Source organism: Kineosporia mesophila, assembly GCF_021129235.1.
GTDB lineage: Bacteria > Actinomycetota > Actinomycetes > Actinomycetales > Kineosporiaceae > Kineosporia > Kineosporia mesophila.
The window spans coordinates 1-55,253 of the sequence record NZ_JAJOMA010000002.1; the positions used below are offsets into that span (position 1 = coordinate 1).

The 55,253-nt window shown below is 69.7% G+C and carries 52 protein-coding genes, 8 tRNA genes, 3 pseudogenes and 1 riboswitch (1 of these 64 running past the window's edge); of the genes and pseudogenes, 25 read left to right on the forward strand and 38 right to left on the reverse strand.

Annotated features, from left to right (window positions below; genetic code table 11):
* A partial coding sequence (locus tag LR393_RS03015; protein ID WP_231481424.1) for a TSUP family transporter occupies window positions 1-429 on the forward strand: 429 nt, incomplete at its 5' end.
* A gap of 7 nt (window positions 430-436) precedes the next feature.
* Here LR393_RS03015 and metE read toward each other — a convergent pair.
* A complete protein-coding gene (gene metE, locus LR393_RS03020) occupies window positions 437-2,734 on the reverse strand; it encodes a 5-methyltetrahydropteroyltriglutamate--homocysteine S-methyltransferase (RefSeq protein WP_231481425.1) in 2,298 nt (765 codons plus the stop codon).
* A 134-nt stretch (window positions 2,735-2,868) separates the two neighbouring features.
* A riboswitch (cobalamin riboswitch) is annotated at window positions 2,869-3,081 on the reverse strand.
* A 123-nt stretch (window positions 3,082-3,204) separates the two neighbouring features.
* Here metE and LR393_RS03025 point away from each other — a divergent pair.
* Entirely contained in the window at window positions 3,205-3,795 is a 591-nt protein-coding gene (locus LR393_RS03025) for a PH domain-containing protein (protein ID WP_231481426.1), read from the forward strand.
* A gap of 4 nt (window positions 3,796-3,799) precedes the next feature.
* Here LR393_RS03025 and LR393_RS03030 read toward each other — a convergent pair whose 3' ends face one another.
* On the reverse strand, window positions 3,800-5,419 hold the full coding sequence (locus tag LR393_RS03030) for a methyl-accepting chemotaxis protein (protein ID WP_231481427.1): 1,620 nt from the start codon (window positions 5,417-5,419) through the stop codon (window positions 3,800-3,802).
* Between the two features lie 115 nt (window positions 5,420-5,534).
* Between LR393_RS03030 and fgd the strand changes: the two genes are divergently transcribed.
* Window positions 5,535-6,539 (forward strand): glucose-6-phosphate dehydrogenase (coenzyme-F420), encoded by a 1,005-nt coding sequence (gene fgd / locus LR393_RS03035; RefSeq protein WP_345718881.1) that lies wholly within the window; start codon window positions 5,535-5,537, stop codon window positions 6,537-6,539.
* Between the two features lie 66 nt (window positions 6,540-6,605).
* Here fgd and LR393_RS03040 read toward each other — a convergent pair whose 3' ends face one another.
* Complete coding sequence (locus tag LR393_RS03040; protein WP_231481429.1) at window positions 6,606-6,974, reverse strand: hypothetical protein; 369 nt, start codon at window positions 6,972-6,974, stop codon at window positions 6,606-6,608.
* Window positions 6,975-7,303: 329 nt separating this feature from the next.
* Here LR393_RS03040 and LR393_RS03045 point away from each other — a divergent pair, with 329 nt between their 5' ends.
* Window positions 7,304-7,960, forward strand: coding sequence for a hypothetical protein (locus LR393_RS03045; protein WP_231481430.1), 657 nt, complete (start codon window positions 7,304-7,306; stop codon window positions 7,958-7,960).
* A 36-nt stretch (window positions 7,961-7,996) separates the two neighbouring features.
* Here the strand turns inward: LR393_RS03045 and LR393_RS03050 are convergent, their stop codons facing one another.
* From LR393_RS03050 to LR393_RS03070, 5 genes and pseudogenes are all read right to left on the reverse strand, one after another.
* Entirely contained in the window at window positions 7,997-8,746 is a 750-nt protein-coding gene (locus LR393_RS03050) for a class I SAM-dependent methyltransferase (protein ID WP_231481431.1), read from the reverse strand.
* A gap of 26 nt (window positions 8,747-8,772) precedes the next feature.
* Complete coding sequence (locus LR393_RS03055) at window positions 8,773-9,573, reverse strand: hypothetical protein (protein ID WP_231481432.1); 801 nt, start codon at window positions 9,571-9,573, stop codon at window positions 8,773-8,775.
* A gap of 132 nt (window positions 9,574-9,705) precedes the next feature.
* Window positions 9,706-10,989: an amidohydrolase family protein gene (locus LR393_RS03060; protein WP_231481433.1), complete on the reverse strand. Its 1,284-nt coding sequence runs from the start codon at window positions 10,987-10,989 to the stop codon at window positions 9,706-9,708.
* A gap of 3 nt (window positions 10,990-10,992) precedes the next feature.
* Window positions 10,993-11,883 (reverse strand): hypothetical protein, encoded by an 891-nt coding sequence (locus LR393_RS03065; protein ID WP_231481434.1) that lies wholly within the window; start codon window positions 11,881-11,883, stop codon window positions 10,993-10,995.
* Between the two features lie 2 nt (window positions 11,884-11,885).
* Window positions 11,886-12,365: pseudogene (locus LR393_RS03070) on the reverse strand (MFS transporter); the annotation flags it as partial.
* Between LR393_RS03070 and LR393_RS03075 the strand changes: the two are divergent.
* Complete coding sequence (locus LR393_RS03075) at window positions 12,262-12,483, forward strand: hypothetical protein (RefSeq protein WP_231481436.1); 222 nt, start codon at window positions 12,262-12,264, stop codon at window positions 12,481-12,483. The pseudogene LR393_RS03070 and the gene LR393_RS03075 overlap by 104 nt on opposite strands.
* A gap of 14 nt (window positions 12,484-12,497) precedes the next feature.
* Entirely contained in the window at window positions 12,498-13,808 is a 1,311-nt protein-coding gene (locus LR393_RS03080; RefSeq protein WP_231481437.1) for an aspartate aminotransferase family protein, read from the forward strand.
* On the opposite strand, the gene LR393_RS03085 is transcribed toward LR393_RS03080, so the two are convergent.
* Window positions 13,802-15,856, reverse strand: coding sequence for a sigma-70 family RNA polymerase sigma factor (locus LR393_RS03085; protein WP_231481438.1), 2,055 nt, complete (start codon window positions 15,854-15,856; stop codon window positions 13,802-13,804). The two genes, LR393_RS03080 and LR393_RS03085, sit on opposite strands and share 7 nt — an antisense overlap.
* A gap of 212 nt (window positions 15,857-16,068) precedes the next feature.
* On the opposite strand from LR393_RS03085, the gene LR393_RS03090 reads away from it, so the two are divergent.
* Window positions 16,069-18,519, forward strand: coding sequence for a pectinesterase family protein (locus LR393_RS03090; RefSeq protein WP_231481439.1), 2,451 nt, complete (start codon window positions 16,069-16,071; stop codon window positions 18,517-18,519).
* A 51-nt stretch (window positions 18,520-18,570) separates the two neighbouring features.
* On the opposite strand, the gene LR393_RS03095 is transcribed toward LR393_RS03090, so the two are convergent.
* The 8 genes from LR393_RS03095 to LR393_RS03130 form a co-directional block, all read right to left on the reverse strand.
* Window positions 18,571-19,266: a TetR/AcrR family transcriptional regulator gene (locus LR393_RS03095; RefSeq protein ID WP_231481440.1), complete on the reverse strand. Its 696-nt coding sequence runs from the start codon at window positions 19,264-19,266 to the stop codon at window positions 18,571-18,573.
* A 189-nt stretch (window positions 19,267-19,455) separates the two neighbouring features.
* Window positions 19,456-19,530 (reverse strand) — tRNA-Val (locus LR393_RS03100).
* A 21-nt stretch (window positions 19,531-19,551) separates the two neighbouring features.
* Window positions 19,552-19,625 (reverse strand) — tRNA-Cys (locus LR393_RS03105).
* A gap of 22 nt (window positions 19,626-19,647) precedes the next feature.
* Window positions 19,648-19,720, reverse strand: a tRNA-Gly gene (locus LR393_RS03110).
* Between the two features lie 957 nt (window positions 19,721-20,677).
* Window positions 20,678-20,752 (reverse strand) — tRNA-Val (locus LR393_RS03115).
* A gap of 21 nt (window positions 20,753-20,773) precedes the next feature.
* Window positions 20,774-20,847, reverse strand: a tRNA-Cys gene (locus LR393_RS03120).
* A 23-nt stretch (window positions 20,848-20,870) separates the two neighbouring features.
* Window positions 20,871-20,943: transfer RNA gene (locus tag LR393_RS03125), tRNA-Gly, on the reverse strand.
* A 380-nt stretch (window positions 20,944-21,323) separates the two neighbouring features.
* Window positions 21,324-21,734 carry an SsgA family sporulation/cell division regulator gene (locus LR393_RS03130; RefSeq protein WP_214155378.1) on the reverse strand — a complete coding sequence of 137 codons (411 nt, stop codon included), beginning with the start codon at window positions 21,732-21,734 and terminating at the stop codon, window positions 21,324-21,326.
* A 229-nt stretch (window positions 21,735-21,963) separates the two neighbouring features.
* Between LR393_RS03130 and LR393_RS03135 the strand changes: the two genes are divergently transcribed.
* The 3 genes from LR393_RS03135 (at window position 21,964) to LR393_RS03145 (ending at window position 23,128) form a co-directional block, all read left to right on the forward strand.
* Window positions 21,964-22,461: a TIGR02611 family protein gene (locus LR393_RS03135; RefSeq protein ID WP_231481441.1), complete on the forward strand. Its 498-nt coding sequence runs from the start codon at window positions 21,964-21,966 to the stop codon at window positions 22,459-22,461.
* 181 nt (window positions 22,462-22,642) lie between these two features.
* Window positions 22,643-22,714, forward strand: a tRNA-Val gene (locus LR393_RS03140).
* Between the two features lie 341 nt (window positions 22,715-23,055).
* Window positions 23,056-23,128: transfer RNA gene (locus LR393_RS03145), tRNA-Gly, on the forward strand.
* 156 nt (window positions 23,129-23,284) lie between these two features.
* On the opposite strand, the gene LR393_RS03150 is transcribed toward LR393_RS03145, so the two are convergent.
* Window positions 23,285-23,647: a DUF4267 domain-containing protein gene (locus tag LR393_RS03150; RefSeq protein WP_231481442.1), complete on the reverse strand. Its 363-nt coding sequence runs from the start codon at window positions 23,645-23,647 to the stop codon at window positions 23,285-23,287.
* A 58-nt stretch (window positions 23,648-23,705) separates the two neighbouring features.
* On the opposite strand from LR393_RS03150, the gene LR393_RS03155 reads away from it, so the two are divergent.
* A complete protein-coding gene (locus LR393_RS03155) occupies window positions 23,706-24,248 on the forward strand; it encodes a TetR/AcrR family transcriptional regulator (RefSeq protein WP_231481443.1) in 543 nt (180 codons plus the stop codon).
* A gap of 33 nt (window positions 24,249-24,281) precedes the next feature.
* Here the strand turns inward: LR393_RS03155 and LR393_RS03160 are convergent, their stop codons facing one another.
* Together LR393_RS03160 and LR393_RS03165 are read right to left on the reverse strand one after the other, a co-directional pair.
* Entirely contained in the window at window positions 24,282-25,628 is a 1,347-nt protein-coding gene (locus LR393_RS03160; protein WP_231481444.1) for a glycoside hydrolase family 16 protein, read from the reverse strand.
* Window positions 25,629-25,757: 129 nt separating this feature from the next.
* A complete protein-coding gene (locus tag LR393_RS03165; protein ID WP_231481445.1) occupies window positions 25,758-26,492 on the reverse strand; it encodes a TetR/AcrR family transcriptional regulator in 735 nt (244 codons plus the stop codon).
* A gap of 95 nt (window positions 26,493-26,587) precedes the next feature.
* Between LR393_RS03165 and LR393_RS03170 the strand changes: the two genes are divergently transcribed.
* The gene (locus LR393_RS03170; RefSeq protein WP_231481446.1) at window positions 26,588-27,442 is read left to right on the forward strand and encodes an SDR family oxidoreductase; all 855 of its coding nucleotides are present in this window, start codon (window positions 26,588-26,590) and stop codon (window positions 27,440-27,442) included.
* 35 nt (window positions 27,443-27,477) lie between these two features.
* Here the strand turns inward: LR393_RS03170 and LR393_RS36905 are convergent.
* Window positions 27,478-27,686: pseudogene (locus tag LR393_RS36905) on the reverse strand (alpha/beta hydrolase); the annotation flags it as partial.
* Between the two features lie 78 nt (window positions 27,687-27,764).
* Window positions 27,765-29,303: a hypothetical protein gene (locus tag LR393_RS03180; protein ID WP_231481448.1), complete on the reverse strand. Its 1,539-nt coding sequence runs from the start codon at window positions 29,301-29,303 to the stop codon at window positions 27,765-27,767.
* Window positions 29,304-29,532: 229 nt separating this feature from the next.
* Between LR393_RS03180 and LR393_RS03185 the strand changes: the two genes are divergently transcribed.
* Window positions 29,533-31,311, forward strand: coding sequence for an RNA polymerase sigma factor (locus LR393_RS03185; protein WP_231481449.1), 1,779 nt, complete (start codon window positions 29,533-29,535; stop codon window positions 31,309-31,311).
* A 40-nt stretch (window positions 31,312-31,351) separates the two neighbouring features.
* Here LR393_RS03185 and LR393_RS03190 read toward each other — a convergent pair whose 3' ends face one another.
* Complete coding sequence (locus LR393_RS03190) at window positions 31,352-32,608, reverse strand: alginate lyase family protein (protein ID WP_231481450.1); 1,257 nt, start codon at window positions 32,606-32,608, stop codon at window positions 31,352-31,354.
* 112 nt (window positions 32,609-32,720) lie between these two features.
* Here LR393_RS03190 and LR393_RS03195 point away from each other — a divergent pair, with 112 nt between their 5' ends.
* The gene (locus LR393_RS03195) at window positions 32,721-33,563 is read left to right on the forward strand and encodes an SDR family oxidoreductase (protein WP_231481451.1); all 843 of its coding nucleotides are present in this window, start codon (window positions 32,721-32,723) and stop codon (window positions 33,561-33,563) included.
* Window positions 33,564-33,566: 3 nt separating this feature from the next.
* Here LR393_RS03195 and LR393_RS34930 read toward each other — a convergent pair whose 3' ends face one another.
* The 4 genes from LR393_RS34930 to LR393_RS03210 all read right to left on the reverse strand — a co-directional run bounded on the left by LR393_RS34930 (window position 33,567) and on the right by LR393_RS03210 (window position 35,965).
* On the reverse strand, window positions 33,567-33,698 hold the full coding sequence (locus LR393_RS34930; protein ID WP_269326601.1) for a hypothetical protein: 132 nt from the start codon (window positions 33,696-33,698) through the stop codon (window positions 33,567-33,569).
* Window positions 33,695-33,991 carry a hypothetical protein gene (locus LR393_RS03200; RefSeq protein ID WP_231481452.1) on the reverse strand — a complete coding sequence of 99 codons (297 nt, stop codon included), beginning with the start codon at window positions 33,989-33,991 and terminating at the stop codon, window positions 33,695-33,697. The genes LR393_RS34930 and LR393_RS03200 overlap by 4 nt, the downstream gene beginning before the upstream one ends.
* Window positions 33,992-34,002: 11 nt before the next feature.
* The gene (locus tag LR393_RS03205; protein ID WP_231481453.1) at window positions 34,003-34,515 is read right to left on the reverse strand and encodes a hypothetical protein; all 513 of its coding nucleotides are present in this window, start codon (window positions 34,513-34,515) and stop codon (window positions 34,003-34,005) included.
* Window positions 34,516-34,693: 178 nt separating this feature from the next.
* Window positions 34,694-35,965, reverse strand: a complete 1,272-nt coding sequence (locus LR393_RS03210; RefSeq protein ID WP_231481454.1) for a serine hydrolase domain-containing protein — start codon at window positions 35,963-35,965, stop codon at window positions 34,694-34,696.
* A gap of 296 nt (window positions 35,966-36,261) precedes the next feature.
* Here LR393_RS03210 and LR393_RS03215 point away from each other — a divergent pair, with 296 nt between their 5' ends.
* Window positions 36,262-36,654, forward strand: a complete 393-nt coding sequence (locus LR393_RS03215) for a PPOX class F420-dependent oxidoreductase (RefSeq protein WP_231481455.1) — start codon at window positions 36,262-36,264, stop codon at window positions 36,652-36,654.
* A 2-nt stretch (window positions 36,655-36,656) separates the two neighbouring features.
* Here LR393_RS03215 and LR393_RS03220 read toward each other — a convergent pair whose 3' ends face one another.
* A complete protein-coding gene (locus LR393_RS03220) occupies window positions 36,657-37,739 on the reverse strand; it encodes an ABC transporter permease (protein ID WP_231481456.1) in 1,083 nt (360 codons plus the stop codon).
* 355 nt (window positions 37,740-38,094) lie between these two features.
* On the opposite strand from LR393_RS03220, the gene LR393_RS03225 reads away from it, so the two are divergent.
* The 6 genes from LR393_RS03225 to LR393_RS03250 are packed head-to-tail and all read left to right on the forward strand — an operon-like array spanning window position 38,095 to window position 43,632.
* Window positions 38,095-39,180 (forward strand): glycosyltransferase, encoded by a 1,086-nt coding sequence (locus tag LR393_RS03225; RefSeq protein ID WP_231481457.1) that lies wholly within the window; start codon window positions 38,095-38,097, stop codon window positions 39,178-39,180.
* Window positions 39,181-39,189: 9 nt separating this feature from the next.
* Window positions 39,190-40,218: a hypothetical protein gene (locus LR393_RS03230; protein WP_231481458.1), complete on the forward strand. Its 1,029-nt coding sequence runs from the start codon at window positions 39,190-39,192 to the stop codon at window positions 40,216-40,218.
* Entirely contained in the window at window positions 40,215-41,027 is an 813-nt protein-coding gene (locus LR393_RS03235) for a glycosyltransferase family 2 protein (protein WP_231481459.1), read from the forward strand. The genes LR393_RS03230 and LR393_RS03235 overlap by 4 nt, the downstream gene beginning before the upstream one ends.
* A 22-nt stretch (window positions 41,028-41,049) precedes the next feature.
* Window positions 41,050-41,904, forward strand: a complete 855-nt coding sequence (locus LR393_RS03240) for a helix-turn-helix transcriptional regulator (RefSeq protein WP_231481460.1) — start codon at window positions 41,050-41,052, stop codon at window positions 41,902-41,904.
* 9 nt (window positions 41,905-41,913) lie between these two features.
* Window positions 41,914-42,741, forward strand: a complete 828-nt coding sequence (locus LR393_RS03245; protein ID WP_231481461.1) for an alpha/beta fold hydrolase — start codon at window positions 41,914-41,916, stop codon at window positions 42,739-42,741.
* A gap of 54 nt (window positions 42,742-42,795) precedes the next feature.
* Window positions 42,796-43,632 (forward strand): SDR family NAD(P)-dependent oxidoreductase, encoded by an 837-nt coding sequence (locus LR393_RS03250; RefSeq protein ID WP_231481462.1) that lies wholly within the window; start codon window positions 42,796-42,798, stop codon window positions 43,630-43,632.
* Here the strand turns inward: LR393_RS03250 and LR393_RS03255 are convergent.
* From LR393_RS03255 to LR393_RS03265, 3 genes are all read right to left on the reverse strand, one after another.
* Complete coding sequence (locus LR393_RS03255) at window positions 43,623-44,048, reverse strand: hypothetical protein (protein WP_231481463.1); 426 nt, start codon at window positions 44,046-44,048, stop codon at window positions 43,623-43,625. The two genes, LR393_RS03250 and LR393_RS03255, sit on opposite strands and share 10 nt — an antisense overlap.
* Before the next feature lie 59 nt (window positions 44,049-44,107).
* Window positions 44,108-44,521 (reverse strand): DUF1761 domain-containing protein, encoded by a 414-nt coding sequence (locus LR393_RS03260; protein WP_231481464.1) that lies wholly within the window; start codon window positions 44,519-44,521, stop codon window positions 44,108-44,110.
* Window positions 44,522-44,585: 64 nt separating this feature from the next.
* Window positions 44,586-45,797 (reverse strand): MFS transporter, encoded by a 1,212-nt coding sequence (locus LR393_RS03265; protein ID WP_231481465.1) that lies wholly within the window; start codon window positions 45,795-45,797, stop codon window positions 44,586-44,588.
* A 47-nt stretch (window positions 45,798-45,844) separates the two neighbouring features.
* Here LR393_RS03265 and LR393_RS03270 point away from each other — a divergent pair, with 47 nt between their 5' ends.
* The gene (locus tag LR393_RS03270) at window positions 45,845-46,840 is read left to right on the forward strand and encodes a winged helix-turn-helix domain-containing protein (RefSeq protein WP_231481466.1); all 996 of its coding nucleotides are present in this window, start codon (window positions 45,845-45,847) and stop codon (window positions 46,838-46,840) included.
* A 23-nt stretch (window positions 46,841-46,863) separates the two neighbouring features.
* On the opposite strand, the gene LR393_RS03275 is transcribed toward LR393_RS03270, so the two are convergent.
* The 5 genes and pseudogenes from LR393_RS03275 to LR393_RS03295 form a co-directional block, all read right to left on the reverse strand.
* The gene (locus LR393_RS03275) at window positions 46,864-47,433 is read right to left on the reverse strand and encodes a TetR/AcrR family transcriptional regulator (RefSeq protein WP_231481467.1); all 570 of its coding nucleotides are present in this window, start codon (window positions 47,431-47,433) and stop codon (window positions 46,864-46,866) included.
* The gene (locus LR393_RS03280; protein ID WP_231481468.1) at window positions 47,434-47,901 is read right to left on the reverse strand and encodes a nuclear transport factor 2 family protein; all 468 of its coding nucleotides are present in this window, start codon (window positions 47,899-47,901) and stop codon (window positions 47,434-47,436) included.
* Window positions 47,902-48,018: 117 nt separating this feature from the next.
* A complete protein-coding gene (locus LR393_RS03285; RefSeq protein WP_231481469.1) occupies window positions 48,019-50,292 on the reverse strand; it encodes a transglycosylase domain-containing protein in 2,274 nt (757 codons plus the stop codon).
* Window positions 50,293-50,385: 93 nt separating this feature from the next.
* Window positions 50,386-50,784, reverse strand: a pseudogene (locus tag LR393_RS03290) (efflux RND transporter permease subunit); the annotation flags it as partial.
* Window positions 50,772-51,056 carry a hypothetical protein gene (locus LR393_RS03295; RefSeq protein WP_231481471.1) on the reverse strand — a complete coding sequence of 95 codons (285 nt, stop codon included), beginning with the start codon at window positions 51,054-51,056 and terminating at the stop codon, window positions 50,772-50,774. The gene LR393_RS03295 and the pseudogene LR393_RS03290, both read right to left, overlap by 13 nt.
* A gap of 274 nt (window positions 51,057-51,330) precedes the next feature.
* Between LR393_RS03295 and LR393_RS03300 the strand changes: the two genes are divergently transcribed.
* The gene (locus LR393_RS03300) at window positions 51,331-51,954 is read left to right on the forward strand and encodes a hypothetical protein (protein ID WP_231481472.1); all 624 of its coding nucleotides are present in this window, start codon (window positions 51,331-51,333) and stop codon (window positions 51,952-51,954) included.
* Window positions 51,955-51,963: 9 nt separating this feature from the next.
* Here LR393_RS03300 and LR393_RS03305 read toward each other — a convergent pair whose 3' ends face one another.
* The gene (locus LR393_RS03305) at window positions 51,964-52,377 is read right to left on the reverse strand and encodes a MarR family winged helix-turn-helix transcriptional regulator (RefSeq protein WP_231481473.1); all 414 of its coding nucleotides are present in this window, start codon (window positions 52,375-52,377) and stop codon (window positions 51,964-51,966) included.
* 83 nt (window positions 52,378-52,460) lie between these two features.
* Between LR393_RS03305 and LR393_RS03310 the strand changes: the two genes are divergently transcribed.
* Both LR393_RS03310 and LR393_RS03315 read left to right on the forward strand, forming a co-directional pair.
* Window positions 52,461-53,387, forward strand: a complete 927-nt coding sequence (locus tag LR393_RS03310) for a quinone oxidoreductase family protein (RefSeq protein ID WP_231481474.1) — start codon at window positions 52,461-52,463, stop codon at window positions 53,385-53,387.
* Window positions 53,388-53,426: 39 nt separating this feature from the next.
* Window positions 53,427-54,395 carry a phosphotransferase family protein gene (locus LR393_RS03315; protein ID WP_231481475.1) on the forward strand — a complete coding sequence of 323 codons (969 nt, stop codon included), beginning with the start codon at window positions 53,427-53,429 and terminating at the stop codon, window positions 54,393-54,395.
* A 23-nt stretch (window positions 54,396-54,418) separates the two neighbouring features.
* On the opposite strand, the gene LR393_RS03320 is transcribed toward LR393_RS03315, so the two are convergent.
* Window positions 54,419-55,253 carry the 3' portion of an NAD(P)-binding domain-containing protein gene (locus LR393_RS03320; protein WP_231481476.1) on the reverse strand. Its footprint extends 251 nt past the window's final position, so only the last 835 of its 1,086 coding nucleotides appear in the window; its start codon lies beyond the right edge, outside the window — the gene reads right to left on this strand; its stop codon occupies window positions 54,419-54,421.

Below are 55,253 nucleotides of genomic sequence, written 5' to 3' on the forward strand. Positions count from 1 at the left end.
GGGGGGGGGGGGGTTGGGGGTCCCCGGGCGCCCCCCCCCGGGCCCGCGGCGGGCCGGCGCCTGCCCTTCTTCGAGGGCCGCTCCGGCGCGGTCGTCGCCGGTGGTCTCAGCGGGTCACTCAACGTGCTCGCGGGGGCGGCCGGGCCGCCGGTGGCGCTGTTCGCGGCGGCGCGGCGCTGGCCTCCCGCGCAGACCAGCGCCACCCTCCAGGCCTACTCCCTGCCCCTCAACCTGCTGACCCTGATCGCCCTGGGTCTGCCCGACACCGCCGACCTGGGCGAGATGGCCTGGTCAGCGGTGGGTCTCGGGGTGGGAACAGCGGTGTCCCTGCCGTTCGTGCACCGGGTCCCGCCGGCCGTGGTGCGATGGATCACCCTGCTCATCGCGGCGGTCGGCGGGACCCTGCTGCTGGTGACGGCCTTTACCTGAACAAGGGCTACCGCAGGCTCTCCGCCGCTGCCACCAGGTTGGCCAGCGACGACTTCACCTCGGTCTCGTCACGGGTCTTGAGGCCGCAGTCCGGGTTCACCCACAGCCGTCCGGCCGGCACGTGATCCAACGCCCAGCGCAGCATCTCAATGATCTCCTCACGGCCGGGCACCCGCGGTGAGTGAATGTCGTACACCCCCGGCCCGACGCCCGAGGGGTAGCCGGCACCGGACAGGTCCGCGGCGATCGACATGTGCGACCGGGCGGCCTCCATGCTGATCACGTCGGTGTCGAGATCGATCACGGCCGCGAGGATCTCACCGAACTCGGCGTAGCACATGTGGGTGTGCACCTGGGTGTCGTCGCGCACCCCGCTCGTGGTCAGCCGGAACGCCTCCGTGGCCCAGCTCAGGTAGTCGTCCCGCTCGGACACCCGCAGCGGCAGACCTTCCCGCAGGGCCGGCTCGTCCACCTGGATCACGGCGGTGCCGGCGGCCTCCAGATCGGCGACCTCGTCGCGCAGGGCCAGGGCCACCTGCCGGGCGGTCTGCGCCGGCGGCTGGTCGTCGCGCACGAACGACCAGCACAGCATCGTCACCGGCCCGGTCAGCATGCCCTTCACCGGCCGGTCGGTGAGCGACTGGGCGTACGAGGTCCATTCCACCGTCATCGGTTCCGGGCGCGAGACGTCACCCACGATCACGGGTGGACGCACGTAGCGGGTCCCGTACGACTGCACCCACCCGTGCCGGGTGGTCACGAAACCCTCCAGCTGCTCGGCGAAGTACTGCACCATGTCGTTGCGCTCGGGCTCGCCGTGCACCAGCACGTCCAGGCCCAGCGTCTCCTGGAGCCGGATCACGTGCTCCACCTCGGCGCGCATCCGCTGCACGTAGTCCGGGCGGGACAGTTCGCCGCGGCGCCAGTTCGCCCGGGCCCGGCGCAGGGCCCGGGTCTGCGGGAACGAGCCGATCGTGGTGGTCGGCAGACCCGGGAGGTTCAGTCGTTCCGCCTGCCGGGCCGCCCGTTCCGGGTAGGAGTGGGCCCGGCGCGCGTCGGCCGCCGACACCTGCGCGGCGCGCTCGCGCACCCGCGGATCGCTGGTCACCGGCGAGGCCCGGCGGTTCTCGAGAACCTGCTGGTTGCGCGCCAGTTCGGCCGTGATCGTCTCCGGGCCGGCGGTGATGCCGCGGGCCAGCAGCACCACCTCGTCGAGCTTCTGGCGGGCGAAGGCGAACCAGCTGCGGACGTCGGGCGCCAGATCGGTCTCGAGGCTCACGTCGAGAGGGACGTGCAGGAGGGAGCAGGACGACGAGACCACGATCTCGTCGGCCAGGCCGTGCAGCGTGGCCAGGAGCCCGAGCTGCCGGCGCAGGTCGGCGGCCCAGACGTTGCGGCCGTCCACCACCCCGGCCACCAGGCGCTTGCCGGGCAGGCCGCCCACGGCGGCGAGTTCCCCGACGTTCGCGGCGCCCGGGCCGGTGAGGTCCAGCGCGACCCCCTCGACCGGGGCGTCCCGCAGCAGCGGCAACGCCTCCCGCACCACCCCGAAATAGGTGGCCAGCAGCAGCTTCGGCCGGTCCCCGAGGGTCCCGAGCCGGTCGACGGCCGTGGCGAAGGCGTCGAGCACCGTCGGCGGCTGGTCCTGCGCCAGCACCGGCTCGTCCAGCTGCACCCACGACACCCCCTCGGCCGCGAACTCGGTGAGGGCCTGCTCGTAGACGGGCAGTAGCTCCTCGAGCAACGTCATCGGGTCGAAGTCCGGGTCCACGCCGGGTGCCGGTTTGGCCAGCCGCAGGAAGGTCACCGGCCCCACGAGCACCGGCCGGGCGGCCAGGCCCAGCGTGCGGGCCTGCTGGTACTCACGGCGCGGCTTGCTCAGGTCGAGCGTGAAGGTGCTGTCGGGGCGCAGCTCCGGCACCAGGTAGTGGTAATTCGTGTCGAACCACTTCGTCATCTCCAGCGGGGCCACGTCGGCCGTGCCCCGGGCCATCGCGAAGTAGCGCTCCAGGTCGCCGGTCACCGCCCGGTGCCGCTCCGGTACCGCCCCGACCAGGCAGAGGGTGTCGAGCACCTGGTCGTAGAGCGAGAAGTCGCTGCAAGGGACGTCGGTCAGGCCGGCGGCCCTCAGGGTCTCGAAGACCTCCCGGCGCTGCGCCACCAGGGTGCGCTCGAGGTTGTAGGCGCTCAGCTCACCGCGCCAGTAGGCCTCGATCGCCTTCTTCATCGCGCGGTCACGGCCGATCCGGGGATACCCCAGGACGGTGGCGGGCAGGGGACTGCCGGAAAAACTCGTACTGGTCACGTGCTCTCTCCTCGCGAGCTCGGTCACGACCGAGGGCTCGTCAGGCGGCACGGAACAGCACGGATCAGCACCCCGGACCGGGGTGAGGTCCGCCGAAGCCCGCCCACGAGGCCCACCGGTCACCCGCGGGCCGACGGCCCACGGCGTCACTGGCAGGTCTTCGGACTCGCGGGCACACGCCTTCCGGCGTACCTACTGGCCGTCGCTTCCCGGACACTCTTGCACCCAGTGCTCATGACGGCGGTCGTTCCCGCTCACCGCTGCGGGGCAGTCCCGGAATCGCACCGGGTTCCCTCTTACGACGGCGTACCTGGCGGGCACGACGAACCAGCAACCAGGCGACTATAGGCGGGCCGCAGCGTTCGGTGCCCATCGTCGTCCCTCATTCTCGCCCTGCGGACGGGAAGCAGAATGTACCCGCATGGCAACAAGGGGTGTGTAAGCGGCCAAAACGACTTATGGTCCGCTACATGGCTGGGTTTTCTGAGCGGTACGGGCCGGGGGTGCCCAAGGAACTGGATCGCTATCTGGTCCCGAGCGAGGAGATCGTCTTCCTCCTGCGCCGGCACTGGGTGGTTCTCGCCGAGCCGTTCCTGACGACGATGCTCGGTCTTCTGCTGCTGGCCGTGGTGGGTGGCCGGGTCGGGGAGCCGGTGTCGACCATCCTGACGGTGGGCTGGCTGCTGTTGCTCTCCCGTCTGATCCTGGTGGCCTGGGAGTGGTGGTACGAGCTGGTCGTGGCGACCGACAAACGGCTGATGCTCGTGCACGGCGTCGTCACCCGCAAGGTCGACATCATGCCGATGTCGAAGGTCACCGACATGCGGTACGACCGCACGGTGACGGGCCAGGTCTTCGGCTACGGCAAGTTCGTGATGGAGTCCGCCGGTCAGGACCAGGCGCTGAGCACCATCAACTACATCCCCGACTCCGACCTGCACTACCAGCAGATCTCGCAGCTCATCTTCGCCCCGGGCGAGCCCCGCCTGACCAAGGGCGCGCGCAGCTCGCGGGTGCCGGTGACGGAGCCCGAAGACGCCTGGTGGCGCCGTAAAGACTGAGGTCTCACAGTCGGAACCCGGCCACGATCCCGTTGAGCTGGGCCGACATCCGGGCCAGGTCGGCCGTGGCGGCCTGGGTCTCGATCGCGCCCTGACTGGTCGCGGCCGCGGCCTCGGCCACCCCGCCGATGTTGCGCGACACCTCACCGGTGCCGTCGGCGGCCTCGGTGACGCTGCGGTTCATCTCGGCGGTGGTGGCGCTCTGCTCCTCGACCGCCGAGGCGATGGTGGTCTGGAACTCGCTGATCCGCGAGATCACCTCGGCCACCTCGCTGATGGCCCCGACCGATCCGCTGGTGTCGGCCTGGATGGTCTGTACGCGGTTCGAGATGTCCTCGGTGGCCCGGGCGGTCTCCTGGGCCAGCTGTTTCACCTCGTCCGCGACCACCGCGAAGCCCTTGCCCGCCTCCCCGGCCCGGGCCGCCTCGATGGTGGCGTTGAGGGCCAGCAGGTTGGTCTGCTCGGCGATCGAGGTGATCACCTTGACGATGTTGCCGATCTCCACCGACGACTCGCCGAGCTGGTGCATGGTCTGGGACGTGGTCTCGGTCAGGCGCACGGCCTCGGCGGCGACCTGCGCGGCCTGGGCGGCGTTCTGCGAGATCTCCCGGATGGCGGCGCCCATCTCCTCGCCACCGGCGGCAACCGTGTCCACGCTGCGGGAGATCATGTCCGCGGCCTCCGACACCACCTGCGAGCGGTCCGACGTGGACTGCGCGGACGCGGCGATCTGCGAGGCCGTGCCGGTGAGCTGCTCGGCCGCACCGGCCAGCGACGCCGCGGAGTCTCCGATCGTGCGCACGGTCTGGCGCAGGGTGCCGATGGCGGCGTCGAGGGCCCGGCCCATCTGACCGGGTTCGTCGTGGCTGGTCAGCCCGGTGGTGTGGGTCAGGTCGCCACCGGCCAGGGACTCGCACACGACGCGCACCCGGTGCAGCGAGCGCACGATCGTCCGGGCGACGAGCGTTCCTACGCCCAGGGCCACGATCAGGCCGATGAACAGCACGGCGGCCGAGATGTTCCGGCTGGTGCGGAAGACGGTGACGGCGTGGGCGGCGTTCTTCCTCGCATCGGCCTGCTCGATGGTGTCCAGGTCGGACAGCTGCCCGGTGAGCGACGTGACGATGGGCTGAACCTTCTCGTCCCGGACCGTGGCCCACTGGTCCAGGTTGTTGGCGGTGCCCAGAGGCAGGAGCTGGTCACGGGCGATGGTGACGTACGACTGCCAGGTGCTGGCCAGCTTGTCGATCGCGGCCGGGCTGCCGGCCGGGAAACTGTCGCGGTACGACTGGAGCGCGGTGTCGAAGCTCGTCAGGTCCTGGGTGAAGGAGGCGCTGAACTTCTTGGCCGTGTCCGGGTTCCGCGACAGGGCCTGGTTGGTCGAGTCGAGGTTGGTCTGGATGAACTGGGCCCGCACCGCCCCGACCGCCTTGATGCTCGCGACGTTGCTGGTCGCGATCAGGTTGGCGGCGTCGCTGGTCTGTTTCAGGCCGACGAATCCGGTCACCCAGACGATGACGGCGATAAGTGCGGCGGCCAGGACCGCGGCGAGCACCTTGGCACTCACGCCCAGGTCGGCGAGACGAAACGCGCGACGGGACGTCGGAACACCCGCAAGGGCCATCAGGTTCCCCCAGACTGAACGGCTATACGGGATGTGGCATCGGCATCCGGCGTGACAGGTTGAAGGCGCCCGGGTCGCGATCTAGGTTGACGAAGAAGATTCTTTGAACAGAAGAGTGAGGTCACGCGTGAAGTTCGGTTACAAGGCGTCGGCAGAGCAGTTCGCCCCCGGTCAGCTGGCGGACTTCGCCGTGCAGGCCGAGGACCAGGGCCTGGACTCGGTGTGGATCTCCGACCACTTCCAGCCGTGGCGGCACGTCGACGGGCACGCCCCCTCGGCCCTGGTGTGGCTGCCCTGGGTGGCGGCCCGGACACAGCGGGTGCAGCTGGGCACGAGCGTGCTCACGCCCACCCTGCGCTACAACCCGGCCGTGATCGCCCAGGCGTTCGCCACCCTGGGCTGTCTGGCCCCGGGCCGGGCGATCCTGGGCATCGGTACCGGTGAGGCCCTGAACGAGACGGCTGTGGGGGTGAACTTCCCGGAGACCCGCGAGCGCTTCGCCCGTCTGCGCGAGGCGGTGCGCCTGATCAAGCAGCTGTGGTCGGAAGAGCGGGTGACGTTCGAGGGCGAGTACTACCGCCTGCACGACGCCACCGTGTACGACCGGCCGGAGCAGCCGGTGCCGATCTACATCGCCGGTGGCGGGCCGGGCGTGACCAAGTACGCCGGGCGCGCGGGCGACGGGTACATCTGCACCTCGGGCAAGGGCATGGGCCTCTACGAGGAGACCCTGCTACCGGCCCTGAAGGAGGGGCTGGAGGCGTCGCAGCGGCCCTTCGAGGCGATCGACAAGACCATCGAGATCAAGCTGAGCTTCGACGAGGACCCGGCCCAGGCCCTGGAGAACACCCGCTTCTGGGCACCGCTGTCGCTCTCGCCGGAGCAGAAGGCGTCGGTGCACGACCCGGTCGAGATGGCGCGCCTGGCCGACGAGCTGCCGATCGAGCAGGTGGCCAAGCGCTGGATCGTGGCCTCCGACCCGGACGAGGTGGTGGCCGCGGTGAAGAACTACACCGACGCCGGGTTCACCCACCTGGTGTTCCACGCCCCCGGCCACAACCAGGAGCGCTTCCTCACCCAGTTCACCCAGGACGTCGTGCCGCTGCTGCGCAAGATCTGATCGTCGCGGTCCACCAGCGAACCGGCCGGGAAGGACCCGGCCGGTTCGCTGCGTGGGGAAGGTGGCTCAGATCTCGATGGTGCGCTCCAGGTTGGCCAGCTTGTGCCGGGCCATCGCCAGGTTCGAGCGCTGCTTGTCCAGGGCCAGGTAGAGGAACAGGCCGGCACCGGACTTGTCGGTGATCAGGCGGATCAGGTGGTACTGGGTGTCCAGCGTGATCAGGATGTCCTCGATGTTCTCGCGCAGGCGCAGGGCGTCCATGGTGCGCAGCTTGGCCCGCACGACCTCGGTGTTACCGGCCGCCGCCACTTCGAGGTTCAGGGTGTTGCCCCCGGCCTGACCGAGAGTCATGCCACTGGTGTGGTCCACGAGAGCGACGCCGATGGCCCCGTCGATCTGCATGGCATCTTTCAGGACGGTGTCGATGTTGGACACGTATTCCTCTTCCTTCCGGCCGTGGCGGTCGGGGCTGGTGGAGCGCGGTTGCGGTTCCGTGGTGCGGAGACGCCGGCCGATCCAGAACGGGCCCGGCTGCCAGATGACTCTCTGGTGTCACCTTCGGCAGTTCGGCCAGGTAAACGATCGGCTGTTCGAGGGTAGCTGCGACTCCAGGTGTTCGTGAGGGAACTGGCTGTGAATTACGCAGGTCACAGGCCCGACTGATGACGCTTCCGGCGGCTTTGGGTGGAAATTCTTCGAACAAATGTTCGATTTTGCGATAGGATGGAGACTGTTCGAGGGGATCGGGAGACAGGGGCCTGGGGATGTCCGAGATCAAGACGTCGCTTCCGTCAATCATTGCGTTCATCAGTACGCCGGGGGCCCAGCGCGGGCGTGTGCCCGTGCAGCTGCGGGCCATGTACGAAGACCCGACGCGCCATCCGTGGCGCTACTACGACCCGATCGTCACGGCGATCGCCACCGGTCTGCGTCGCGACCGGCTGCGCTACGAGCTCGACGTCGCCGTCACCCGGGCGCAGGACCGCTCCGAGACCGACCGGCGCTGCCGGGGGCAGGCCACGCACTACGCCGAGATCCAGGAGGGCATGCTCGCGGTGCGCCGCCGGGTGGGCCCGGTGAACGTCTTCGCGGCCCCGACCGGCGCCTGGCGGCACGGCAACCTGCGCGTCACCGTGTCGCCGCACCTGCTGGTCGAGCGCCGTAACGGCCTGCTGGAGGCCTGGTTCCTGCACCTCAAGGCCAACCGCCTGACCCAGTCCACGGCCGACGGCGCCCTGGTCATCATGGGCGAGGCCCTGCGCGCGATCGGCTGCGACGCCACACCCCGCATCATCGACGTGCGCTCGGGCACCACCGGTTTCGCCCTGAGCCGCACGCGCGACGTGCGCATGCTGAACGCCTACGTGCGCTCGGAGGCCGAGGCATTCACGAGCTTGTGGGAGGCCCGGGCAGCAGCCTGAGGGGCTTAGGTCGGGTGCTGTGTGCCTGGCCCCCCGTCAGCCGATGGTCACCTGGGTATGGGCAACGCCTCGAACCAGGGAGAACATGATCTCCTTCCCTTCGGCCGTGAGGCGGTGGCGGAAAGGGCGGCGCTCGGAAAGCGATAGTTCCCGATCGGCTGCGGCCCGGGCGAAGAAAGCACCGAAGCCCTCGCTCGAGTCCTCGTCGAGCATGTCGCTTCGCACGGTGATGGCGAAGGGTGCCGGCCGGGATAGAAGATTCAGAGCACGTCCCAGGCCGATCGGGGTCAGGTGGCCGCCCCCCAGTGCACCGGCGGAGACGAGACAGTTCAGCTCGATGTCGGAGAAGGCCCGACGCGCGGCCTCGTCCCCGTCCTCCACGTCGGTCACGAGGTAGGCGCGGTAAACGCCTGCCCGATCTCTCTCCGTTGCCTCCTTGGCCTCGGGTGTGTAGTCGATGCCCACGATCGTGCTCACCCCTGCCTCCTGGAGGAGAGACCCGACAATTCCCGTGCCTGCGCCCAGGTCCAACGCGTTCAGGGCCGAGGCCAGGATTGCCGAATCCTTGGCTTGTTGCAGGAGGCCGTACGCCGCTGTGGCGGGGGAGCGGCAGTCCAGAAGTCCTTGGACGACGTACTCATAGAGGCCGGGAGTTCGGTAGGTTCTGGAATAATCCTGGACCCTGATTTTTTCGGCCTTCTCCGGCTCGCCGAAGAGGAAGTATTCGGCCTGATTCTCGTCCAGGGACGGGGAGAGGCGCACGAGCTTCTCGAAGTCTTCCAGCATTGAAACCTCCTGCGCACCGGGATGAGTCAGTCAGATCTGGCTGAGCTGTTCCTTGGTTCAGCAGTTCGGTGGATCTCGTCCCACCAGGTCTGGAAGTATCCCACGATTCGCGGATCCCGGAACAGCATGCTGTCCTGCTCGGGGCGTGATGTCCGCGAGTCGAGCCACCCCGCCAGTACTTCCTTGCGGTTGTCCGGGTAATGCAGAACTATGAAATTCAGCATGGGCAGGGCACTGTCCCTGACGACGGTAAAGCTGTACGGGTGATCGGGTCGTTTCCGGGTGGCCTGCACAATCTTCTCGGCATCCTTCGCCCAGGATGCGCTGATGACTTCGCGGAATTGAAGGCCCTGATTGATCGCCACCTCCAGGGCGGTCCGGTAGTGCCTCGCGCTCGCCGACCCGTACCTGGAGGTGTCCCAGGAGTCGCCCAGCCTGGTGTTCCAGACCCTTTGGGCGTGTGGAAGGTTACGAGCCAGGTAGTCGTAGGACTCTTCGCTGTCCATGATCTGGAACCCGTGCAACTGCGGGACCGAGGTCGCGATATCCCGGACGATCTCGTCGCATCGCGTCTCGATCCGGCGGCCCAGACGGTCATTCTGGAGTAGAAGCGCCGGCAGGAACCCCGACAGCAGGAAAATGATGGACAGCGTCGAACCGAGTGAGGTTCTCAGCTCCATATCGGTGATGTGCATCCATTTCCACAGCGGGTCCCAGGACGAGAGCCAGACCGAGAAAATGCTCAGCACCAAGGCCAGTGACACCAGAATGATTTCCAGCCCGGTATCAGTGCGACCCCTTTGATCCGGCTCCATGACCGCCCCCACGCCGACGAATGAATGTCACTCGCGCCAGTCGGTCCGGTGAAAAGCGCGGTGCGCGCCCGCGGGCCGTCCTGTAGGGGTTGATTTGTACTCGTCGATCGTGCGAAATGGCGAGGGCGAACTGCGGTGCAGGCGTCAATCTTCTTCGGGTCCGGGTGCCGGGTAGCTGTCCTGGTCGGTCAGCCCGTAGATCGCCTGGGCGTTGCCGCGACCGATGAGCTCGGCGACGCGCAGGCATTCCCCGGCCGGCCAGCCGTGGTCGCGCATGTTCTCGGTCAGGACCGCGGTCGTCGCCGCGCGCCACTGCCGGGCTCCGAGGAAGGTCAGTTCGGGCAGGCCGATGCCGTCGCTGGAGTAGAGGAGCTTGCCGAAGGGGGTCAGTTCCAGGGCCTCCCGCACGGCGGTCACGGCCGAGGTGCCGATGTGGTTCGAGGTCAGCCCAACGTCGAAGTAGACGTGGGGGAGGACGGCCGCGAGGTAGCCGGCGTGCCGCACGAACGGGTAGGTGTGCAGCAGCACGACCGGGCCGCCGAGGTCGGCTGCGCGCACTAGAAGGTCTTGCAGCGCAAGGGGATCGGACTCGCGGAGCAACAGGTCGGGATCGCCGAAGCCGGTGTGGAACTGGAGGGGCCGGCCGTCGCGCAGGGCCCACCAGATGAGGTGTCGCAGAATGGTCCGGTCGGTCAGGCGGGGCGGGGCGTCCCGTGTGCTGACGGTGTCCCGCCAGGCCCGCAGGGCGATCTCGACGTCCTGCGCCGCGGGCGGCTCGGCGGGAAGCCGCAGTCCGCCCCGGTAGGCCGCCACGCTCTTGAATCCCACGGCGGACGAGGCTGATTCCCGTAGAAGGGCGTCCAGCGAGGCCAGCCCTTCCAGGTCCGAGGAGATCCAGCGTTCGGCGATCGACTCCAGGCGCAACAACGTCCGTACGTGGGTGCCACTCAGCCGGGCCAGCTCGGCGTCGGGAATCAGGCGATCGCCGGCGTACCCGATGTCGACCAGCAGGTCGCTCGCCCCGGCGGCGGTCAGGAAGCGCCGGTTCACCTCGTCCGGGCCGAGTTCGGCGCGGCGGGCCACGTAGGCGGCGGGGGAGGTGAACGCGGGCAGGCCGAGCAGCGGGGCGCACCAGTTGCGCACGGCGAAACCCAGCTGCGAGTCGAACACCGTGGCGGGTCGGGCCGGGGGCAGGTAGGCCTCGGTGAGGGCGACCTCGAGCTCGGCCTCGGTGAGGTTCTCGCCCACGACGCTGTGCACGTGATGGTCGACGAGCGGGATCCGGTCGATCGCGGCACGCAGGTCATCGGGCGTGACCAGGGGATCGGCTGTGGTCAGAGGATCGACTGTGGCCAGGAGATTGGTCGTGGTTCGCGGGTTGATCGCGGTTCGGGAGCCGGTCGTGGTTTGGGGGCCGGTGGGAGGCATGGATCAGCTGGTCCGGCCGGTGAGGGGCCAGCCGGTGACGGGGCGTTCGGGGAGGCTGCGTTCGTTCAGGCTGGCTTCGGGAAGGCTGCGTTCGCTCAGGCTGCCTTCGGGGAGGTCGCGTTCGGGGAGGTCGCGTTCGGGGAGGTCGCGTTCGGGGAGGTCGCGTTCGGCGACGCCGCGACCAGTGTTGCCGGGCTCGGGGCGACCGTGTGCGAGATGACTGTGTTCGAGGTGACCTGGCTCGGTGCGGCGGTGCTCGGTGTGCTCCCGTAGGTCGGCGCTGTCGAAAAGTACGGCCGTCTCGGTGAGGTCGACGGGATCGAGGGCTTCGGTGGCGAAGTAGACGGTCGCCCACCAGCGCGGCCCGTCCCCGGTGGTCTCCTGGTGCACGGTCATGTCGAGGATCTCCACCGGGTCCAGGTCGAGGTCGTCGATGCGGTCGGCCAGCCGCCGCAACAGCCGCGGCAGGTCGGACGGCCGGTCGTTGTCCGGGTTGCACAGCGAGAAACCCTGGGCCGGTCCTGAGCGCGTCATGCGCGCAAGTGTGCAAAACGCCGACGCGCCCGTCCACCATCCGCGGGTGGTACGGGCGCGTCGGATGGGATCTCGGATGGGATCAGGACACGTCCGGCACCACGACCGGACGGGGCCGGCGCACGAGCAGGGCCGGCGCACGAGCAGGGCCGGCGCACGAGCAGGGCCGGCACACGAGCCGGGCCGGCGCACGAGCAGGGCCGGCACCACGGCGACGGTGGAGATGATGCCGCCCCACATCAGGGCCGCGTGCACCTCGTCGGCCACGCTGGTCATCAGGCCGAAGCCGTCGTTCTCCGAGGCGGCGGACGTGCGGGCCATCACCGTGACGAACAGGGCCGTGTCGGCGGCCCCGGCCACCTGCCCATCATCCGGCCGCGGCGCTCGGCGGGCGCCACGTTGAGGAGGGTGGTCAGCAGCAGGGGCATCGTCAGGGCGGTGCCGACGGCCTGCACCACCCGGGCCAGCACCAGCACACCGAAAACCGGGGCGAACCCCGCCAGGAGCGTCCCCCAAGAGAAGCTGCCCATCGCGACGACGAAGACGGTGCGCAGCGGCAGGCGGGTGCGTAGCCGGCCGCCGATCGGGATGACGATGGCCATGGTCAGCAGGAAGGCCGTCGTGAGCCACCGGGCGGTGGTGGCCGGTACGGAGAACTCGATCATCAGGTCGGGCAGGGCGACGCCCATGATCGTCTCGTTCAGGATCACGACGAAGGCCGCGCAGACCAGGAGGGCGATGAGAGGGCCGGTGCGGATCGCGCGCCTGACCCGGCTGACGGGCGAACCCGACGGGATCCGGGCCCGGATGCTCGCCGAGGCCGCCGCCGTCCCGGTCCGCATCGCCCTGAACACCTGGGCCGACTCGGTGGAGGCCGGCCGTCCTGTCGATCTCCTCGGGACCTACGCCCGGTGCCGGGCCCAGATGCGCCAGGCCCTGGGCGAACCCGCCCCCATCTGATTCCATGTATCCGCATGGATGACGATCAGTTCTGGAAGCTGGCCGGAGACCACCTCATTCGCTACGGCGGCAGTTTCACACCGCGCATCATCGAGTTCGCGGCCGGGTCGTACGTCCACGACGCGCAGGGCCGGGCGATCCTCGACTTCACCTCCGGCCAGATGAGTGCCGTGCTCGGGCACGCCCATCCGGACGTGGTGGCGGCGATCCGGGAGGCCGCCGGCACCCTGACGCACCTCTACTCGGGCATGCTGAGCCGGCCGGTGGTCGAGCTCGGCGCCCGCCTGGCCGGATCCCTGCCCGCCGGCCTGGACCGCATGCTGCTGCTGACCACGGGCGCGGAGTCGAACGAGGCCGCGATCAAGATGGCCAAGCTGTCCACGGGCCGGTACGAGATCGTCTCCTTCGACCGCTCGTGGCACGGCATGACCTCGGGCGCGGCAGCGGCCACCTTCTCGGCCGGGCGTCACGGGTACGGGCCGCCGGTGCCGGGCAACCTGGCGCTACCGACACCGAACGCGTACCGCTCGCCGTTCCGTCGCCCCGACGGGTCGTACGACTGGGAAGCCGAGCTGGACTATGGATTCCAGCTGATCGACCAGCAGTCGGCGGGCAGTCTGGCGGCCTGCCTGGTCGAGCCGATCCTCTCCTCGGGCGGCATCATCGAGCTGCCGCCCGGCTACCTGGCCCGCCTGCAGCAGCACTGTCGAGCACGCGGCATGCTGATGATCCTCGACGAGGCGCAGACCGGCCTGGGCCGGACCGGCACGATGTACGCCTTCGAGAGGGACGCCGTCGTGCCCGACATCCTCACGCTTTCGAAGACCCTGGGCGCGGGCCTGCCGGTGGCCGTGGTGATGACCTCCGCCCAGATCGAGGAGACCTGCCACGACAAGGGTTTCCTGTTCTTCACCACCCACGTCTCGGACCCGCTGGCTGCCACGGTGGCGCTGACCGTGATCGGCGTGATCGAGCGCGACGGCCTGGTGGACCGCGCCGTAACTCTCGGGAACCTGCTCCGGGAAAGACTTTCCGGGCTTCGTGAGAAGTACGACGTGGTCGGCGACGTGCGTGGCCGGGGTCTGCTGCAGGGCATCGAGCTGGTCACCGACCGGAAGAGCAAGGCCCCCGCCGACCGGCTCGGCGCGGCCGTCACCACCGCCTGCCTGGAACGGGGGCTGCACATGAACATCGTGCAGCTACCCGGTATGGGCGGGATCTTCCGGATCGCCCCACCTCTGACGATCACGCCGGAAGACCTGAACCGGGGCGTCGACATCCTGGAAGACGCCCTGAGATCGGTGCTTTCCGGAAACCGTCAGTAGTTCATCCGGGCACCCCGCGCGGTGGCGGTGACCAGGAAACGGGTGCGGGGCAGCGAACCGTCGCGGCGGCGGTCCGCCTCCGCACCCGCCGGGTCCAGGGAGGCGAAACCGGTCGCCGTCCAGTCGTTGTCCACCTGCCGGGCGCTTGCGGAGAAGGCGTCGTCCGGGTTTCGCGCGGCCAGGTTCCGGGTCAGCACGGCCGGGGAGTCCGGTAGCCAGAACCCCGCGACACCGTTGCGGTAGGCGGTGTTCCGCGTCAGTTCGAGGGCGCCGGTGTTACCCTCCTCGTTGAACCCGAGGCCGCGGTTGTCCCAGGCCGCGTTGTCGGTGAGCACGTGCGCGACGTGCACGGCCGTACCGCCACCGCCCAGCGTGAACCCGTTGCCGTTGCCGAACGACCAGCTGCCCCGCACCGTCACCGGGCTCGTGAACCCGCCCAGATCCAGGCCCTCCACCTGGTTTCGGTAGGTGCGCACGCCCGAGATCCGGTTGCCCACCCCGTTGCCGTACATGATCCCGAGACCGTCGCGGTTGTCGTGCAGATCGCTGTTCGCGATCCGGTTGCCGAACGTGCCCTCGCCCCGCAGCATCAGCCCGGACGCCCCGTTGCCGTGACTGTCCAGACGCCGGAAGACATTGTCGTGGCAGGACTCGCACATGTAGGCGTGGCTGGGGCCCCGGGTGATCTCCAGGCCCTGTACCGTCCAGAAGTCCCCGGTCTGCACGATGCCCCACTGGTCGTGGGGCAGCCCCGACAGGTCGAGCACCGGCCGCTCGTCGCGGTAACCGCTGAGCACGATGCGGCGTTTCGCCGTGCCGGAGGTGTCGATGTGCAGCGTCTGCGACGAACGGTAGACACCCTGGCGCAGCGCGATCGTCTGGCCCGGCCGCACCACGGACACCGCCTTCTCCAGGGTGGCGAACGGCTGCGCCCGCGAACCCCGCGCGTCGTCGTCGCCGTTCGGCGCGACATACAGATCGGCGGTGCTCACCCCGGCGTAGGTGCGGGTGCTCGTCGGGGTCGGGGTGGTGGACGTCGTGGGCACCGCGGTGGTCGGTGCCGTTGGGTGGGGCGCGGGGGAGGAAAGTCCGGGAGAGGCCGGCGCGGGTGACGAGGGGCCGGTCCAGAGCGGATAGGTCACCCCACCCAGCGTGATCGCCGCCGCCCCCGCGACCACTGCGCCCTTACCCGCGACACTCGTGAGCAGGGACGAGACCTTGCCCACGGCAACCGCGTTCACGGTCGCCGCGCCCGGCAGCCTCGTCAGCAGGACGGCCGGCACGGCGACCAGGCCGATGCCCTGCAACAACGACTCGCCCGACACCAGATCACGCGCGTAGGGCCGGCACTGCGCACAGTCGCGGGTGTGCCGGGTCAGCCGCTTGCGCCAGCGGGAATCGGCGCGCCCGTCCCAGATCTTCACCAGGGCGTCGAGATCCGGGCAGCGCGGGCGGGCGTTCAGCGCCCGCAGTAGACCCCGGGTGCCGTCGAGGCGCTGCCGCATTCGCTGCAGCCGGACGGCCGCGTGCTGGGGTGTGGCGGCGATGGCCCGGGCCAGGTCGGCGCGGGTCAGTTCGCCTGAACTCTCTTGCCACCAGAGCGAGAACAGCTGCCGGTCGGCCGTCTCCAGCCAGCGCGCGGCCTGGGCCAGCTCGCGGCGCTGACCCTGGAGGGCCAGTTCGGAGACGGTGCGCTCGGCGAAGTCGGCCTGCGGATCGGGGATGTCGGCCTCGACCCGGCGGAACACGGTGCGGTAGCTCGTCCGATGCAGCTGCCGGTAGTGCTCCTGCATGCGGCGGTAGGCGATGGTCACGGCCCACGAGCGGAACCGGCCGGGCTCCCGCAGCTCGGGAAGGCCCCGGATGATGCCCATCATGGTGTCCTGCACCAGGTCGTCGACATCGCTGTCGCCGTTCAGCGCCCGGCCGACCACGTTGTAGATCAGCGGCAGGTGGGTGGTGACGAGCTCGTCGAGCGCTGCCCGGTCGCCGGACTGGGCCAGCAGCACCAGATCGGTGGTGGCGGTGCCGGAGCCTGTGCTCGTCATCGTGTGCCTTTCACCGGGCCCCCTCGGGGCGGCTGATCCTGGCACAGCACTCGTAAAGGCGGCAAACACGGCGGTAACGGAGCGGTCGCGCAAAGTATTCGCCTCGCTTTGTGTTATCCGCCCGCCGCCCGGGCGACTACCCCTGATGCCGGCCCGCCCGGGGCGGTCACAACGCTCGGAGCCCGTCACACCGCTGAGAGGACATCCCTGTCATGCCCGCAACCTCGCGCAACCCGCTACGCCTGTTGAGGAAACGCCATACCGCCCTGACCGGTGGCCTGGTCGTGGCCGCGGTCGCCGTGATCATCGGCAGCCAGATGCTCCCGTCCAGCGCCGCCAACCCGGTGGCCGGCACCACCTACGAGCTGGTCAACGCGAAGAGTTCGCTGTGCGTCGACGTGCCGAGCGCGTCGAGGGCGGCGGGGGCCCAGTTGCAGCAGTGGGGATGCACCGACGACACCTGGCAGCAGTTCAAGCTCGTCGACCAGGGCTCGAGCCAGTACTGGCTCCAGAGCACCAACAGCGGCCAGTGCGTCGACGTGCCCAGCGGCTCGAAGACCGCCGGTACCCGGCTCCAGCAGTGGGGCTGCTCGGCCGGTCAGGCGAACCAGCTGTGGACCCTGACGGCCAGCGGTACCGGACACCAGCTGGTGAACGTCAACTCCGGGCTGTGCGTCAGCGTGAAGGACGGCTCCACCAGTTCCGCCGCGGCGATCGTGCAGGACACCTGCACGACGAACAACCGCATGCAGTGGACGCTCGCCACCACCGGTTCCGGTGCTGGTTCCGGGGCGACCCCGGCACCCACGACGACCACCTCGTCCTCTGCTGGAAACACCGTCGCCGCCGACGGGACCGGCACCTACAAGACCGTGCAGGCCGCGATCGACGCGGTGGGCGAGGGCAACAAGAGTCGCGTCACCATCACGATCAAGCCCGGCACCTACCGCGAGATCGTCACGGTGCCCAAGACCAAGCCGTACATCACGCTGACGGGTACCGGCCCGGCCGCCAAGGACGTGCTGATCGTCAACAACCACTCGGCCGGTGCCTACGGCACCAGCGGCAGCTCGACGGCGTTCGTCAACGGCACCGACTTCGCAGCCTCGAACCTGACGTTCTCCAACGACTTCGACGAGAGCACCAGCACCAGCGGGCAGCAGGCCGTCGCGCTCGACGTCAACGCCGACCGCGCCGTGTTCACGAACGTGCGGGTGCTCGGTGACCAGGACACCCTGCTGATCAACTCGGGCCGCACCTACTTCAGGGGCGGCTACGTCGAGGGCACCGTCGACTTCATCTTCGGCGGCGGCACGGCTGTGTTCGACTCCACGAGCATCTACGAGAAGCGTTCCACCGGTGGTCCGCTGACGGCCGCCAAGACGGATGCCGCGAACAAGTACGGCTTCCTGCTCTATAAGACCAGCATTACCGGGGCCACGAACAACACCACGCAGTTCGGGCGCCCGTGGGGTGCCGACGGCCAGGTCGTCGTGCGGGAGTCCACCCTGTCAGCCACGGTCAAGACCGCCGAGCCGTGGACCGACATGTCCGGGAACACCTGGGAGAAGGCGCGTTTCTTCGAGTACCGGAACACCGGGGCGGGCGCCACGACCAACAGCAACCGCCCGCAGCTGACCGCCACGCAGGCGGCCGAGTACACGCCGGCGAAGTACCTGGCCGGATCGGACAGCTGGAACCCGGTGACCACCACCGCGACGTCCACCACGACGGCCGCGGCGACCACCTCGTCCTCTGCTACGAAGACCTGGTCGAACACCGCCGACGGCTTCGCCTCGACCGACGGCGGCACCACCGGTGGTGCCGCAGGAACCACCGTGACCGTGAAGACCTACGACGACCTGGTGAAGTACAGCACCGCGACCTCGCCGTACGTGGTGAAGATCGCTGCCTCGGTCAAGGTTCCGACCTACGGCTACGAGATCCCGGTCACGTCGGACAAGACCCTGATCGGCGTCGGCACCTCGGGCAAGATCCTCAACGGCGGCATCATCCTGAAGGCCGGCGTCCACAACGTGATCGTGCGGAACCTGACGATCGGTGAGACCGAGATGACCTCGGACGACCCGGACGACAAGGAGTTCGACTACGACGGTATCCAGATGGACACCGCGAATCACATCTGGATCGACCACAATACGTTCACGAAGATCAACGACGGCATGATCGACAGCCGCAAGGACACGACGAACCTGACCGTGTCGTGGAACCGGATGGGCGACCACAACAAGACGTTCGGCATCGGCTGGACCGACAGCGCGACGGCGAAGATCACGATCCACCACAACTGGATCTTCAACTCGAATCAGCGCAACCCCAGCGTCGACAACGTGGCCCGCGCCCACCTCTACAACAACTACCTGCAGAACGTGACCTCGTACGGCAACAACGCCCGCGGCGCCACGAAGATGGTCGTGGAGAACAGCTACTTCGAGAAGGTGAAAGACCCGTACTTCGCCGGTGACACGACCGCTTCCGTGAGCCAGAGCGGCAGTGTCTGCGTGAGCTGCACGGGCAGGCAGCAGACGGTCGGCACCACGTTCAAGCCGTCCGACTACTACAAGTACACCCTCGACCCGGCGGCCGACGTGCCCTCGCTGGTCAGGACGTACGCCGGCCCGCAGGCGAACATCGGTTCCTGACCTCTGCTTCCGGGGGCGGGCGATCGACCTGATCGTCCGCCCCCGGTCGTGTCACCGCTCAGATGCGAACAGTTCCAAGGCCGGTCGGATCGCGGCGGCGGCCCGCATCACGTCGTCGCTGACGCCCTGCCGGATCTCGTCCGGCGATGCGCCCGCGGCCAGCCAGCGGGTGCGGCTCGCGGCGTGCACCCGCCACAGGCCGGTCAGGGCGACAGCGCAGATCTCGGCCTCCGGGGAATCGGGGGACCGATTGGCCCGGGTCGCCAGGATGCCGGTGATGATAGCGGTGAGTTGCCCGGCACGTTCGAGTTCGTAGGCCCGTAGGCCGGCCGTGCTGTGGATGAGTTGGTGGAACCGGTGCGCGGTCTCGACCGCGCTGCGCGGGTCGGGCTGCTGGGCCAGCCAGTCGGTGAGGGCTCGTAGTTCTGCGGCGAGGACTCCCAGAGCCGATTCCAGCGGAGGGTTCCCGGGGTCGGCGAGCGCCGTTCGCAGTGCGGTGTGGGTGCTCTCGAACCGGTCGAGCAGGAGGGCTTCCTTGCTGGGGAAGTAGTTGAACACCGTCTTCTCGGAAACCCCGCACGCAGTAGCGATCTCGGTCACCCGGACCGCGTCGAACCCGCGTTCCAGGAAGAGACGGGAGGCGGCGGAGGACAACTGGGCCCGCATCTGGCGTTTCTTACGCTCGCGCAGGCCCAGCCGGGCGTCTTCGGCCGGTCGCGGCAGCCAGGTCAGGGGCTCGTCGCTCACCCCATAAGTCTAGGACCGGCCGGTTTGCCGCGAAAAGACAGATGCCGGCGGCGATTGCGCATCGGTGGTCGGGGCGAAGTTATCAGGTCGTGATCCGGCTGGTCCGAAAGCGCTTGTTCGGATGGCCAAAACAGAAAACCCAGATCAGCGGCGAGCTTCTGATCTGGAGGAGATGGTTCTGATGAAAGGTGGTGGGCGATACTGGGATTGAACCAGTGACCTCTTCCGTGTCAAGGAAGCGCTCTCCCACTGAGCTAATCGCCCTCAAGCACGTACATGAAGTGCTGGAGGTGGAGACGGGATTTGAACCCGTGTACACGGATTTGCAGTCCGTTGCCTCGCCTCTCGGCCACTCCACCGTGAGGTTTGCTGAACTTTCCGAGCGGACGACGAGACTCGAACTCGCGACCCTCACCTTGGCAAGGTGATGCTCTACCAACTGAGCTACGTCCGCATGCCCCGGGTGGTTCGTTCCGGCCTTTCGGGCCGTTCCGTTCCGTTCGGTGCCCCATAAACTTAGCAGACTTCAAGGGGTGCTCCGAACGCCCGGAGGTGGGGCGCAGAGGGGCTTATCGAAGGATGCGCGGGTTCCGGTTCCACGGGACCGGACCGGACTGCTGGACCGAGGTCAAGATCCGGTTGATGGTGGCGCGGACGGTGGTGCCGCTGATGTGGACGGACCGGTTCGGGCCCACACGGCCGGCGCCCAGCCGTTCCCGGTCGCGCCGCGTCGCCGGTGGGGCCGGATCTCCCCGGGGCTGTTGGTGGGGCGGTAGGTGTTCGAGCGATCCACCAGGCCGGCCATCCGGGACGGGGACGAGTGGGTCATGGCGGCTGCTTGGTCGGCCTTGGCCGGCCGGGTCGTCGGTGTCCCCTTCGACGAGCCAGGCCCCGAGGCCCGGCGGCCGGGAGCGGCGACGACGCAGAGTGCGCGGGCTCGTCCCCGGAGGGCGCTGAGGGGTGCGGCGGGGTTAGGGGGCTTCGGGGGCTTCGGGGGAGAGGTCGGCCGTGCTCACCGGTCGGGCGCGAGGGACGGCCGTGCATCTGCCGGTCGAGGTGGCCGGCGTCCTGCTCGTGATCAGGCAACGTGTCCCCGCATGCTGCGTCCCTCGGGCAGAGAGTTCTAGAACGCCGGGGATATTTTGCATGATCACGAAGGGTTGAGGGGGTGCACAGTGCGGCGGGGCGTGGGTGCGGTGCGAGTGCGTCGCCGTCGCTGGGCGAGACGTCGCTGGTGCGGTGGTTATCCGGCCGCCTGTTGGTGATCAGGCACCTCTCCGGGGAGAGGTTGGCCTGATCACGAGCAAGAAGGTGGCAGCGTTGGTCATCGCCTGCGCTAGGTGGCCAGGTTGTTCGAGGGTCGGCAAAACCAGAACGCCAGGTCCGGACCGAAGTCCGACCTGGCGTTACGTGGTGGGCGATACTGGGATTGAACCAGTGACCTCTTCCGTGTCAAGGAAGCGCTCTCCCACTGAGCTAATCGCCCTCGCGCGCGATCTTGAGGCGCTGGAGGTGGAGACGGGATTTGAACCCGTGTACACGGATTTGCAGTCCGTTGCCTCGCCTCTCGGCCACTCCACCGTGCGAGGCTTGGTGAACCTCCGAGCGGACGACGAGATTCGAACTCGCGACCCTCACCTTGGCAAGGTGATGCTCTACCAACTGAGCTACGTCCGCATGCTCCGGGCGATTCGTTCTGGCCTTTCGGCCGTCCCGTTCCGTTCGGTGCATGAGTAAGTTAGCCGAAACGCGTCCCCGAAGTCCAACTGGATGCGTCCGCGCCGTGAACACGACCGGCGCCGAAGTGCGTAAGGAGCCGGTGTACAACGTCGGAGGCGTTCTGTGTCTACCATTTTCGAGCCAAATCGGACACCCGACCGACCCGACCGACTCCCTGGAGCGACCCGGCGACCTCAACGGGGGAGAGGTCACCGGATCGCCGGCCGGGGGTGCGGATCGGGCCAACGCGGTTCAACGTTCATGGGGGTGGAGCCCGATGAAGCATCTGGAGCGAAGGTGGAACGAGGAAGTACGGGTGGAGCGTTCCTGAGGGTGGATCAGGTCAGCAGCCGGGCAACGGCAGCGTCGAGATCCAGGTAGAGGCTCTCCTCGCCGTCCGGCACAACGGCTGCCGTGCGGTCGAGGAAGGTGCGGACGTCGTCCGCGCTGGCCTCCAGGACGGCCTGGCCGTCCGGAGAGGTCAGGCTGATCATGACCAGTTCGCGCCCGGTACCCCAGGAGGGCCAGACATGAACGTCACCGTCGCCGATCGGTGTGGTGAGACCGGTGCGGAGCAGGTCGCGGGCGAAGACCCATTCGACCTCCATACCGTCACCGGAGAACACGGCCCGCACTGCGTACGGGTCGGACGCGCCGTAGCGCAGGCTCACCGGCAGGGGCACGGCATCGGCGTCTGCGACCACAAGACGCAGCTGAACGGACGCCTCAACGTCTACTTGCGGCTGCATCGATCTCCCTCATCTTCGCCCCTTCATGATTCGCGGAACTCTTGGTTGCGCGTCACCGTTTCGGGGGGCACACAGGTGGCTTACGACGGCATCTTTCCCTGCCGGACCCCAACTGAAACCCGCCAACCGAGTGGTGATCTCAATTAGTGTTCGTTGATCTTGATACCACAGGGTGCTTTGCTCACTCTCTGCAATCAACACTGCGTTCTACGTCAGGGGAACTGAGCTCGTGAACCGATCTGGTGACGGACCGGTGAAGCCGGCGTGGGAAGCCGGCGAAGTCGGACATGACCAGCAAGAAGATGATGAGGCGGATCTCGGGCCGCGAGTCTGGGTGCGACGCCTGAGGGCCTGGCGGGAGTCGCTCAGGGGCCGGCCCTCAACTAACCGTGCGTACCGGATCGTGGTGGGCCTCGTGGGAGGGGCAATTGTTGTCGGCGGGCTCGTCCTGGTGCCCCTGCCCGGCCCCGGCTGGGTGATCGTCTTCGCCGGATTGGCCGTTCTGGCGACCGAATTCACCTGGGCTGCCCGATTGGAGCAATTCGCCCGGAAACAGGTAACTGACTGGACGAAGTGGCTGATGGCCCAACCGCTCTACATTCGGGCATTGGTCGGTTTGGGTACGGCTTTGCTCGTCGTCGCCTTCTTCTGGCTCGCTTTTCTGATCATCGGTCTTCCGGGTTGGATTCCCGAGGATTGGGTACCCGCGTGGACCGGGCTCACCTGACTGACTGACGGGGGACGCCGGCCCGCTCGCTTCGGTGAGGTGGCCCGGCGTCCCCTTGCCTCCCCGTACCCGTGAGACGGCCGGTCGAAGACCGCCCGGGGAGCCGATTGGGATGTTCAGGGGAAGGTTCGGTACAGTTCTCTCGTTCGGTCAGCCGCTCGCGGCGGATCGGGACAGCTCCGGGCGATTAGCTCAGTGGTAGAGCACTGCCTTCACACGGCAGGGGTCACTGGTTCGAACCCAGTATCGCCCACCGGAGATCTCAGAGGCTCGGTTCCCGTCATACGGGGGCCGGGCCTCTTCTCTGTTGGGGTACGGGGGCGGTTGCCGTCGGATCGAAGCGGTTGCCGCGATCGAGGTCGAAGGATCCTGCCCGGGGCAGCGCGATGGGTGTCGGCCGGTTCTGCGTACTGGCTCCCGACGTGACCGGTGGCCTGGTCGCCGCCAAGCGCGAGTAATGCCAGGCTTTCTGGGGAGGCCCGAGGAGCTCGCACCGGCCACGCCGGACGGAGATGCGCAGTACTCCGACAATCTGCTAGATTTCAGTACACCGAAGGACAGGGACGGTTCACCGGCCCAGTTCTCACGGTGCAAGCGGATGTAGCTCAGTTGGTAGAGCGCCACCCTTCCAGGGTGGAGGTCGCGTGTTCGATCCTCGCCGTCCGCTCTGAACGGGAAGGCCCGAAGCTTAGGCTTCGGGCCTTCTTCATGTGCGGGCCGACCTCACGGCTTGGGCCGAGGAGGCCGGCGCTCATGGTCAAAAGCCACGCTGGCGGGTGCTGTTCACGAGGTTCCCGGCGGGGCAGACCTCAGGGGCTGGGGCTCACCCCAGGGCCAGCACCAGCCCGGCCGCGACGAGCACGGCGGCCGTGAGCCCGTGAACACCCAGTGCGGTGGCGGGTTTCCCACCGTTGGTGACCACGATGACGGCGTCCGCGACCGGGGTGAGGGCCGCCGCGACCAGGGCCCAGCCGAGCGGGTCACTGCCGGCGGCTGCCCAGATCACGAGAAGCACCACGCCGGAGGTGATGTCGCGGACACCCTTGATGGCGGTCAGGGCGCGAAGGCTGTCGGCGGGAACGCCGAAGTCGAGCGTCGCCTGCCGGGGGACGAGCAGGAACCGGGCGCCGATGACGATGATGGCGAGGCAACCGAGGATCGCGATCACCAGGGCGGTGGCATGCATGAGGAGTCCTTTCCCGGGGTTATCTAACAAGGTTATCTAACCATGATAGATTACGGGTATGTCACCCCGACCGGCTCCCGACCTGAACCAGCGGCGCGATCGAGTCGTCAAACTCGCCCGGACCCTCGCCGAGTCCGAGGGGTGGGGCGCCGTCACGATGCGCCGTCTGGCCGGGGATCTCGGCGTCACCCAGCCGGTGCTCTACTCGGCCTTCGCCTCGCGCCAGGCGCTCGTCGATGCCGTGGCACTCGACGGTTTCGATGATCTGGCGGCGGCCCTGGAGGCGGTGGACTCCTCACCCCGGGCGCGGATGCGCGCCTACCTCGACCACGCCGCCGCCCACCCACGGGTCTATGAGGCGATGTTCTCCCTGCCCTCAGGCCTGACCTTCGCGGCGGAGGCCACCCCGGCACCGCTCCGGCGGGCGTTCTCCGGCATTCGCGAAGCCTTTCCGGGCGCTGACGACACCAGGGCCGAGGTCGCCTGGTCGGTGCTGCACGGTCTGGCCACCCTTCACGCGGGCGGACGCCTGCGTGAAGGGCAGATGCAGGCCCGTCTCGACCTGGCCCACCGCCTGCTCACGGAGCAGGCGGTGGGTTGAGCTGCGGTCCCGGGACGGGACCGCAGCTCCTCGTCACACCAGTGAGAACTTCTGTGCCGCAGCGCCGTTGCAGTCCCAGATCTGGAGCCGGGTGGCGTTGGCCGTGGCTCCCGACGGGGAGTCGATGCAGCGTCCGGTGGTCGGGTTCTTCATCGAGCCGTCGGACTGCGCCACCCAGTTCTGGTAGCCGCCGCCGTTGCAGTTCGCGAGCTGCAGCTTGGTGCCCGCCGCGTTGGCGCCACCCGCGATGTCCAGGCACTTGCCCAGGGTCTGCAGGGTCTGGCCGCTGACGGTCCAGTGCTGGTCCTTGGCCGCGGACTGGCAGTCCCACAGCTGCACCGCGGTGCCGTCGCCCCCGGTGTCGTCACCGGCCACGTCGACGCACTTGCCGCCGGGGCCCTTGATGGTCTTGCCGGTCACCGTGCCGCCGCCGGAAGAAGCGCCCTTGTTGTAGACGGCCACCGAGTCGATGACGAGCTTGCCGCCGGAGACCGTGGCGGCGTTCGGGCCACCGCCGAAGGCGTTGGGGAAGCCGCCGCCGATCGCCAGGTCGTAGATGATGAAGAACGGGTGATCGATGGCGTCGGCCCAGGTGGTGGCGTCGACCTGGTTGGCCTTGACCGTGTAGAAGTTGTTGCCGTCCAGGTAGAACCGGACCTGCTCGGGCGAGGTCGAGCGGTCGATCTCCACGGCGTAGTTGTGGAAACCGGTCGAGCAGCCCGCGCAGGGGCGTTCGCCCGAGGTGATGCCCGTCGACTCGTTGCAGGGGCCGCCCGGGTTGACGCCGCAGTGGATGGCGGAGAACGCCGAGGGACGGCCGTTGATGTTCTCCAGGATGTCGATCTCACCGGACTTCGGCCACGTCACCCCGGAGCGCAGCGGGGCGCCGAGCATCCAGAACGCCGGCCAGTAGCCGGCGCCGTTGGCGGTGGTCACATCGGGCTGCTGGAGCCGGGACTCGATCCGGACCACACCGCCGGCGGCGGCGCCGAACGTGGCCGCCTGGGTCTCGACGCGGCCCGAGGTCCAGCCGGCGGCCGGGTCGGAGCCGGAGTGGTTCGCCTTCAGGACGAGGTGGCTCTGCCCGTCGTAGTACACGTTCGACGTGCTGTTGGTCATGGTCTCGATCTCGCCGGTGCCGAAGCTGCTGCCCGGGCCGGTGTCGTACTTCCATTTGCTCTGGTCCAGGCCGGTGTTCGCGGCGCCGTCGAAATCGTCGCTCCAGGTGAGCGTGAAGCCGGACGGGGTGGCGGGCACGGTGGCGCTGGCGCTCTGCGACACGGTGAACGCGGCGGCCAGGGCGACCGCCCCGGCGACGGCGACGAGGGGGAGAGCTCTTCTCGAGGCGCGGCGTTTCAGGAAACCCAGGGATGGGCGCATGATCTGATCTCCGGAAGTCAGGGGGAACCGGGATGACCCGCCATTTCAGGGTGGCGGCGCGTCAGGGTATCCCCGCGCCCGGGCCGGGGGAACGGCCGGAGTATCAGCGGTCCTGCATTTGGGACGACTTTAGGGTTGGGACAACGAGCCGAGCCCTTCCACCGCCCGGTCGAGCCATTCGCCGAGCAGATGTTGCTCTGCCTCACTCAGCATGCCGAGCTGGGGAGCGACCGCGCGGAACGCGACCGTCGTGGCCAGCAGCCCGTTCTCCGAGGGGGCGGGCGCGTCCGTGAGGATCTGCCGCAACACTGCCTCGTACATGCTCCCGGCCAGACCCGCGTCCCTCTGCTCGGGCGGTGTGGTCAGGAGCGACTGGATGGTGCCGATCCCGGCCGCCTGAATGATGTTGACGGCCCGCTCCTCGCTGACGCGCAGCCGCCCGGTCCGGGCCACCCGGTGCACCCGCGCCTCCAGCACGCGCTTGCCGGCCCGGGCCGACGGCGAATGGAGGACGCGGTCGGGGTCGCTCAGGAGGCGGAACAGGGCCGGGTTGGTGAGACCGAAGTCGATCTGCATCTCCCAGCCGGCCCGAAGGTCTTCCAGCGCATCGACATCGGCCGCCGACACCTTCTCCACGTGGGCGGCCTTCGCCGACACGAAGGTGGCCATGACGTGCTCGGCCACCGCGTCGAGCAGACCGTCCTTGTCGCCGAAGAGCCGGTAGATCGCGGGGGCCTGGACGCCGGCCTCCTCCGCGACCCCCCGGGTGGTGACCGCCGCGGGGCCGTGCTCGCGCAGGAGACGCGCGGCCACGTCGACGATCCGGGCGCGGTGGTCGCTACGCCGGCTGGGGGTTTCGGTCACGACTTGATGATAACAACGATAACTATGGCTTGCTATCGGTGAGATTCCGACGTTACTGTCGGAGTGCTACCACTGATATCAACGAAGGGTCGATCATGATCATCGTCACCGGGGCCACCGGCGCCCTCAACGGCTCGACCGTCGACCACCTGCTCGACCGCGTCCCCGCGCAGGAGATCACCGTGGTGGCCCGCGACGTCGCCAAGGCGCAGCGGTTCGCCGATCGCGGCGTCGCCGTCCGCTACGGCGACTATCGCGAACCGGATTCCCTCCCGGCCGCTTTCGAGGGAGCTCACCAGTTGCTGCTGGTTTCCTCGAACGACCTGGCCAGCCCCATCGTCCCGCAGCACCGCGCGGCGATCGACGCGGCCGTGAGCGTGGGAGTGGGCCGCATCCTGTACACGAGCCATCAGGGGGCCGCGCCGGACAGCCCTTTCGTGCCCGCGCGCGACCACTTCGCGACCGAGCAGATGCTTGCCGACTCCGGCGTCGCCTGGACCTCGCTGCGCAACGGCTTCTACGCCCACAGTCTCGCCTGGCTGCTGGGGCGCTGGGCCGAGACCGGCCGGATCACCGTGCCGGGCGAGGGCCCGGTGTCGTGGACCTCGCGGGAGGACGCGGGTGAGGCCGCCGCGGTCGTTCTCACCTCGGGTACGGCCTACGACGGCCCGACGACGATCACGGCGGGTGCCGCTCCCACCTTCGAGGAGGTCGCGGTGATGGTCTCGGAGCGGGCCGGGCGGACCGTCACCTTCGAGGTGGCCGACCCGGAGGAGTGGGTCGCCGCCCAGGTGTCCGGTGGGCAGCCGGAATTCATGGCGCGGTTCCTGCTCGGCATGTACCGGGCGGCCGAGGAGGGCTTCTTCGCCGGTACCGACCCCCTGCTCAAGACCCTGATCGGCCGGGAGCCGGCGACGGTCCGGGACGTGCTCGCGGGCCTGATTTCCTGAGTCGGGCCGCCAGATGCTCCCGGTACAAGGCCGTGAGCCTGGTCGACGTGCTCCGGCACGTCGAACATCTCGTCATGCCCGGCGCCGTCGATGATCTGGAGGTCGGCGGCGTGGGGGAGGTGGACGCCGGCCTCGGAGGAGCCGGTGTTGCCCTTGCGCCCGGCAACGATCACCTGCAGGGCTGGGTGAGCAGCCGGTCGACGAGGTGGAAGGCGTCGTAGCCGATCAGCAGCGAATCACTGCGGTACGAGGGGCCGAACGCCGCGCTGCATCCTGCTCACCCTGCTCGGGACCGACAGACGCGCACGGAATCAGACCGTCGTCAGCGTCCCTGATCGACCAGCCAGTCCCAGGCGTCGGCCAGGCTGCCGTCCAGGTCGCCGTCCGCGACCTCGCTCACCACGGCGTCAGGCACCGGGTACACCGCGTCCTGCTCGCCCGACATCCACAGGGTGACGAAAAAGGCGTTCTCCTTGAGGGTTCGGCGCAGGGCCGAGACCAGCTCGTCGTACTGCCCGTCGGCCAGGTCGTTCAGCGCCTCGACCGCCCAGGACGTGCCGTCGCGGGTGTCGATCCGGGCGTCGAAGGTGGCGTCGGCCCCGGCGTGGACCCCGATCCAGAACGGCTCGGCCCGGGGGTAGGCGCCGACCAGGTCCGCGGACGGGAACGAGTAGGTTCCCTCGGCCTCGCCCTCGCCGAACGCCTGGAACCGGAACAGCGTCCTGAGCTTGTGCAGGGCCAGGAGCGAGGCCACGGCCCGGACGTGCTCTACCTGGGTCTGCTGCCGCAGGCGGCCCTTCTCCTTGAGCACCGACCAGAAGAAGACCAGCAGGCCGTTCTGCTGCTGCGGCCACCGGGCCGGCGGCAGCCCGGCCAGCAGCCCGGCCAGGTCGCCCATGACCGCCACGGGGTCGAGGGGTTCGGGGGTGTCGTCCGGGGCCGGCTCGTCCGGCGGTTCCGCGATCGCGGGCAGCGGGGGAGTCACCGGTTCGCCGGGCGCGCGGCGCAGGTACGACAGGCTGCGCTGGATCATCACGTCGGTGATGTCCGTGTCCCCGTCGTCGAGACCGGCGAACTGCGTGACCTGCTTCATCGACGGCACCCACCAGCTGGTCAGGCGCTCGCCGATCTCGTCGGCGGTGAAGTCGACGGGGAGCACGCCGCGCACGACGGCGAGCAGGCCGGGCTCCTCCTTGTCGAGGAAGTAGAACCAGTAGGGGAACTGGAGATCGAGATGCTGCACGAAGGTGCGCACCTCGGCGATCTCCCACAGCTCCTGGTCCACCTCGTCGTAGCCGTCGACGGTGATGACGACCGACTCCAGGCACAGCCGGGCGAGCAGCGGATTGCGCAGCATCGGGGTGAGGGCCTGGAGCACGCGGGAGACGTCGCGGGCCCGGACCTGGTCGCGCGTCACCACTACCGACCAGCGTCCCGGGCCCGACGCGATCATCGAATCGGCTCGCCGGTCGGCGGATTCGGCCGGGACCAGGGTCTCGACGTCGTGCAGCGCCTCCTGCCCGGCGCGCAGCACGGCGGTGCCCAGGATCCGGGCGTCGTCCGGCCCCTGGGTCCGCAGTTCGACGAAGCTGCCGGTGGAGCACTCCACGTCGGCCCGGTGGCTGAGGTCGTCCTGGGCCAGCTCGGCGCGGACCACGGTGCGGACCTCGAACGCGGCCGCGATGGTGTTCTGCCGGCGGTCGAAGCAGATGCAGCGCTGCTGGGTGACGACGTGGAAACGGCTTTGCGAGTAGTCCTCGGGGACGATGGCGCGGATCCTCTCCCCGGTCCGCAGCAGGGGCTGGACGGCGAGCGCGATCACGCCGGCGCCCATCGGATCGAGCGCGCTCCCGATCAGCATGCGCTGTGCCGAGGGCGTCGAGATGCCCGGTCTGACCCCTTCACGTCTACCGTCGTGCGCCATGTCCACACGCGTGAGCTTAAGTTGCGTCTGGGGCATCCAGGAAAAATCCTGGGACCTGCCGTGATTTCGGCCGGCGATTTCCGTCATTCCGGCGCCCCCGGATGAGTCATCAGCACGGGCATCAGGCCCACTGTGGCCCACCACGACTGCGGATTGGTTCGACACGATGACGAAGCGGGCAGCGACCCCGGATGTTCCCCTCCTGGCGGACCGGGTGCGGGCGGCCCAGCGGGGTGACCGGGACGTACTCGGGGAGCTGATCGGGGAGCACCTCGTCATGCTGTACAACGTCGCCGGGCGGGCGCTGCGGGGGCACGCCGACGTGGACGACGTGGTGCAGAACACGCTCATCAGCGTGGTCGAGAACCTGCCGTCGCTGCGGCAGCCTGAGCGGTTCTCCGGATGGGTGCTGGCCATCGCGCGGCGCGAGATCGCCGACCACCTCCGGCTCCGGCGGGTGGCGGCGGAGCGCGGCCAGGTACTGGACGAGGCCGCGGCGCCGGCCGACCCCGGATCGGACTTCACCGAGCTGACGATCCTGCGGCTGGGCCTGACCGGCCAGCGCCGTCAGGTGGCCCAGGCGTCGGACTGGCTGGACCCGGAGTCCCGGTTCGTGCTGTCGCTGTGGTGGCTCGAGCTGATCGGGCAGATCACCCGGGCCGACCTGAGCACGGCGCTGGGCATCGGCCCGGGTCACGCGGCCGTGCGGGTCCGGCGCATGCGCGAGCAGCTGGAGACCTCCCGCGAGATCGTCGGTGCGTTGCAGGCCCGGCCGGGCTGCCCGGACCTGGCGCCGCTCCTGGCCGGCTGGGACGGTACGCCCGGTCCGGTGTGGCGCAAGCGGCTGGCCCGGCATCTGCGGGACTGCCGGTACTGCACGGGTCATCGCCCGGCGCTGGTCCCGCCCGAGCGGCTCCTGGCCGGTCTGGTCATGGTTCCGCTCGCGCACTCGCTGACCGGCCTGCCCTCGGTGCCGGCGATCCTGGCCGGGTCGTCGCTGACCGGTGTGACAACGGCCGGAGCAGCTGGCTCGGCCGGAGCGGCCGGGGGCTGGCTGGGCGGCCCGGCCGTCGGGAAGCTCGTGGCCGTGGTCGCCGGGGCGGCGGTGGTCGCGGGTGGGGCCGTCGTCGTGACCCACCGGGATCCGCCCGGCCCCGCCCGGGTCCCGCCCGCCGTCGCACCGGCTCGGACGATCGGGCCGACCTCAAGGGCCACGCCGCTCACGCCCACGACGGTGAAGCCGTCACCCAGCCACCCGACCACGGCTCGTGACCCGCGTCCACCATCGGCTCTCTACGGCAGCACGGTGGACCGCGCCGAACCGGCACCACCGGCGAACATCCGCCCGCAGCCGCTGCCGGTGCGCCCGGAGGGGACCCTCGTGGTCGCGAACAGCGGCGACCTCGACCCCCGGCCGGACGTGACCTCCCTGGTGCACCGGGGCGAGTGGGTGACGTTCCGCGGGCGCGGGTACATCCGGGTCGAGACCGCGATGGCGATCACCGAGCGGGTCGGCGCCGTGACCATGCCGTCGTGGACCCGGTTGCGGGGCCGGATCTTCCACGTGGCGTCCGGTCGGGGGTACCGCCTCGACGACCAGATTCCAGACCGGCCGCGGGGTTACACCTGGATGGGAGACCCGGAGCACGGTCAGGCCGTTCTGCCGGCCGGGGCGCAGCAGATGTGGGGCTGGGAGTACTACTACCTGGACGGCGAGGTGACGTTCACGTCCAACGAACGAGGCGCGGACTACAACCTCTACGTGCACATCGTGGACCGCGCGACGATCGACGACGACCTCCTGACGGCTCCGGACCAGGGGCGCGTGCGGTACGGGCTCAACCGGGACGTCGGCACGAACGCCTCACCGGTGCCCCAGTACGTCACCCGCGCCGATCCGCGAGACCCGGCGACCGTGCCCCGCCGGAGCCGGGTCGGTGGATGAGGGGTCCCCGCGACCCGGTGGATCACGGGGACCCCGGTCCTCACCTCTGACGCTTCGTCTTCGTCTTCGTCCGCGGACGGGTGAACATCAGCGTCCCGAAACCCAGCTGGTCGTAGCCGCCGCTGGCCGAGCCGTAGTCGCCGCCACCGCCTTCGGCGCGCACGCTCCTCGCCATCGCGGTGACGTTCGGGGCGGCCAGCCCACGCCGGTTGACGTAGTGGTGGAAGACCTGTTCCCAGACCGGGCGCACCTGGCCCCGCCCGGCGGGGGAGATCACGGTCTGGGTCCGCCGGGCCCCGGTGACGCCGGTGCCCCACTCATAGGTGGTGAAGGGCACCTCGCGGCCGAGGTTGTAGCGGGCCACGTACTCGGCCCCCTTGAGGAACCGGTTGTCGTCGAAGCCGTACAGGTCGACGCCCTGGTTCCAGGCCATCTCGCAGAGGGCGCCGAGCAGGCCGATGCCCATGACGCTGTGACCCTGGTCGCGGCCGCTCTCCTGCCACTGCCCGAGCTCACCCTGGTCGCCGTGCAGGAAGGGCACGGCGTGGGGGATCGAGCCGTTGCCGGGTCCGGTCCGCAGATAGGTGACGGCGCGGTCGAACAGGCTCCGGTCGTCGCACAGGATGCCGATGGCCATCACCGCGGCGAGGTTCGAGAGGTCCCAGTTGGCCCAGTAGTTCGTGATGTAGGCGTCGTTGTGCCGGGTCAGGAACTGGTCGTTCAGCGGGTAGAAGACCTTCCGGAGCAGGTTCTGGGTGCCCGCCAGGTCGAAACCCTCGTAACCGCGCAGCAGTTCGGCCGCGTTGGCCAGCTGGTAGCCGTAGATGCCGGCCGCGAGGAAGCGGTCGGCGTTCCCGGTGATCTGCTTCAGGGTGGACGACCAGGCGTTCAGGACGCCGACGGCGGCCCGGGCGTGCGCCGGGTCGTCGGTGATCCGCCAGCGCAGCGCGTTCTGGTAGGCGGCGTGCACATCGATGAAGAACTGGGCGTAGTTCTGCCCGTCGCCGCCGCGCACCACGGTCGGCAGCGGCCGGGGCTTCCAGGTCGCGTGCGATCGGCCGTTCCCGGTCAGGCGCTGCCAGCCGGAGGTGACGACGGCGTCACCGGCCGCGATGCTGTTGCGGATCCGGGTGAAGTCCGCCTGGGTGTGCAGCAGACCCGGATGGGCGAACGTCACGGCGGCGGTCGGCTGGACCGCCGCTGCCGGTCTCACCGCGATGCCGACGGTGGCCGCGGCCCCGAGGGCCCCGGCACCGAGGAGCAGGTTGCGACGGCTGACGGATACTGATGGACGCATGGGGGTCATCTCTCGGAGGGGGACACGGTCATCAGGGACGACCGTCCGGGTCCCACCGGAATGACAGAAACTGGGAAGCTGGTTTCCGGTCACCGCAACGAGGGAGCAGATCATGGGTACGTCGCCGATCGCGGTCACGGGATCGACCGGCCGGCTCGGGGGAATGGTGGCCCACCACCTCGCCGGAGCCGGTGCCACCCAGCGTCTCCTGGTGCGTGACCCGAGCCGGGCCCCGCAACTGCCGCACGCGGGCGTCCACCCGTTCAGCTACACCGACCGGCAGGCTTCGGTGGATGCGCTGGACGGGGTGGGCGTGCTCTTCATGGTCTCGGCGCCGGAGAGCCCGGACCGGCTCGACCTGCACCGCTCGTTCATCGACGCGGCGGTCGCGGCCGGGGTGCCCCACATCGTCTACACCTCGTTCGTGGGCGCGGCCGCCGACGCGACGTTCACCCTGGCCCGCGACCACCACGTCACCGAGGAGTACATCAAGGCCAGCGGCGTGCGCCGGACCTTCCTGCGCGACAGCTTCTACCTCGACCTGGCCGCGAACCTGGCCGGTGACGACGGGGTGATCCGGGGTCCGGCCGGCCAGGGCCGCTGCGCCTTCGTCGCCCACACCGACGTCGCCCGCACCGCGGCCGCCGTCCTGCTCTCCCCGGAACAGCACCAGGACCGGCAGTACGACCTGACCGGTCCGCAGGCCCTGACCCTGTCCGAGGTCGCCGAGACCGTCAGCGCCGTCCGGGGCCGGCCGGTCGTCTTCCACGACGAGACGATCGAGGAGGCCTACGCCTCCCGCGCCGGGTACGGGGCGCCGGGCTGGCAGCTCGATGCCTGGGTGAGCACCTACACGGCAATCGCCGGCAACGTCATGGCCCCGGTCAGCCCGGCGATCGAGGACATCACCGGCACGGCCCCGATGAGCCTGGCCGAGTACCTGGAACAGGCCTGAGACTCACCCGTCGGCCAGTCGCTGGATGGTGATGTCCAGCCAGGCCCGGAGTTCGTCCAGACCGCTCTGGCACAGGTAGCGGCTCCAGCGAGCTCCGGTCGAGGAAGGTGGCCAGGGCCTGCGCCGCGCGGTCACGCTGGGGAAGTGACCGGCTCCGGGGGAGCGAGCCGCCAGAAACAGCGTGCGGAATGGATCATTCCGTAGACCGGGATGAATGACAGGACGAAGCTGAGCCAGCTCCGGCTCTCGAGCCCGCAGACGACGGCGATGGTCAGGTAGGCGAGGCCACCGATCGAGTCTTTCGTCAGCTGCCCGAGGCCGAGCCACTCCCCGAGGTGGCGGGGGCCGATCGTGGCGAGGACCCAGAGAGCTGCCCACAAGAAGAGGAAAAGGCTGCGCTGGGCATGAACATGCGGGGCGGTGTCCACGTCGTTCCGGCTCATCTCAGGGCGTGAGTGATCAGGGTGATGGCCTCACCGAGTTTCCGGTGCAGGTTCTGGAGTTCGCGCCGGGTCCAGCGGGGCGAGTACCCGGACCGATCGAACAGGTACGGAAGGTTGGCCGCGACGAGCTTGTCGTAGCAGGCGTCACAGATCCGGCTCCGGTCGTGCCAGGGGCCGCCGGTGGTGCGGGCGACATCCCCGGCGAGGTTCCAGGCGTTCAGCGCGCCGACCGGGTCCAGAGCCAGCCCTCGCCGCCGGTTCCAGTCGACGACCCCGCGCAGATCCATGAGCGTCTCGGCGCTGTCCGGGTCGCCCACGTCCCACCCGTTCCCGGCCGCCGCGGCCCAGCACTGGTCCGGGGTGGCCCAGCTCACCGGGTGGCCGCCGGAAGCGGCGACGACGTCCTGGTCGTTCGCGTCCGGGCCCCACCACAGCACGCGGTCGAGCCCGGGCAGCACGACACGCAGGGGGTAGCCCTCCACCGGGCCGGTGAGCAACGCGTCCACCATCGGTAGTGTCCCAGATCCGGGCCTTGCCCGGTGGCTCGGGATTCTGGCGCAGCGAGCCGGTCACCCGGTGCCCGCCGTCCGGCACCGCGTCTGACGGCGGGACGACAGGTACGACGGTGGAGACGGAACTGGCCGGTCGCCAGATGGTGCGGCGACCGGCCGGGAACCGGGGCTGACGTCAGCCGGCAGCCGCCGGCGTCGGGGTGGTGCCATGCAGGGCGTCGGTGACGGAGGCCGGGACGGGCTTGTCGAGCATCTCGCAGATGGTCACGTCCTCGGCGGCGAAGGCGACCTGGGCGTAACGGTTCACGCCGTCGTTGGCCTTCGTGTCGCTGGGCTCGGCGGTGGTGTCGCTGACCGCGGTGCGCCGGCCGTCCTCGGTGGCCAAGGCGGTGCTGTGGTGGCCCAGGGTGTCGCCGCCGTGGCCCCAGACGGTGCCGCAGGCGCCGTCGACGCGGAACAGGCCCAGACCGTAGCCGCCCTTGATCGGGTAGTCGGCCGGGACGTCGACCGTCTTCTTCATCTGGTTGACCTGGTGCTGGGAGAACAGCTTTCCGCCCAGGACGCCGGAGAAGAAGCGGGACAGGTCGTTCGCGTCGGACACGATCGCGCCGGCGGCGCCGCCCCAGCCGCCGATCGGCCAGGTGGACGTGTCGACCTTCGTCGGGGTGGCGCCGGCGAAGCTGACCGCGTACCCGTGGGCGTAGCCAGGGCCGGTGTTCGTGGCGCGCGGGTCGGCGTAATAGGTGTGCCGCAGGCCCAGGGGCCTGGCGATGCGCTGCTGCACCAGGTCGGGCAGGGACCTGCCGGTCTGCTTCTGCAGGATCATCCCGATCAGCGTGTAGTTGGTGTTGGAGTACGACCAGCTCGTGCCCGGGGCGAAGTTGGGCTCATGCCTGAACGCGACGTCCAGCAGTTCCTGCTCGGTCCAGACGCGCTGCGGGTCTTCGGTCAGCTGGGCGAAGAAGTCCTCGTCGCCGGTGTAGCTGAACAGGCCGCTGGTGTGGTTGAGCAGCATCCGGACGGTGATGTTCTTCCCGTTCGGCACGACGCCGGGCAGGTACTTCGCGACGGGTGCGTCCAGGCGCAGCTGGTGCCGGTCGACCAGCTGCAGGGCCAGCGTGGACATGAAGGTCTTGGTGTTGCTGCCGATCTCGAACTGGTCGCGGGCGGTGAGCGGGCGTCCGGTGGCGATGTCGGCGAGCCCGGCGACCGTGAACGCGGTGCGCCGGCCGTCGTTGATCCGGGCGACGTAGCCGGGGGCGCCGGAGGCCAGCACCTGCTCGGCGACGTCGCGCATCGGCCCCTGGCCGCTCGGGGCCGGTGTACCGGCCGAGGCGGCACCGGCGGCGGCGATCGCACCCGAACCGGCCAGAACAGCGGCGCTGAGCGCGACCGCCGTGCGGCGACGCGGGTGGGCGGACTTCCTGGTGGCGGTGTCTGTCGTCATGCGTCCAGCCTGTCGCGATCGCCCCCGGCAATCACTGCCCCAGGCTGCCCACCCGCCCGGGTGCTGGCCGTACCCCGCCTGGTGGTGCAGGCACTACCTGTACCGGCGAAGGTCCAGCTGAGAGGTCCGATCGCTGCTGCTGTGCCGCTTCCGGGGCAGCTCGCGCCGAGCGGCTGACGCAGCGAGCCCGGCCCGATGCCGGCCGCGATACCGTGGCGATGACCTGAAGCAGTTCTGGGTCTGGACCAGATCCAGCCGGGACGGGCCCGGCGACCGCGAATGAAGGGCCCAGCACCATGTCACTGCCCCAGAACCTGCTCGACGTCCTTTCCGGACCGGCCATCTGTTTCGTCACCACGCTGATGCCGGACGGTTCCCCGCAGATCAGCCAGACCTGGGTGGACACCGACGGCGAGCACCTGCTCGTCAACACGGTGGACACCCATCAGAAGATGCGGAACATCCGGCGGGACCACCGGGTCGCCATCGGCATCACCGATCCGCAGGCGCCGTCGCGGTCCTGGGCGCTGCGGGGCAGCGTGGTCTCGGAGACGACGGAGGGCGCCACGGAACACATCGACCGGCTCGCGCAGAAGTACCTCGGCCGTCCCTATCCCTGGTGGGGCGGGCGCGACCAGCAGCGGGTCCTGCTCACCGTGAAGATCGACAAGGTGCACACCCCGGGCTGACCTCAGGGCAGGTTGGCCAGGCTGTTGCGGCGCCGGGCGCCGGCGACCAGATTGACCACGCCCAGCACCACCGCGCCCGTGCCGGCGAACAGGCCGAGTGTCAGCAGGGGAGTGGCCAGGGACGCGTCGGGGAAGTAGAGCACGCGCCGCAGCAGGGTGGCACCCGCACCGGGTGGCAGCGACTGGCCGAAATCCCGCCACGCGACCGGCATCATGGGCAGGGCGGTCGCGGCCCCGCTGATCGGGGTGCCGAGCAGGAAGTACAGCACCGCCCCGACACCGGCCCCGGCACTGCCGATGAGGGAGACCAGGCCACTGACCGAGGCGGTCACGGCGAGGTTGATCAGCGCCAGGCAGAGGGCCAGTTTCCAGTAGTGGACGTGGTTCCCGACGCCGAACGCGTGCGCGAGGGTCGAGATCCCGGTCCCCACCACGAGGGCGTACAGCACCAGGAACAGCACGGGGAGCTCACCGCGGGCCCAGTTGGCGCGGTAGCGCGGAACCAGCCGGCCCAGTCCCACCGAGCCGATCGTGCCCACGAGCACGACGACCTGGAGCAGGATGGCCAGGCTCCCGCCCGCGGAGTCACCGGAGGGGAGCGGGCTGATCTCGCTCACCGTCGGCACCACGGAGGCAGAGTCCGACGCAGGGTCCGACGCGATGAACAAGGCGGTGAGGGCGGCAGCGACCTGGGGCGAGGCCGCCGTGGACTTCAGTAGTTCGGTGCTGTCGATGCCCACGACGACCGCGCCGTAGGTGTCCATCCGCCGGATGCCCTCGACGGCCTCCGCCCGGCTGCCGTACGCGACGTAATCGAGCGCACCGCCGGCCTGTTCGGCCATCGCGGTGCGGCCGGAATCCGTCCCCACGTAGCCGAGCGGAAGGTGGTGCGGCCGAGGCGCGTGGGAGATGCTCAGCAACGCCGACCCGAGCAGGGTCAGGATGGTGACACCGATCCCGGCGATGACCGCGGCGCGGATCCAGAAGTGTTGCTCACGAGCTTTTTCCGCGGCGGGCGGGAGTGTCTGCCCGACATCCTCGTCCGGTTCCGGGGAATGCTCGCCGTGCTGGGCCACCGTACCCATGCGCTCGCCCTCCTCGGGATCTGTCCGGACGATGCTCGCAGTGCAGAGGCTCCGCGTCAGTTCGGGCTCACCCGTTGGGCGGCAGGCACCGCGGCCGGGGGCCTGTCGCCACTTCCGGTTACTCACAGCTAACTCGGACCTCGGGAGTTGTCCTGATTCACCTGGTCAGGGCCTTCGTCCAGCACCCCGACGGGCGCTCCCTCCCCAGGAGCGATACGTTCCGTGGCGGCGCCTCGTCCGTTCGGGCGGGGGCCGGGGTGGCTCCAGACCGCGGGCCCCGCCGATGTTGCGCTGAAGCGGGAGCGCCGGGAAACCGGGTTCGAGCACGAAGGGTCTACCAGTGAGAATTGCGTTGTTGGCCCATCTCCACCATCCGATCGCCGAGCCCTTCGCCGGCGGTATGGAGATGCACACCCGACTGGTGGCGGACGAACTCGTGCGGCGGGGGCACGACGTGACCCTGTTCGCCCGGGAGAACAGCTCGACGCAGGCTCGGCTCGTACCGATCCTCGACGACAGCTTCGTGTACGGGACGGTGCGCCACAGCCACAGTCGCGACGAGGCGCTGGACGGCGCCATGCGCCGCGCCCTGGCCCGGATCGAGGACGGCGGCTTCGACCTCGTCCTCAACAACTCGCTGAGCCCGCTGCCGTACCGCGACCTCGACGGTCATCCGATGCTGACGGTGCTGCACACACCGCCCACGCTGGAGAAGGTCAACGCCGTCATCGAGGCCCCGGGCTGGAAGCCGGGGGCCCGGCACACGTTCGTCGCCGTCTCCCGCTTCACCGCGATGGCCTGGCGCTCGCTGCTGCCGGAGGTCGGGGTCGTGCCCAACGGCATCGACCTGGACCAGTGGCGCGCGGTGGCCGGCCAGGAGCGGGGGCTGGCCGTCTGGTCGGCCCGGATCACGCCGGAGAAGGGCCTGCACCTGGCGATCGACGCGGCCCGGGCGGCGGGCCTGCACCTGGAGTTCACCGGCATCGTGGGTGACCCGCAGTACTTCGAGGACGAAATCCGGCCGCGTACGGGCCCGGACGTGCGCTACCGCGGCCATCTGACCCACGAGCAGCTGGCCACCCAGCTGTCGAAGGCCGAGGTGTTCCTGGCCACCCCGCTGTGGGACGAGCCGTTCGGTCTGGCGATGGTCGAGGCGATGGCCTGCGGCACCCCGGTCGCGGCACTGCCCAACGGGGCCTGCCCCGAGGTGGTCCTGCCCTCGGGCGGCGCCGTGGCCGACAAGGCGTCGGTGGACGGCCTGGCCGCCGCGATCGACGAGGCCCGCACGATGAACCGCCGCAAGGTCCGGCGCCACGCGCGGCGTTACGACGCCCGCACGATGATGAATCAGTACGAGGCGCTGATGCTGGACCTGGCCCGGCTGCCCGCAGCGGAGTCCGCGTCGGGTCCCGGCCCGCTGCCCGACTCGCTGAGCGCCTGAGGCGCACCCGTGAGACCGATTCTGTACTACGTCCACCATCAGGGTCTGGGGCACTGGCGACGCGCCCTGGCCGTGGCCGGAATGCTCGAGCGGCCCGTGGTTCTCGCCTCCTCGGGGCCGCCGCCGGGGGAGCTGCCGGCGACGTGCCGCCACCTGCGGCTGCCGCTGGACTGGTCCGACAAGGATTACGGGGACGGGAACGATGCCCACGGCCGGCTGCACTGGGCTCCGCTGCACGAGAACGGTCTGCTGCACCGGCACCAGATGCTGCTGGACGCGGTGGCCCGCTACCGCCCGCCTCTCGCGGTGGTCGACGTGTCGGTCGAGGTGACCGTTCTGCTGCGCGCCAGCGGGGTTCCGGTGGTGGCGGTGCGTCAGCCCGGACTGCGCGACGACCCCGCGCACACCTTGGGTTTCGGCTTGGCGGACGAGGTGGTCATGCCGGTGCCCGAGTCCTGGGGGCTGCACACGGGCCGGCCGCGTACGCGGGCGGTCGGGTTGGTGAGCGGCGCCCACCGGGCGGTGCCCGGCACCGACGATCGAGGACGCGCCCGAGCAGTCGTCCTGGTGGGTTCGGGTGGGTCGCGGTTGGGCCGGAAAGCCTGTGCGCAGATCGCGGCCGGGCTCCCGGGGCACGACGTGCACGTGCTGGGGCTCTCGGGGCCCTCGGCGACTTCCGCGGCGAATCTGACCTTCCGGGGCCGGATCGAGGACGTGGGGACGGAGTTGGACGCGGCTCACGTGGTGATCGGGAACACCGGTCTGGGAACGCTCGGCGATGTCGTGGCGGCCCGGAAACCGTTCGTGGCGCTGCCCGAGGAACGTCCGTTCGGGGAGCAGGAGGCCACCGCCCGGGCCCTGGAAGCGACCGGCGACGCCGTGGTGCTGACCCGGATGCCCGGGCCGGCCGGTTGGGCGCAGGCCGTGGCGCGTGCCACCACACCGCCCGCCCTCGTCGCGGACGGCGCCGAACGGTTCGCCCGGCTGATCGAAGAGCGTTCCCGCACGGTCGATCCGGCGGCGGTGACGGTCGGATGACCGGCCTCGTGGTGGTCACGATCGTGGCCGGACGACGCGGTCACCTGAGCCGTCTGCTCGAAGGGCTGCAACGCCAGACCCGGCCGGCGGACGATCTGGTGATCGTGCGCATGGACGACGAGACCGTCACCCTGCCCGCCCGGCCGGCGCGGCGGGTGACCGTGGTCGATCTGCCGCCCGAGAACGGCCGTCTGCGCCTGGCCGCGGCCCGCAACCTGGGGGTGCGCGCGAGCGAGGCCCAGCACGTCGTCCTGCTGGACGTCGACTGCATCCCGGGCCAGCGGCTGGTCGAGACCTACGCGGACGCCCTGGATCGGGTGGACGGGCTGGTCACCGGCCCGCTGCGGTACCTCGGGGAGGGGGCTGTGCGCGCCGGCTGGACCGAACCGCACCTGCGCCGCCACTCCGAGCAGCACCCCGCCCGCCCGGCCCCCGAGCCGGGACGGCTGGTCCGTGACGACCGGCACGAACTGGCGTGGACGACGTCCCTGGCTCTGCGACGGGACTCGTTCGACCGGATCGGCGGTTTCGACGAGCGCTTCAGCGGGTACGGCGGTGAGGACACCGATTTCGCGGTGCGGGCCAAGCAGGCCGGGCTGGGCGTGTGGTGGAGCGGCGATGCGGTGGCCTATCACCAGTACCATGCGAGCCAGAGTCCGCCGATCCCGCACCTGGACGACATCGTCCGCAATGCAAGTCTTTTCGCTGATCTGCACGGCTGGTACCCGATGCGTGGATGGCTGGAGGAGTTCCGGCAGCGGGACCTGATCGACTTCGACCCGGACGCCGGGCTGCTGCGGGTGCGCTGAAACGGGCCGATACGCTCGCGGTATGGACAAGCGCGCAGACCTGGGCCGATTCCTGCGCCGGCGCCGGGAGACCGCGCCGCCCCTGGTGACGACCGGTTCGCGCCGGCGTACGCCTGGCCTCCGGCGGGAAGAGGTCGCCGAGCTCGCGAGCATCTCCACGGTCTACTACGAGCGGCTGGAACAGGGCCGCGGATCCTTGCCCTCGGCCCCTGTGCTGGGTGGTCTGGCCCAGGCCCTGCGGCTGGACGACGATGCCCGTGACCACCTGTACCGCCTGGCCGGGCACGCCCCGCCGGTGCGGCCCGGGAACGGCGAGGACGTCGATCCGGCCCTGGACTACGTGATGGGCGCGGTGGCCGGCACCACGCCGGCCTCCATCACCGACGGCCTCGGGGACGTGCTGAAGCAGAACCGGCTCAACCGGGAGCTGCTCGGTGACGTGTCCGGCCTGCCGGGCTGGGAGGCGAACCTGACCTGGCGCTGGTTCACCTCACCGGCCTGGCGCGACCTGATGGAGCCCCGCGACCAGCACGAGGCCTCGGGTCTGGCCTACGCCGCCGACCTGCGCGCCGGGCTGGCCCGGCGGGAGCCGGACGCCCGGGCCGCGGCCCTGCTGGCCGACCTGCTCGCCGCCAGTGAGGAATTCGTCGAGGCCTGGGACCGGCACGTGGTGTCGGCGCTGCACTGCGCGGCCAAGGTGATCGATCACCCGGAGGTCGGGCGCATCGACCTGGAGTGCTCCGTCATCACCAGTCCCACGTCGCCGCAACGTCTTCTGCTCCTGAAGCCCACGCCCGGAACTCCGAGCGCCGCCCGGATCGGACGACTGGCAGCCCCGTACAACCAGTGCGTGGTTACGCCGCTGGCGGATTCCTAGGGTGGACGCATGCGAAACGTCATCCTCGTTCACGGTCTCTGGCACGGCAGCTGGTGCTGGAGCCTCGTCGCCGAGCACCTGGCGGCCCGGGCGGTTCCCTCGGTCGCCGTGGACCTCGACGGGCACGGCCTGAAAAGTCTTTCTCCGAAGGCTTACTCCGCCCGACCCTTCGATGCCGCGGCGTTCGCCGCGGAGCCCTCACCGGTCGCCGCCGTCACCGCTTCGTCCGCCGCGGCCACCCTGGTGGAGCAGATCCGCCGGATCGGGGGCGGGGAGCCGTGTGTCGTGGTCGCCCACAGCATGGGCGGGATCGTCGCGACGCTGGCGGCCGAGCTGGAGCCCACCCTGTTCTCGCACCTGGTCTACGTCACGGCCTTCGCGCCCGTCAGCGGTCGGCCCGGGGCCGCCTACATCGCCTTTCCCGAGAACGCCGGGGAGACGGTGGGGCCGCTGCTGCGCGGTGACCTGTTCGCCACCGGGGCGCTGCGCCTGGACCCCGCCGACCCCGACCGGAACGGTGCGGTGCGCGAAACGTTCTACGCAGACGTGGAACCCGCCACCGCCCAGGCTGCCCTGGCCCTGATCACCCCCGACGGCCCGGCCGGGATCGCCGGCGAGACCTTCACCGTGACCCGGGAACGCTACGGATCGGTGCCTCACACCTACGTCGTCTGCACGCAGGACACCACGATCCGCCCCGATCTCCAGCGTCGCATCACCCGCGAGATCGACGCCGTCTCCTCCACCCCCACCACCGTCGTGGAGTTCGACAGCTCGCACTCGCCGTTCCTGTCGATGCCGGAGCCGCTCGCGGAGGCCATCACCGCCGTCTGGTGACGCTCGTCACCAATTCTTGAAACTCACACGGATGTGAGGTTCTAACGTGGTCGTATGACCAGTCCACGAACCATCATCATCACCGGGGCCAGCGACGGGATCGGGGCCGCCGCGGCCCGGCAGCTGGCGGCGAAGGGGGAGCGGGTCGTGATTGTCGGCCGCTCCCCGGGCAAGACCCGGGAGGTGGCGGAGTCGGCCGGCGGTGTGCCCTACCACCTGGCCGATTTCACCGATCTGTCCCAGGTGCGCCGGCTGGCCGCCGAACTGCTCGACGCCTACCCGCGCATCGACGTCCTGGCCAACAACGCGGGCAACAACTTCCGGCACGAGACGACCCGGGACGGGTTCGAGAAGTCCATGCAGGTCAATCATCTGGCCCCGTTCCTCCTGACGACCCTGCTGCTGGACCGCCTCGTCGCCTCCCGTGCCTGCGTGCTCCAGACCGCCAGTGAGGCCGCGCGGATCTACGGGAACCTGGATCTCGGCGACCTCGCCAACGAGAAGAGGTGGACGGCCGACAAGGCCTACGGTGACAGCAAACTGGCCAACATCCTGTTCACCCGGGAGTTGCACCGCCGCTACCACGACCAGGGCATCAGTACCGTCAGCTTCCACCCGGGCAACGTGGCCACGAACATGGGCCAGGACACCAGCAGCCCGACCCGGTTCATCTGGCGCACGAAGATCGGCCAGCTGCTCGTGCTGAGCAAGCCCGAGGTGGGCGGCCGGACGCTGGTGCGGTACATCGACGGTACGCCGGGTGTCACCTGGGAATCGGGCGCCTACTACGTGGTCGACAAGGCGCCGAGGAAGACGCACCCGCAGATTCACGACGCCCGGCTGGCCCGGGACCTGTGGGAGCGCAGCGAGAAGCTCCTGGCTCAGGCCTGATTCTGCTCGGCCCGGTTCTTCCGCAGCTCCTGGTCGAGCACGGCCAGGGCCCGGGCGGCCGTGTCACCGTGGGTGGGGACGTACTGCAGCACCATCCACTCGTCCTCCTTGTTCCACAGCCCCAGGCCCTTCACGCCGCGGTACTCGAACCGGTCGATGTGGATCCAGGCGATCCGGCGGCGGCCCAGGTCGTTACGGTTGATGAGCTGGTAGCCGTCGCTGTAGACGCCGTTGCCCAGGGCCCGGACGGTGACGGCGATCCAGAAGACCGTGAGAATCGCGGCGACGACCGCGGCCGGGACGTAGCCCTCGGTCAGGAGCGCGACGACGCCCAGCACGCCGATGACGGAGATGGTTCCGTAGACCATGGCCACCCGGCGCGGTGCCGCAACGATTCTCTTGCCCGTGTTACTCATGCCCCAGATCTTGCCGAACCGCCGGGTGAAGGGCCGAACCGGGTCGGGCCGACGGCGTGTCAGGCCAGCGCGGTGACGATCGCACCGGTGATCACGCTGCAGGCGATGAAGTACGGGGCATTGATCGCGGTGTAGCGGAACGGGTGGGGAAAGTTCGGGTTGATCGCGATGTTCAGGGTCTGGGCGGCCAGGTGGCCGACGCCGACCACGAGGCCGAACAGCAGGCCGGTGCCGATCTCGGTGATCCGCAGGCTGTTCAGCAGGACCGAACTGGTGAGCACGACCAGGAGGGTGGAGACGAACTGCCCGGCGAAGGCCGATGCGGGCGGCTGCCAGGCCGGCTCGTTCTCACGGCCCATCACGGCGGCGTACGGCTTGGCCACGACGACGGTGAAGTAGAGGCCGCCGAGCAGGGTGCAGGCCACGGTGGCCACGATGACGGCGATCGGGTTGATGTCGAAGTCCAGCGACACGAGTACTCCTGAGATCTGAAGGCCGGCGGTGCTGCCGGTGCGACGACGATCTCAGGGGTAGCGGTCAGGTTCTGGCCTCTATGGGGTCCGGTCGGGGCAGCAAAAAGACCGCCGACGCCAGGATGAGACCGCCCATGATCGCCGAGGCCGGGCCCGGGCGGACGAGATCCGCCAGCGGGCCGGCGATCAGGGGGCCGAGGCCCTGCCCGGTCATCATCCCGACACCCAGCAGCCCGAAGCCCAGGGCCTCGTGCCCGGTGGGCAGCGCCTCCCGGAACCGGCCCTGCCCACCGATCTCGAAGGCGAGGCCGATGCTCGCCACGGCGATGAGTGCGGCCGCGAGCGGGGCCGGGGGACTGGCCACGAGCGGTAGCAGGGCCGCACCCAGGAGAAGAAGCAGCCCGGGCACGAGTTTTTCGCGGGTGCGCGGACCGGCCAGCCGGCTCACCGCGGCCGCTCCCACCATCGCGCCGAGCGGCGCCGCGGCCATCAGGGCCGACGCCGCCAGGCCACCTGCCCCGGAGTCGGCGGCGTAGGGCACGGCCAGCGACTCGACCCCGGCGAGGAGGGCGAACGGCACCCACCAGAGCAGCAGGAGGGACCGGATCGTGCTCAGCGAGAACAGTTTGCGGTACCCGCGCAGGGTGTCCCCGGGAGCCCAGCGGGTGTGGCCGCGCGCCGGTACCGACGGCAGGCCGACGGCGCTCAGCAGGGCCGCGCCGGCCTGCATCGCCGCGGCCAGCAGCAGGACCCAGGTGGTGCCGAGTGCCTGGAGCACGACGCCACCGACGGCCAGCCCGAGCAGCTGGGCGACCATCGACGTGATCGTGAACAGCGACTGGCCCAGCACATAACGGTCGCCGGCGAGGAGCCGGGTCACCACGCCGGACTGCGCGGAACTGAAGAGGGGATGGACCAGCGCAACGGTCGTCACCACCACGAAACCGGCTGCCACACCTGAATGACTGGTGGACGAGAGGGCCAGCAGGGCGCTGCCGGTCGCCCGGACCAGGCCACCGGTGGCGATCAGGGGCCGGGCGGGCAGGCGGTCGGCCAGGGACGGGAGCAGCAGCCCGCCGACGACACCGGGCAGGAAACCGGCCGCGAAGGCGGCGGACGACCAGGTGGACGAGCCGGTCGCGTCGAAGACGAGCACCGAGAAGGCCAGGATCTGCAGCGAGATGCCGAGCACCGTCAGGGTGGTCGCACCGAACAGAGCGGCAAAACCCGGTGCGGCGAAGACCTCCCGATAGGTGGTGCGGGTATCAGTGCTCATGGCGATCAATCTGGCACCGGCGTGGGGGCCGGGCTAATGTTTCGGATATGAGCGAAACGTCGCTGCGCATCACGGTGGACGCCGACGACATCGCGTCGTCCCGGTTCGCCGTCTCCCCGGCCGGGGAGACCGTGCACCTGGTGGCGATGCTCGCCCGGCGGCGCAGCGGGCACCCGCCCCTGCTGCGGCGTTTCGCCCGGCGGTGGGGCACGATCCGGAACGATCCGGGGGTGCGTGCCCTGGCCGCTCTGCAACGGCAGCACGAGGGTGTCGACTTCACCTCGCCGCCTCCGGCCGGGATGGGCCAGACGATCCAGGACGATCTCGCGGCGGTGCGTACGGGGTCGGTCGGGGCGGCCCGCGAGGAGATGGCCCACGTGCTCGGGCCTCTCGGCGCGGGGACCAGGGACGACGAGGTGGCCTCGGTGCTCGCCGCTCCCGATGCGCTCGACCGGCTGGCCGACGCGGTCGAACGGGCCTGGGACGTGCTGCTGCGCTCCGAATGGCCGCGCCTGCTCGCGGTTCTGCAGCGTGACGTGCAGCACCGCGCCGGACGGCTCGTGGCCCTGGGCTGGGGTGCCGGCCTGGAGGGCGTTCATCCGAGGCTCGGCTGGCACGGCGGTCAGATCCGCCTGTCGGGACGCCCGGACGAGACGGTCTCCCTGGCCGGGCGCGGCCTGCTCTTCGTGCCCTCCGTGTTCCTCACCCAGGGCCTGGCCCTCAGCCTGCACCACCCGCGGCAGCCGATGATCCGCTACTCCTGCCGGGGCACGGCGACCCTCTGGGAGACGCGGCCGCACCGCTCACCGGCTCTGGCGCCCCTGATCGGCGGCACCCGCGCGCGGCTGCTGGAAACCCTCGCCGACCCGGGTTCCACCACCCAGCTCGCCGGCGTGCTCCAGGCGTCCCTCGGTGCCACGGGCGGTCATCTTCGAGTGCTTCTGGACGCGGGTCTCGTCACTCGTGAGCGGGTGGGCCGGTCGGTGGTGTACCGGCGCACGGAGCTGGGTGACAGCCTGGCCGGGAGCGCTCGGGAGTTCTAGAACTCCGGGGAGGTTTTGCATGATCACGAACTAAGGGGTGGGTGGGCACGGGCTCGGGCACGGGTCTGGGCACGGCTCTGGGCCCGGGCGGCGGTGGCGGGGAAGAGGGCCGGATCGTTCAGGGCCCGGGCCAGGATCAGGGCTCCTTGCAGGGTGGCCACCGTGTCGGCGGCGAGTTCGCGGTCGCCGGTGGCGGTTTCCAGGGCGTCGAGCCATTCGCTGAAGTAGGCGGCGATCACCGCGGCGAAGCGGTCGCGTTCCTGGCCGAGGGCGAAGGCGGCGAAGAGGCAGACCAGGTGGCGTGAGGCGAAATAGGTCTCGACGGCGGTGAACATGGCGGCCAGGCGTTGATCGGCGGGGCCGTCGGCGCGCAGCGGTTCATAGACCTCGCGGCGGAACCAGTCACCTACCTCGTCGAGCACGGCCCGGGCCATGTCCTCCTTCCCGCCCGGGAAGAAGTGGTAGAGGCTGCCCTTGCCGAGCCCGGTCTGCGCGGTGATCGCGGTCAGGCTGGTGCCCTCGTAGCCGTGGAGGCGGAAGGTCGTGGCGAGAGCGAGGACGGCGTCGGCCCGCTCAGCCTGAACCCGCGCCATTTACAGGCCCAGGTCGCTGAGGCCGGGGTGGTCGTCGGGCCGGGGGCCGGAGCGGTCCCAGCGGAAGAGCCGGTCGTTCTCGTCGATGGCCAGGTCGTTGATGCTCGCGTGCCGTTCGGCCATCAGGCCCTCGGCGTCGAAGTGCCAGTTCTCGTTGCCGTAGGAGCGGAACCACTGGCCCTCGCCGGAGCGCCATTCGTAGGCGAAGCGCACCGCGATGCGGTCGCCGGTGAAGGCCCACAGCTCTTTGATCAGCCGGTAGTCGTGCTCGCGCTCCCACTTGGCGGTCAGGAACGTGACAATCTCCGGGCGGCCGGTGAGGAACTGCGAGCGGTTCCGCCAGCGACTGTCCGGGGTGTAGGCCAGGCTGACCCGCTCGGGGTCGCGACTGTTCCAGGCGTCCTCGGCCAGGCGGACCTTGGTGACCGCGGTGTCGGGGGTGAAGGGTGGCAGCGGGGGACGGGACATGGTTTCTCCTCGGCGGTAGATGGCTGTACCGAACGGTACAGCCATCCGGGAGCAGAAAAAAGGCCGGGAGCCCCGACGGAGCTCCCGGCCTTCAGATCCGGTTCAGATCACGGCTGTTCAGCGGCCGTTGCCGCCACCGCCGTTATTGCCGCCACCGCCGGTGTTACCGCCACCGTTGCCGCCGGTTCCAGTTCCGGTTCCTGTGCCGGTACCCGTGCCGCCGCCGGTGTTGCCCCGGCCGCCACCGGTAGCGTCACCCGTGTCGGTCTTCGGCTTCTGGATCTGAGGTTCCGCACCGACCAGGCTGCTGTCGGCGCTCGGGAACCGCTCGACCTTCTTGCCCTGGAGCGCCGACGTCATGATCGACTTCCAGATCGGGCCACCGATGGAACCACCGTAGACGTTCGCCCAGTAGTGGCCGTTGACGGTGACGCCCAGCATGGGCTTGCGCTGCCCGTTGACCGTCTGCGGGCCGACCCACACGGCGGTCGCCAGCTGCGGGGTGTACCCGGCGAACCAGGTGTCCTGCGAGTTGTTGGTCGTACCGGTCTTGGCCGAGGCCGGCTGACCGCTAGGGAGCGGGCCCAGGTGGGACGCGGTACCGGTGGTGAAGGCCCGGCTCAGGCCCAGCGTGACCGTGTTGGCGATGTTGGCCGGGATGGTCTGCTTGCAGTCCTTCTTGGGGATCTTCAGGGCCTTGCCGTTGCGGTCCTTGATCGAGGTGACCGCCCGCGGCTTGCAGTACTTACCGCTCGCGGCGAACGTCGCGTAGGCGTTGGCCATGGTCAGCGGGGACTGGTTGGCGACACCCAGCACGACCGAGGGGATGCAGTACGGGATCTTCGTCGTCAGGTGCTTCTTCGCGGAGCCGTCGCACCCGTCGTCCTGCGGGGCGGCCAGGTGCATGCCCAGGGCCGTCGCCATGTCCGACACGTCGCACAGGTCGAGCTGGGACTCCATCCGGATGTACGCACCGTTGATGGACTTGGCGGTCGCGTTCCAGACCGTCAGGCTGCCCTTCGCGCCACCGTCACCGGAGTTGACGAAGGTCCAGGTGTCGGTGTTCTGGAGGTGAGAGCCACAGCTCTTGAACGTGCGCTGGGCGATCGAGCCCGGCGACCCGTCGATCACCTGGTTGAGCTTGCGCCCCGACTTCAGCCAGGTGGCGAGCACGACCGGCTTGAACGTCGAGCCGGTGAGGAAGCCGGAAGAACCGCCGTACTGGTAGTCGGTCGAGTAGTTGACCGTGGTGTTCTTCCGCCCCTCGTTCACGTTGTAGAACTTGTTCTGGGTCATCGAGAGGATGTTCCCGGTGCCCGGCTCGACGGTGACCGCCGCCGTGGCGATGTTGCTCGGGTCGCTCGGCGGGATCGCGTTCTTGGCCGCGTTCCAGCTGGTCTTCAGCAGCTTCGGGCTGAGCGTGGTCTGGATCGTGTAGCCGCCCCACTTGAGGGCCTTCTGCCGGTCTTCCACCGTCTTGCCGAGCGACTTGAAGTCATTGCTCTTGGTGATGATGTTGTAGACGTAGTCGCAGAAGTAGGCCCGCAGCCCGGCGTTCGCGCAGCCCTGGTAGATCGGGGTGATCTTCGGCCGGAGCTTGGTCTCGATCGCCTTGTCGCGCGTCTCCTCGTCGATCATCTTCTGCGCGAACATCTTGTTCAGCACCGTGTTCCGACGGGTCGCAGCGGCCTTGAGCTTGCTCTTGTCGGAGATGTCGAACTGGGTCGGCGACTGGATCATGCCGGCGAGCATCGCGGCCTGCGGCAGGGTCAGCTTCTTGGCCGAGGTGTTGAAGTAGTAGTGCGAGGCCGCCTCGATGCCGTAGACCTGCCCGGAGCCGAACCAGGCGATGTTCAGGTAGTCCTGGAGGATCTCCTTCTTGTCCTTGCGCTGCTCCAGGGCCGAGGCCAGCCGGATCTCCTTGAGCTTGCGGGCGTTCGTCTGCACCGCGGCGGCGTCGACCCCCTCGGCGTTGCCGGCCAGGTAGGCCTGCTGCTGCAGCATGTTCTTGACCAGTTGCTGGGTCAGCGTGGAGGCACCCTGCGCGACACCACCGTTGATCTCGTTCACCAGCAGGGCGCGGATCAGGCCCTGCGGGTCGACACCGCCGTGCTCGTAGAAGCGCTCGTCCTCGATCGCGACGATCGCGTTCTGCATGAACGGCGAGATGTCGTCGAGCTTCACGAGCTCGCGGTTCTGGTCGAAGAAGGTCGCGAGCACGGACCCGTCCGCCGCCAGAACAGTGGTGTTGGCCGCCATCGGCGTCTCTTGCAGGTCGCTGGGCAGCTCCTGGAAGGACTTGATGGCGCCGGTGGTGGCCATGCCCGAGGCGCCGATCGCCGGTACCGCTAGTCCGGCCGCGAGAATTCCCGCTACGAGACTGGTTACCACGAAGGCGCCCAACAGGCCCAGAACGTTCCGTGGGACAGGAGTCGGCGACATACGGCACACATTACGGGGCCTTAGCACTTTCATACCAAATCGCTAGTTCAGCAGGCTAAGTCGGCCGTCCGGTGATGAGTTGGACCCTGCGTCATGGTCGATGACACTGCGCTGAAGATGCGGCCCCGCACCCCGCCGGCTCTCGGCCATCGGGTAGAGCACGGGGATCAGGACCAGGGTGAGCACCGTCGAGCTGACCAGGCCACCGATCACCACCACGGCCAGCGGCCGGGAGATGAAGCCGCCGTGCCGGGTGATCCCCAGGGCCGTCGGGGTCAGGGCGAAAACGGTTGCCAGCACCGTCATCAGAATCGGCCGCAGACGGCGCAGGTCACCCTCGGCCACCGCGTCCGCCCCCGGCAGGCCGCGCTCGCGATCCTGGTTGATCGGGTCCACCAGCACGATCGAGTTGGACACCACGATGCCGATCAGCGTGAGCAGTACTGCGTAGGCGCCTCGACCTTCCGCACGGTCGCCACGTCCCGCAGGCGCACCGGGCCCGCGGCGGTCGGCATCGGGAGCGCCCGGCCGTCGGCCAGGCCGGTGGGCGCGGTGGCCGATGCGCGCAGGACGACGTCGTGCTGGGCGACGTCGTGCTGGGCGACGTCGTGCTGGGCGACGTCGACGGCGACCTGTGAGACGGCGACGGCCGTGCGCAGCGTGTCGGCGATCACGCTGTCGGTGAGCCCGGCCGCCGCCCCCTTGGCGGTCACCGAGAACTGCGGTGCGCTCCGGCTTCAGGTCGCTGCGCACGTCCCGGACCTCGGACAGCCCCCGGAGCCGCCCGGCTCACCTGCTCGGTGTCCGCGCTCAGGTGCCCTCGTCGCCGGAACCGGCGCGCACCACCACCTCGATGTCCGAACTCAGGCCGGCGCCCGTGCCGACCGTGAAGGTGCCGGCGTCCGGCATCGCCTCCAGCGGCCCGCGCAGGTCGTCCTGCTGCTGGAGCGGGAGCCGGGGGCTCCTCCTGCCGACGTGCAGAACCGTATGCCCGCATTCAGGATGCTGTGCGTGGCCGACCCCGAGCGGATGATGACTACCGAGCAGATCAACGCCGAGCTGACGGCCCGCGCGCACCGGGAGATGGACCGCCGCCTGCTCCGCGGGCTGCGGGTGTACCTGCTCGTCATGCCGGTGGTGTTCGTCCTGGCGGTGCTCGGCTGGGACACTCCGGTCGGTGAGATCCCGGTGTGGATGTGGGTCCTGCTCGGTGTCCTGTTCCTCTTCTTTCCCGTGCTCTCGGGGCTCCTGCTGCTGGCCCGGCGCCGCGGGGTCCGGCGACTTCAGCCATCGCAGTACGTAGGCCTGGAGAAGGCGCACCGCAAGAGCCTTCTGGCGGCGGTCCGGTCCGTCGGTCCGGTGCCGGAGGAGGACCGGCCCCATGCGACTGCACTGGCCCGCGGGCTGGTCGCCCAGCGTCGCCTCGCCTACCTCCTCGTGCCCGCTGCGTTCTGCGGCGCCGCCGGGCGTCTGCTGTCCGGGGAGCGCGGTGTCGGCGACCTCTTCGCCGCGGTGTCGTTGGTTCTCGTCCTGGTGCTGGCGCCCCAGTTGCTGCGCGACGCCCGGCGCGGCCGCCGCTGGCTCGACGAGCACGGGCACGAGCAGGCGTGAACCGGAGGCTCAGAAGTGCTCCAGCAGGACACCCATCAGAGCGGTCAGCTGATCGCGCTGCTGCGGGTCCAGGCGGTCCATCGACGGCGACAGCTCCCGTCTGATCTCCGCGTAGACGGTCCCGGCCAGTTCCAGGCCGGCTGTCGTCGTGAACACCTCGATCACCCGGCGGTCGCCCGGGCTCTTCTCCCGCGCCAGCAGCCCGCGCTTCTCGGCGCGGTCGATCAGCCCGGACAGGGTGGACTTGTCCAGGCCCAGGAACGCCGCCAGCTCGCTCATGCGGGCCCGGCGGTCGCGCAGGATGCCGAGCACCCGTAGCTGCGTCAGGGACAGGTCGTGCTCGGCGCCGACCCGGGTGAGCACGGCCGTGACGCGGAACGTGTTCTGGACCAGTGCGTCGAGCAGGGGATCGTCGGGAGTCACGCGGACAGGCTACTTGACATGGTTTGGGTTACCAACCAACATGAAGTTGTTGGTAACACAAACCATTGTTGAGGAGCCCCGTCATGCAGGCAGCTGTCATCACCGACTTCGCCCTTCCCCCGGTCTACCGCGAGCACCCGGAACCGGTGGTCGCGGGCGAGAACGAGATGCTGGTGGACGTGCTGGCGGCCGGGTTGCACCACCTCACCCGGTCGCGGGCGAACGGGTCGCACTACAGCAGTTCCGGGGTGCTCCCCATCGTGCCCGGGATGGACGGCGTGGTGCGGGACACGTCGGGCCGGCTGCGTTACGTGGTGCTGGACGACCCGGCCCTGGGCACCTTCGCCGACCGGACCGTGATCGACGCGCGCCGAAGCGTCGTCCTGCCGGACGGTGTCGACCCGGTGCGGATCGCGGCCGCGATGAACCCGGGTATGTCGTCGTGGATTGCCCTGCGCCGTCGCATCGCCTTCGAGAAGGGCCAGCGGGTGCTGGTTCTCGGTGCCACGGGGAACTCCGGGCGGCTGGCCGTGCAGATCGCCAAGCTGTTCGGCGCCTCGCAGGTGATCGCGGCCGGGCGTGACCGGGCCCGCCTGCGGGAACTGCGCGCGCTGGGGGCCGACGAGGTCATCACCTTCGACGAGGCCGAGAAGGCCGCCGGCGTCGACGTGGTCATCGACTACCTCTGGGGTGACGTCGCCGCGGGACTGATGCTGCCGATGCTCCGGGCCCGCCCGGACCGCAGCGTGCCGCTGACCTGGATCCAGATCGGGTCGATGGCGGGGCCGGACGCGGCCGTTCCCTCCGCCGCGCTGCGGCAGGCCCGGCTCCAGATCGTCGGCAGCGGCATCGGGTCGGTGCCCGCCCGGGACATCATCGCGGAACTGCCGGCGCTGGCCGCGGCCGTCACCGACGGATCGCTCCAGGTCCAGGCCCGGGCGGTGCCGCTGTCCGGGATCGCCGAAAACTGGGAGGCGACGGTCGGTGAGCGGGTGGTGTTCGTGCCCTGATCATGGCCGCGGGGTGCGGACGGGAGTAGAGTCCGTGCCGTGGGGGACGCCAAATTACATGCCGTACTTGACAATCCACTGAACGGGTGGCTGACCCGCGAGGTGCTGCCCGGTCAGGAGATCGCCGGTGCGGAGGCTCTGGTCGGTGGTGCTAATCACGAAATGGTCGTCCTGACCGTGAGTTCGGGTGAACGGTACGTGGTGCGCCGGTACCGGCGTCGCAATCCGTGCGCCCTGGAACAGGCCCTGTCGAGTCATCTGGCCGGTCGGGTTCCGGCCGTCGAGGTGGTCGGCGCCGACCGCACCGGCGAGGCCTCCGGCGAGCCGACCCTGGTCTACCGGTATGTCGACGGTCGCCCGCTCGACCTCGTCCTCCATGACCAGAACTCTTCCGGCGCGGGCGAGAGCGAGCAGCTGGGGCGGGTCGTCGGGGCGGCCCTGGCCGGTGTCGGGCAGATCTCCTTCGCCACCCCCGGGGCCTTTCGCGGGGGTTCGCTCGAACCGGACGGCCGGGATGTCCTCATTGACCCTCTTGACGTCGTGGACCGGGCCCTTTCCGCCGGGCACTCCTCCCGCGTCCTCGACGGACACCAGCGGCGGGGTCTGCTGGCGCTCGCGCTGCGTTCCACCCATTGGGTCGACGCGGTCGCCGGGGACCGGAAACTCGTGCACATGGACTTCAACCCGAAGAACATCGTGGTGCGTCAGGTGCGCGGGCGCTGGGAGGTCGCCGCCGTGCTGGACTGGGAGTTCGCCTTCAGCGGCTCACCTCTCACCGACGTGGGAAACATGCTGCGCTTCGCGGAAGACTACCCGCGGGAGTACGTGGCCGGTTTCGCCGACGGCTACACCGACGCGGGTGGTGAACTTCCCGAGAACTGGCTCGAGATCAGCCGGGCGCTCGACCTTTTCACCTTGGCCGACATCCTGGCCCATCCACCGGAGGGCGACATGTCCTCGCGCGTGGCCGAGGTTGTGACCCGGCGTCTGGCAGACGTCTCCTTCTGACCGTACGACCGGCGAGCTACCGGTTACCTCAGACCCGGGACCAGTTCGAGCTGTCTCACCAGGGAGGCCACGACCGCCCGCCCGGCCCGGTTGGCGCCGACGGTGGACTGGGACGGGCCGAAACCGATCAGGTGCAGGCCCGGTTCGCCTACGACCCGGGTACCGTCCAGCTGGATTCCGCCGCTCTCGTTGCGCAGGCCCAGGGGGTCGAGGTGGCTCAGGGCGGGCCGGAAGCCCGTCGCCCAGAGGATCACGTCGACGGGGGTGAACGAGCCGTCCGCCTCGCGCACGCCGCCGGGCTCGATCGCGGTGAACATCGGGCGGCGTACCAGCACGCCGCGCTCGCGGGCCGCGACGGCGTACGGGGCCCAGCTCAGGCCGGTGTACGACACGACGCTGCCGGTCGGCCGGCCCGCCTCGACGTCGGCGACGACCCGGGCGATCGTCTCGCGCCCGGCGACCTCCGGCTCGAAAGCACCCTCCCGGAAGACCGGTTCGCGGCGGGTGAACCAGAAGGTGGTGGCGTCGCGGGAGATCTCCTCCAGCAGTTCGACCGCGGAGATGCCACCGCCGACCACCGCCACCCGTTTCCCGGAGAACTCGGCGGCCGACACGTAGTCGCGGGTGTGCAGCTGGCGCCCGATAAAGGTCTCCTGGCCGGGGTAGTGCGGGAGGACCGGGTTGGTCCAGGTGCCGGTGGCGTTGACGACCGCCTCGGCGAGCCAGGTGCCGCGGCCGGTTTCGACCTCGAATCCCGGCGGGGCGCGGTGTACCGCGGTGACCGGGACGGGCCGCAGGATCGGCAGGTCGTTCGCCTGCTCGAACCCGGCGAAGTAGCGGGGGACCGCCGTCCGGCTC

What these genes read in the sequence shown, in the direction of transcription:
- LR393_RS03150 (WP_231481442.1), bottom strand. Translation starts at nt 23,647, where the DNA reads ATGCATGCCACCGCCCTGGTGATCGCGATCCTCGGTTGCCTCGCCATC.
- LR393_RS03130 (WP_214155378.1), bottom strand. Translation starts at nt 21,734, where the DNA reads ATGCAGCCGCAAGTAGACGTTGAGGCGTCCGTTCAGCTGCGTCTTGTG.
- LR393_RS03215 (WP_231481455.1), top strand. Translation starts at nt 36,262, where the DNA reads ATGTCACTGCCCCAGAACCTGCTCGACGTCCTTTCCGGACCGGCCATC.
- LR393_RS03300 (WP_231481472.1), top strand. Translation starts at nt 51,331, where the DNA reads ATGCCCGCATTCAGGATGCTGTGCGTGGCCGACCCCGAGCGGATGATG.
- LR393_RS03030 (WP_231481427.1), bottom strand. Translation starts at nt 5,419, where the DNA reads ATGGCCCTTGCGGGTGTTCCGACGTCCCGTCGCGCGTTTCGTCTCGCC.
- LR393_RS03050 (WP_231481431.1), bottom strand. Translation starts at nt 8,746, where the DNA reads ATGCTGGAAGACTTCGAGAAGCTCGTGCGCCTCTCCCCGTCCCTGGAC.
- LR393_RS03235 (WP_231481459.1), top strand. Translation starts at nt 40,215, where the DNA reads ATGACCGGCCTCGTGGTGGTCACGATCGTGGCCGGACGACGCGGTCAC.
- LR393_RS03185 (WP_231481449.1), top strand. Translation starts at nt 29,533, where the DNA reads ATGACGAAGCGGGCAGCGACCCCGGATGTTCCCCTCCTGGCGGACCGG.
- LR393_RS03160 (WP_231481444.1), bottom strand. Translation starts at nt 25,628, where the DNA reads ATGCGCCCATCCCTGGGTTTCCTGAAACGCCGCGCCTCGAGAAGAGCT.
- LR393_RS03025 (WP_231481426.1), top strand. Translation starts at nt 3,205, where the DNA reads ATGGCTGGGTTTTCTGAGCGGTACGGGCCGGGGGTGCCCAAGGAACTG.
- LR393_RS03190 (WP_231481450.1), bottom strand. Translation starts at nt 32,608, where the DNA reads ATGCGTCCATCAGTATCCGTCAGCCGTCGCAACCTGCTCCTCGGTGCC.
- LR393_RS03180 (WP_231481448.1), bottom strand. Translation starts at nt 29,303, where the DNA reads ATGCTGATCGGGAGCGCGCTCGATCCGATGGGCGCCGGCGTGATCGCG.
- LR393_RS03195 (WP_231481451.1), top strand. Translation starts at nt 32,721, where the DNA reads ATGGGTACGTCGCCGATCGCGGTCACGGGATCGACCGGCCGGCTCGGG.
- LR393_RS03270 (WP_231481466.1), top strand. Translation starts at nt 45,845, where the DNA reads ATGAGCGAAACGTCGCTGCGCATCACGGTGGACGCCGACGACATCGCG.
- LR393_RS03155 (WP_231481443.1), top strand. Translation starts at nt 23,706, where the DNA reads ATGTCACCCCGACCGGCTCCCGACCTGAACCAGCGGCGCGATCGAGTC.
- LR393_RS03245 (WP_231481461.1), top strand. Translation starts at nt 41,914, where the DNA reads ATGCGAAACGTCATCCTCGTTCACGGTCTCTGGCACGGCAGCTGGTGC.
- LR393_RS03255 (WP_231481463.1), bottom strand. Translation starts at nt 44,048, where the DNA reads ATGAGTAACACGGGCAAGAGAATCGTTGCGGCACCGCGCCGGGTGGCC.
- LR393_RS03275 (WP_231481467.1), bottom strand. Translation starts at nt 47,433, where the DNA reads ATGGCGCGGGTTCAGGCTGAGCGGGCCGACGCCGTCCTCGCTCTCGCC.
- LR393_RS03060 (WP_231481433.1), bottom strand. Translation starts at nt 10,989, where the DNA reads ATGCCTCCCACCGGCCCCCAAACCACGACCGGCTCCCGAACCGCGATC.
- LR393_RS03220 (WP_231481456.1), bottom strand. Translation starts at nt 37,739, where the DNA reads ATGGGTACGGTGGCCCAGCACGGCGAGCATTCCCCGGAACCGGACGAG.
- LR393_RS03080 (WP_231481437.1), top strand. Translation starts at nt 12,498, where the DNA reads ATGGATGACGATCAGTTCTGGAAGCTGGCCGGAGACCACCTCATTCGC.
- LR393_RS03250 (WP_231481462.1), top strand. Translation starts at nt 42,796, where the DNA reads ATGACCAGTCCACGAACCATCATCATCACCGGGGCCAGCGACGGGATC.
- LR393_RS03205 (WP_231481453.1), bottom strand. Translation starts at nt 34,515, where the DNA reads ATGGTGGACGCGTTGCTCACCGGCCCGGTGGAGGGCTACCCCCTGCGT.
- LR393_RS03045 (WP_231481430.1), top strand. Translation starts at nt 7,304, where the DNA reads ATGTCCGAGATCAAGACGTCGCTTCCGTCAATCATTGCGTTCATCAGT.
- LR393_RS03265 (WP_231481465.1), bottom strand. Translation starts at nt 45,797, where the DNA reads ATGAGCACTGATACCCGCACCACCTATCGGGAGGTCTTCGCCGCACCG.
- LR393_RS03085 (WP_231481438.1), bottom strand. Translation starts at nt 15,856, where the DNA reads ATGACGAGCACAGGCTCCGGCACCGCCACCACCGATCTGGTGCTGCTG.
- LR393_RS03075 (WP_231481436.1), top strand. Translation starts at nt 12,262, where the DNA reads ATGAGAGGGCCGGTGCGGATCGCGCGCCTGACCCGGCTGACGGGCGAA.
- LR393_RS03240 (WP_231481460.1), top strand. Translation starts at nt 41,050, where the DNA reads ATGGACAAGCGCGCAGACCTGGGCCGATTCCTGCGCCGGCGCCGGGAG.
- LR393_RS03210 (WP_231481454.1), bottom strand. Translation starts at nt 35,965, where the DNA reads ATGACGACAGACACCGCCACCAGGAAGTCCGCCCACCCGCGTCGCCGC.
- LR393_RS03280 (WP_231481468.1), bottom strand. Translation starts at nt 47,901, where the DNA reads ATGTCCCGTCCCCCGCTGCCACCCTTCACCCCCGACACCGCGGTCACC.
- LR393_RS03090 (WP_231481439.1), top strand. Translation starts at nt 16,069, where the DNA reads ATGCCCGCAACCTCGCGCAACCCGCTACGCCTGTTGAGGAAACGCCAT.
- LR393_RS03170 (WP_231481446.1), top strand. Translation starts at nt 26,588, where the DNA reads ATGATCATCGTCACCGGGGCCACCGGCGCCCTCAACGGCTCGACCGTC.
- LR393_RS03310 (WP_231481474.1), top strand. Translation starts at nt 52,461, where the DNA reads ATGCAGGCAGCTGTCATCACCGACTTCGCCCTTCCCCCGGTCTACCGC.